The following is a 54,922-nucleotide window of genomic DNA, read 5'->3' as shown; positions in this document are numbered from 1 at the left end:
AAAGTTCGAGTCTTTGCCGGGAGCAAATTTTTAAATTATACAACAATGGGCAAAAAAAATGACAATGCGTATCACGTAAAATTAAAGTTAATACCTAACAAAGTAGGTTACAAATCAAGTTTTGTACAAGGTATTGTTTTTGAAACCTCTCAAGAACTTGCAGTAAAATTAGCCAAGGAGAGAATAAAAGAGTATTTAAAAAAAGAACCTTTTGAAATTGATGTTAAGGTACAATCAGCATACAAATTAAGAAAAGATTTTCTTTTCTCAAATCTTAATGAAGACGATGGCAACGAAAGTAAAACCAAATGAGACCATAGGCGACCACTTGCCTATACTCACATGGCAAGTTAATCGGATAATGAAAAACTGCCAGTACAAAGATGATATTAAAGCCGAATGGGTGCAATGGGTTACTGGCGATGTAAAGCGTACAAGTTTAAAGTCAATTACTCAAGCACAGGCTAAAAAAATCATTATGACACAGGAAGGCTCAACACCAGTAACGACAGGTCGAGACCTGTCAGAAAACTGGGCAGTATTTGACAAATCAAACCAAAAGCATCGGGTAATATTATCTTGTATGTATCAGGCTCAATGGACTGTACCAAGCGACAAATATGGAGAAATTCCCGACATGGAACGATTAAGCAACTTTTTAAAGTCCGATAGGTCGCCAGTAAAAAAGCCACTCAAGGATATGCAACCCTTTGAACTTGAAAAAGTAATTGCAGCTTTAAACAGTATCATCAAAAGTATTCACAAATGAAACCTTGTAAGCATAACCCACGACTAAAATGCGAGTGGCCTACTTACTGCGAAAATTACAAATGTGATTTTGATGATATAACACCCGAAAACTGCGACCACAAAGACACCAGTATAGTAGTTATTGAGGTTGTTTTAAACTGCGAAAAAACCGCCATACAATGCGATTATTGTGGCAAAATAGTAACCGAACCAAAAACCGACTGTAGATGAAAACATACGAAGGAACTATGACTATTAAATGGTATAAAAATGATAACGGTGGAGATAAACGACCGTTAACATTAGTTGCTAAAGATAAGCTACACTTAAAGGAGCAACTTAAAAGTATTCGCAAATGTTTTATCGAGTTTGGAGATGATCCGAAACAAATACCAACATACAGAAAATATAATCCCGATGCTCGAGCTTATTCCGTTCAATTTGAAATTTATGAGAGAAAATGAAAATAGAACTCAAACTAAATAACGACTCTATTATTGCCGTAAATGAACTTTTAAGTTACATCTACGATATGGAAAGGTCAAACGATAAAAAAGTAAATGTTTATCGCTCCATCGGTTACGATTTAGCCGATAAATTCGATAGTAAAGCCAAACAATTAGTAAAAAAAGCCACTTTATTCGATTCAAAAAAGAAGCATAAAATTACATTAAAGTATCACGAGGCTTGGGCTTTAGAAATTATTTTAAGAGAGTTATTCACTTACACCGATAACCACTATGTAAGATTAAGAGTAAACCTTGTAATTGATGATTTAAACCAAAAATTAGCATGAGCGACCAGTTAATTACCTACACCGTAAAAAGTAAAAACTCTGCAACTGTATGGCGGTTTAAATATCATTTAAACGGTACTTTAAATGAGTTTAAAGTTTTAGAGGGCATACCCTCAGAAGTGCAATTTAACTGGCTTTTTAAAAAAGGTAATTTCCCATACTATGAACAACAAATAAAAGAATGGGAAACTAAACTAAAAGCCAATTTTGAAATTGTAAAAGGCGAACCCGTTTTAACCTTTGAGGCACTTTGGGACAAATACAACTTAAAGGTTAAACGTATTGAAAGCGAAAAGGCATTCAAAAAATTAAAAGAGGCCGATATTATCAAATGTTTTTTAGCTGTGCCCGGTTACGATAAATATTTACAACGTAAAGGAACTGGAAAGGCTCATTTATCCACTTTTATAAATCAACGATACTTTGAAGATGACTGGAGTAAAGCCTAAAAAAGAAATAGTCTTATTAGAGTTGTTTAGTGCTAAGGTAGATTTTTTTTAAAAAAACCATTAAAATTTAAAAAATAATTTGTATGTTTGTCGTGCTAAACATAATCGGAGCAATCCGTAAAAATTTTATCGACAATAAGAGTTACTCGCTATGAGTAGCGTATCCGAAAGGTATGCTGACCTATCTTCACCGATTGTGTTTAGCAACTCTACGGTGGGTAACTCGCATACATTTAACAGCTAAATAAAATGAATGCAAAAAACAAAACACTGGTTGAAGTGATGGAATTTCACGGCAACCAAGTTGCCTTTGAAGAATTTAATGGCAAAATGATGGTTAATGCCACACAAATGGCAAAACCTTTTGGTAAAACTCCTAAAGATTGGCTTAGAACCCAGCAAGCCAAGGATTTAATTGAAGTAGTAGCCGTTAGGCAGAAATGCCTACCGACTGATTTAAAAGTAGTTAGGAATGGAGGTACTAATTTTGGTACTTTATTTGAGAAAAATGTAGCTTTATTTTTTGCCCAATGGCTGTCTCCAGAGTTTTATTTAGCTTGTAATGAAAAGTTAGAAGAGCTTTTAACCAAACAAGTACTTCATTTAGAACCGAAACTCAATGTTTACCCTATTGTTGATGAAGGCGTATTACTTTATCCATATAATGAATGCCTAAAATCATTAGGAGCGTCAATAAAAAGTAGTGCAAGTCGTAGAAAAGCAAAATTTCCGCAACACTTTAAAATGAAATTTGGTAGAAACTTTATAACAGGTCAATACTTCGACTTATTACAAGGCTATTACAACTACAAAAACGCAACTAACCAATTAAAACTTTCATTATAATGGCAAAGAAAATAACAAAGTCAGGTAAAACCATTTATAAGTTTAAAAAAAGGGAAATGGCTCAAATTCTTTTAGATGTTGCAAGAATTGAAGATAAAGAACTTCGTTTAAGTTTAATCAATAAATTAGATGTACAATGAAAGCTACAAAATACTTCCGCACTAAAAAGGCCATGACACAGTTTGCCAAAAACTTCAAAAGCCTGCATCCGCTTAACTGGTACATACGCACTACTTTAGAATGCGACCACGCCATTATTAACAAGCGTAAAGCCATTGTGTTAGTAGCCAACGAAAAAGTAGAGCAACGCATTATACTTTGCCCTATTTGCAACCAGCACGGCAATTCAATTGATGTTCAACCCTTAAATAAGTAAGTTATGATTTGGTTAGACGATAACGGAAACATAGTAATCCGCACCGAGATTAAGGCAAAAGATGTACACGAAATACACCACATGAAAAAAACAGTATTAGATTTATTAGCCACTCAAAATAAAGATTTTCACAACCCAGACGAAAACTTTTGGGCGTTTGAATTGGTAAAGCTATTAGAACCCGAACCCGAACAAATTTGCCTTAAAAAAGAATAATTACACCAACCGCTTGTTAATTCAAGCGGTTTTTTTATTTTTGAACGGAAACAACTAAAAATATTAATTATATGGGATTTTTTGACGGATTACAACAAAAAGTAAATGAAAACGCTAAAAAGGAGTTGGATAAGATTTTACCCGAAGGCGAAAATGTTGTAAAAATTTATATTGTAAAAGAAGATTTTTGTGCCATTACGGATAAACGAGTAGCCTTTGTTGATAAAAAACTATTAGGTAGTAAAAAAACGTTAACATCTGTACCTTTTTCAAAAATTAACTTTGTGGCTCTAAAAAGAGGCGGTTTTTTATCAATTTCAAAAGAGGTAATTATTGGAACTGGTGGACTTACTTTAGAGGTTGATACTTATGATGGTGAGCAAGCCTATGAGATTATGAGGGAGATTTCAAAAAGACTTTAAACTAAAAGCTCGCAGAAATGTGAGCTTTTTTTATGTAAAAAAATCGCCTTGTACAATTAAACGTTCCTTTATAAATTTGCTACATGTCTAAAGAGCAAAGATTTAAAGAGCGTAATAATTATGTTCGTCGCCTGTTTCACGAAACGCAAAACAAATACCCCAAGTGGCGTATTGAGTGCGTTATTGAGGAGGTGGCAAAGAAAGTCTTTTTAGCAGAGCGAACGGTAGAAGCTATCGTAAGCTATGAGGGCATTTACTCCGATAAACCGATTTTAAAAAATCAATCCAACCCAAACCAAACTTCACTTTTTTAAACGCTTTTTAAAAAGTAATTAAATTATTTGTATATTTGCATTGTCAGACTCGAGGGTCGGGCAACGCTAAGGCGTATAGTGTATTTTACATTATACGCCTTTTCTATTGAAAATAATTAGTTTACCGTCCTTTAAAAAAATTACTTGGTCAAACTGGTAATTCTTATCTTTAAAAATGTGAATTGCCCTATTTTGCATTATTTTATCAGTTAGCGGTTTGTCTAATTGACTATCACTAATAACGGCTATTGCTCCCTGCTTTGATGCTCCGTTTGCATTCCCTAAAATATTCTTTATTGCCTTTGGTCGTTTAATATCAAAGAACAAATTACCTACTTTTAAATCCGGGTTGGATGTCTTTGATTTAAGATTTGGAAAAATAAGGCTTCTTATTGTTTTCTCCTTTTCGTTAATCTCTGGCATCAACTCGGCTGTTTTACCCATCTTTGAAAACTCGGTAGCCGTTTTTATAATATCGTTATAATCTCCACCTTTTTTAGTTAATAAATGCTCTAAAACTTTGCCCTTTTTGGTAGTTGATAATGTTTTGAATTGCTCCGATCTATCCGACTGCAAAACTTTATTATTAAAGTATTTAGTCGCTTTGCTTTTTGCCTCTTTTTTATCTCCTGGAATAAGTCCTAATTCATAAGGATTGCCGTTGAAAATTTGACCACTATAATAAGGGTTGTTTTCATGCTCCTTTTTAAACTTGAAATTTGGTATTTTTTCGCTTGCCTCCTCGTCTGTTTGAACAATACCACAACGACACCCCCAGTCAAAAGGCGGTGTATGACTTTTCCAAAAGGAGTGGTTTACGGGTAAAGTTAAACCGTCTAAAATTTTATGTGATTCACGCACTCGAGCATCTCCTGCTGTTACAATTTTCAAGTTAGGATACAAATCGGCATCCGCCTCAAACTCCTGCCACTTTTCGGCCATATTGGCAACCGCTACAGTATGATGATATTCGGTTTTTAACCAACGACGATTATACTCTATATGCAACTCATCTGCTACGGCTTTAAACTCTCCCCATGGCAATATTTTACCGTCTTTAGTAAGTGCAGCTTCTAACTGTTTTCTAAAACTCGTTTCTTTAAATGCAGAAAATTGAGCAATATTATACTTTAATGAGTGAGCTAAAGCGGGGTCGTACATTTCGGGATTTGGTTTGTATCCTGCATCAACTGCCTGCGAAAGTTCTTTATAATAATACTCCCAAAGTTTCTTTTGATTTTCAGATGATACGGCTCTATCGTCAAAAAGTTGCCTTAAATAAACCTCAATTAGCCTACTTAAATCGTCGTCCTCTTTGCTTAACTTTATAGGTTCATGTTCGCCACAGCAATGAGTTCGATAATGCAATTTAAGCAGGCTTAACGCTTTTTTGTATTATCAGGTTTTTTAACTTCTTGAGTAGCTCCCGGCATACTTTCCACTTCTACACCATAAGTCTCCTCGATGTAATCTTGAGTTAATACATAACCTGCACCTAACAAAACTCCGTCTATTTTGATTTGGTCGTTTGGGTCGGTAGTTTTTTCAACAGCTATTTTTGCTTTATCTGGTATTTTGTAACCAAGCAAACGCATGGCAGGAACTAAACGATTATTAAGGAATGCTAGTTCCTTTTTTTCGTCTGCATAGATGACCTCCTCAAGCGTATTTTCGTGTACGCTACCTTGTGCTTTGCTTGATCCGTTTTCCGTGGTCATGGTTTGGTGTAAAACCAATTTTGAAAGCTCTGCATCTAACGCTTTAATCTTTTGAAAGAATACATTAAAAGAGTCGGTTTTGCTGTTTTCTTTTATATCTACCTCCGTACCAATTGGGAATACCCCATAAGGAGCTGACCCCATTTCTTCTAACCAACCTGCAACTTCATTTTTTACGGTTTCACTTTGTGAAGCTATTTTTGCTATTCGTATCGGAATACCAAACAACTCCTCAAACTCATCCCAACTACCCCAAGAGTGGCGTTTTAAAATAGTATATACCGCAGCTTTTTCTAATAAACCTACATTATCATAAAATTGGGCATATAGCAAAATATCTTTAATGGTGCTGTAATCTATACCTTTATCGGCATTGATGTCATAAAGTAAAACTTTATGCTCTGGAACAACTAAACCTCTTTCGATGAGTTCAACTTCTTTAATGTTACCTTTTTCAAAATCTTTTACCCAAATTAAAGAGTAACCGTAATAGGTAGATTCGTGAGCCCATTGGATAATATTTTCAAACCATTCTTTGTCCTTGATAAGTTCGGTTAAAGCATCATCTTTAATACCGTCAATTGTAAAAATGTAATCTTTGTTTGTGGTTCTTAATGTGCGGTTACCTGTAATTCCTGTAAGGTGTCCGTCAAGCATAACATCTTGATACAATTCTTGCATTAAGTAAGTTTTAGGAACTTCCGCTTGATAACGTGCAAATCGTGAAGCCTGCCAATCGTTTAACTCTTTTCTCCAAAGGCGTCTTTGACGGCGGATAACATCAACCATTAGTTTGGTAACTTTTTCAATATTTTGGGTATCTGCACCCGATAAAGTTACTTTTTTACCTATTGCGTTACCCGAAAGGTTTACGGTACTTTTCGTAATTCCTTTTATTGGGCTTTGAGTCCTGTTTTTATTTCGATTTTTGTGCATACTATTTTTTTAATAATTTGTCCAGTTCCTTTTTTACTTTATTACTTATTTGGGTATTCAAGTAATTTGATTTACCCATAAATTGGCGTTTAGGCATTCCATCAAGTCCCTCATTGTGTCTTTGGGCATATTCCTTATAGGTGTAAAAACTAACTTGACTACTTCCTAAACTTATTTTATAACGAAAGGAGTTTTTTAACTTATCGCCTCCAGTTCCGAAGCCTGTTAATATAGCTCTGTCTTTATTTTTACTACCGTATCGGTTTAAATTCCCTGCCTTACCTCTCCTGCTGGTTCTGTACCTTGTAATATCACGCCCTTGTTTGTCTTCTGTTTTACGCTCCTCCCATTTTTGTGTACTGGTGTCGGTAAATCCCTCATCTCTAAAATTCTTTGCAATAAAGTTTTTACCCTCAACTCCAATAATCCGTAAAACATTGTTTGGCATTTCATGGGCGGCTCTATAGAGTAGTTTTTGCAACTCTGATAAATCCGCCATTAGAAATGGTTTTTGTAATTTTTACGACTTCCTAACTTCATAAAAGTTGCAGGAGTGTCGGGAGTTCCATCTCCATCGGTGTCGTTTTGTCTAATAGGCAACGGAGGTTTTATTTTGCCCTCCGATACTTTTTCGAGCCATAACATGGCCTCGTCATATCGTGCCTTGGCAACCTCGTTAAAAACCTTTGTACGGCGGATGTAAATTTCATGTATTACAATGCCTTTTAAGTGTTTTAAAACGGTTCTATTTCTGTCGTCTCCCGAAGCATTAAAAATAGCTTCGGTGTCGAAATATTGATATAAATAACTCGACATTAAATCAATGCTTTCTAAAATAATATCGGTTACTATACTGTCGTCGTTATTGATGATTTTATTAATAATTTCATCGGTAGCAACTGTTTTTAATTCTGCCTTTTCTAAAAACATAATCAAGGATTTATGGTTATAGTTCTATTACTGTATCTTGGATTAACTCTCCTGTAAATTAAAGTGGTAAAGGAGAGCGTATAGCTCATTATTTCGCTATCAACATCCTCCGAACTTTCGTTACTTAACTCTAATGGTTTGAAATAATCGCCTTTTAAAAATTGTAGGCTTTCAACCATTGCATCAATTAAATCAATCTCGGTTAAACCTCCGTTTGTATCCGCAGTTCCGTCGTGTTGGTCAAGCCATCCGTCTTTACAATAAAGCGTTACATCTACGGTACACTCGCCCTCTTGTTTATTTTCTACCATACTCTCCCAACGAATTGCCTTTATATCAATTAAGGCAGATGTCCAATAACTCGGGTAGTTCTTTTCGGGGTTTGCAAATTGTTTACGTTGTAAATCCACTAACTCCAACTCTTGTACACCGTTTTTAAGTGCCTCTTGTATTTTTGTAAATAGTTCTTTTCGTGGTGTCATACTCTACGTTTTTTATTGCGTTTTCCGATTACTGGTTTTTGGTTACTATCTTCTTTTTGAGAATAACCAAACAAGAGCCTACCTTTTCTAACACAGGTTTCTAACACATCTAAAATATCATCGGGCGTTTTACAACCTTTTTCAAATGATAAAATATGGTCTAAAGCCTTTTCCATATCTGGAGTATCTTTTAATTTTTCATCAAATGTTATTAAACCACGCATAAAAGCACTGGTAAGCGTGGCATCTATACGGTCGTGTTTATCTCCCGAGGCGTGGTCAGGAAACGGAATATCAACAGCGTTGTTTTCTTCACACGCTATTAACCAATCAGGCTCATAAACAACTTTTTGAGCAGCTGTAGCATCATAAAAAGAAATGATAGACATACCTTTTAAATTGTATTTTTTTTGCCACTCATAGTGCATATTCATTGCTACAGGTCGGGCGGTTTGTCTGTTAAAGATTTCCAAAACATGAGCACGCCCTTTGTCGATTGAAACTATTGCCCCGGCTTTGTAATCGCCATCATCGGAGTAAGATAAATCCCAATGACTAATTAACCCGTTATGAATTTGATTGCCATGTGTTTTTTTATAATGTATCCACTCGGCTTTAATTCTTTTTCCCTCCTCAACAGGGTTGTTAAAATCCTCTCGCTGACTTGTGTGGTAATCGGTATCGTTTACAATATCAATACACTCATCTTTTGTATAGCGTTCTGGCCACGATGGATTAAAATCTTTATCGCATAAATTAACGGTTGAAATGTCAAGGTTTGGAGAGTTTTTATATTTCTCTGCATAGCCGTCAACAATTCCATTTTTTACGATGTAATTGTTTGGCATAATTTGTCTAAATCTTCCTTTTTGTCCTGCCTTTCCTAAATCACCTGTTAACTTTTGAACATTCTCTTTAGTAAGTTCAATATTTTTAGCCTGTTTTCTGTCCTCCAAGTCATCCATTGAGGCAAAGTCTGGACGATTTGCATTGTTTCTTAAACCTCTAAAAGGTTGATTTAAACCTAACGCCATAAAAAACTTACTGTCATTGGTTTCAAATTGTCCGTCTGCCCAAGAGCCGTATTGCATTTGTAAACCAAAGTCTTTTATATAGCGTTCGTTACTTTCTAAATGCAACTGTAAATCAGAAAGCAAAAGTTTAGAGTGTCCTTCGGTTCTACCAATGATTAAGGCAAAATTCACTTCGTTATTTTCTTTTAAGTGAGTGAGGTTACCAACGTTTGTATGTATTGATTTAGCCGCACCACGAAACCAACGGCGTTGCTGTTTTATTAAAGGGTTTTTAAATACGTTTAAATAACTGTTTAAATGAAATTGAGCACACGGAGCATCCGCCAAGGCTAACCCTGAATTTACGCCAAAGTAATACTCGAAAAACTCTAAATAGTTTTCCGGCTTTAAAAGTCGTTTAATTCGTTGTTCTTGTTGTTCCGCCGTTTCTTTGAAAAGCGAATTATAAGAAAGTAACTGAATCATTTTAGACTTTTGAAAATACTTTTCTTTTGCCTCTTTTAATTCCGTTTTAGTCATGTTGCAATAGTTCGGTTATATATTGGTCAAAATAGGGTCTAACTAATTTTAACAGTTCGATTAAATCCTCACGTTTTTTGCCTGTATTGTTCCCGGCTTTTACCATCATAAACTGACTAAAATCGTCAAAACTCTCCATGGTGTAAACCGCTTTTTTACGGCTATCGTTTAGCCTATCAAAGGCTGCCGAAATTTTGGAAAGGTCATCGGCTTTGTATAGCGGAGTATCTCCATTTTTTAAGTCACGAACGTACTCTAAAATCATACGTTTAATTTCGGAAGGCCTAATATTGTTTAGCTCCTTTTCCTTTTCCCATTCGTCGGTATCTCTCCACCCGGATAGCGTTTTAACACCCACCCCTATAATTTCTGAAATATTGGTAAGCGTAAAGCCTTTTATAAATAAGTCTTTGCCTTGGCTTTTTTTATAATCACGTTCAACTGCCGTTAATCTACCGCCCTTTTTACTTGTATTGTCCATCGATGTTTAAATTACCGTTTGCCTCAAATTTGATATTGTTAATTTTCATACCGTCGTACTCGAGGTTTTTCTTTGCCTCAATTAATACACTCATGTAATTGTCATCGTCAAGCATTTGGTGTATGCCTACGCCAAGCTCCGGGAACTCTCTGTATTCCCCTTTATTGGCAATGAGTATATGTTCTTGATGTTGGTTATCAGAATAGCCAATATCAAGGTCGCCATTTTTAAAATTTAAGTCGCCGTTACGATCTAATAAAATATCATTCATAGAGCAAAATTCGACTTCCTATAATTAGCAATAAAATTCAATTTCAAACCTTGTGTTTATTTTGCATAACCCTTGTATTTATTGAGTACAAGCGTTGGAACTCAATTTTTTTATACTTCAAAAACGCTACAATTTTGCTCCAAGATTTAGACAAAACCCAAAATAAAACAGGATGTAAAATGACTCATGATTTTATCATAAATACCGAAAACGTAAACGAGTATAAATACCGCATTTTAACGGACGGTATCGATTATACTCAATATATGCGTAACCCGGTAGTGCTATTTATGCACGAGCGAGAGTTTGAAAAAAAGGAAGACGGTAAAGGAAGTGCCGTTATTGGGCGTTGCCTTAAAATTTATAAAAAAGACACCGATTTAGTTGCTACGATAGAATTTGACGAAAAAGACGAGTTCGCCCAAAAGATTGCCGGAAAGGTAGAACGTGGTTATATCCGAATGGCTTCCATGTACGCCGATGTAAAGGCTACATCATCAGACACAGAATTGGTTTTACCGGGTCAAGTTTACGAAACGGTTACGGCGTGTAAACTGGTAGAGATTTCAATAGTTGATATTGGCGGTAACGATGATGCTATTAAACTATCCAAAGACGGAAAACCTGTGCAACTTCAAAAAGTAAAATTAGAAAATGATAGAAATATGTCACACTTAAAAACCATTGCATTAGCATTAGCACTATCGGCAGATAGTACAGAGGACACTGTTTTAAAGGAAGTACAGGGCTTAAAATTAGCCAAAGAAACCGCAGAAAAAGAGGCGTCCGATTTAAAGGTAAAATTAAAGGGTATCCAAACAGCAGAGGCTACCGCTTTAGTTGAAAAGGCGGTGTCTTTAGGATTAATTCCCGAGGCATTGAAACAAACGCAAATCAACGCATTTGAGAGCGATTTTGACGGTCAAAAAGTCACGCTTTCAAAATTGATTTCGGATAAAGAGGCAGAGGGTGGCCAAGCGGCAACACACCAAACTGTTAAAGAAGTTGTACTTGGAGGCAAAGGCTCTGGTAACGGTGCCGGAACTCAAGAGGAGACTTTCGACTATTTGCAAAAATTCGACACGGTAAAACTTCGCAAAATCAAAGAAGAAAACCCAGAGCAATATGCAAAATTGGCTAAAGACTACGCTAACGGAGTTAGACACGTAGAGAAAAAATAATCATAACCATAAAAAAAAGAGATAAATGGCAGGTTTACAAAAGGAAGTTTGGATTGCAGGTATTCAAGAGAATCCAATCCCAAATACAAGTTTTGTTTTTGCGTCTACGGATAAATCCGAGTACGTAGAAAACAATAAGCTCCACCTTGCAGAGGCAGGTATCGAGCCAGATGTTTACGAAAACTATTTTGAAGGTAACGAAAATGATTTGCCTTTACAGGCTATCACGGATATACCTAATGAGGTAGTTTTAAAAACCTACTCAACGGCAAGAACTCGCCACAGAGACTTACAAGAAGTTGAGTTATCATACAACAAACGTATGAGTGTTATCAACCGTCACAAAACATCGTTATCTAAAAATATCGGTGTAAGAGCGGCTTTCGCTTGGTCGCCAAATGCGAATAATGATTTTAACAAAATCATGAACTTGGACGCAAACGCTTCAATCATTGATGCAATTATTGATATGGAGGCATTCTACAATGGCCTTGATATTTACGACGGTATGAATATCTGTTTAACAGCTGACCACATGGCTCGAATCAAAAAGGAAAACAAAAACCTTTATAAAGAGATTTTGAGTACTAACACAATGTACGGCTTTAAAGTATTCAGATACAACAAAAATGCTCTTTATACTTCTGCTGGTGTTAAAAAACCTTTTGGGGCTGTTAAAGAAAATGGAGACAAAGTTTGCTCATTCACTTGGGTAACTGACGAGGTTTTCCGTTGTTTTGGTGACACCGAAGTTTACGAAACTTTACGTTCTGCTGCATCGCAGTCTGACGAAATTTCATTTGCTCAAAGAGCTCTTGTGGGTAACATTCGTGCAACCAACCCAAAATATTTGGGAGCAATTCTGTAGCCCATGAGTGAGTTAGTAAAAGAAGCCTCTTTTGATAAAGAGGCTTTACAAAAAAAAGCAACCGAATATTTTGCAAAAAACAAAGATGCTAAAGTAGTTTTTTTAACTGCTGATGGTTTCATGTTCTTAAAGCGAAATTTCGCATCTGATCACGCTAATACATTAGAGGGTAATGAAGTTTTTGAATTCAAGAACCCAAACCATGTCGAAAGCGATACAGACCAAACTGAAGACAGCAATACTCAATTAACCGAGGAGCAAAAACAGTTGTTAGCGTCTGGATTAAAAAAGGAAAATTACAACGCTATTAAGGCTTTAGTAAAAGTTTTAAATATTGAAACTCCCGACCAAAAAGCGGAGACTTTGATTAAGGCGTTGGAGGACTATAAAGCAAATAATCCAATTGATTAAAAAGTGAGAACAATAAAGTATATAGCCGTGCATTGCACAGCAACCTCTCAAAAAACGAGCATTGCCGCAATTCAAAGGTACTGGAAAATTAATTTAGGTTGGAAAATGCCTGGCTACCACTTTATTATTATGCCCGACGGTTTAGTAGTTTCATTATTACCAATAGAACAAGTTTCTAATGGCGTTGCAGGTTTCAATAGTGTGTTAATAAATATTGCTTATTTGGGCGGTGTTGATGCAAATAATAAACCATTAGACAATAGAACTCCTGCCCAAAAGGCAAGCCTACTAAAATTACTCAAGGATTTAAAAAAACAATTTCCAACGGCAGTAATTCAAGGACACAGGGATTTTCCAAACGTAAAAAAAGCGTGTCCGAGTTTTGATGCAAAAAACGAATATAAAAATGTTTAAGAAAACGCTTTTGTTATTAGTGTTAGCCTTTAGTTGTTTCTTGAGCTCCTGCCGAGCGGTTCGGCAGGAAACTCAAAAAACAGAAAGTGAAAAGAGTTTCACATCCGAAAAGGTTGTAACCTACAAAGACACCACTTTGTTTGCACCAAAAGCCGAAACAAGTATAAAAATCCCTTTAGCCGATATTGGTTTTAAAAGCGATTTAAACACCGTTTCAAAGCCAAAGGTTTTCACTCAAACGAGTGGTCAAGCAAAGGTAAAAATTAGAATTGTACACGATACAATTCAAGCGACGGCAACGTGTGACAGTTTGGCTATTGTGGCCAAAGTCAAAAACGAATTATTAAAAGAAACCTCGAGCGTAATAAGTAAAAGTAACTCGGAGAGTAAAAAGAAAACAGGATATACCTTTTTTCATCTGATTATTGCTTTTGTGTTAGGTTTTGGGCTTTGTTATGTACTTAAATTTTTCAAAATCGTATGAGTTTACCAAACATAAAATTTAACATCTCAAGCAATGGTTTGGGATTGTTACAAGCGGACATTCAAAAGATACCGGGATTGGTATTAACTGGAGCTACGGTAGCAGGATCAAATAAAGTTACTGCGGGTAATTCTTACCAAATTTTCTCTCTTGAGGAGGCTGAAAATTTAGGAATAGAAGAAACTGGAACAAACGCTTTTGCACACAAACACATCAAAGCGTTTTACGCAGAGGCTAAAAAAGGAGCTGAACTTTGGTTTATGGTAGTTACTCAAGCAGTAACTATGGAACAAATGGCAGATTTATCAGAATCGTATGCAAAAAAACTATTGGCAGATGCTTCGGGTAAAATTAGAATTTTAGGTATTCTAAAAAAGTCAGGTTCTACCGAAACTATTGCCGACGGCTTGGATAGTGATGTAGCTCTTGCTGTTGTAAAAGCACAGGAGTTGTGCGAGGACTATTCCGGCAGATACTTTCCAGTACGTGCCATTATTTCGGGTAACAAGTTTAGCGGAACGGTTGCCGACTTAAAAGACTACAAAACTACAAACTTTAACAAAGTTTCCATTTTGTTAGCCAATACAGACGCATCAAAAGAGGCTTCTATTGGTTTGGCTTTAGGCCGTTTAGCAAGTATTCCAACTCAAAGAAAAATCTCAAGAGTAAAAGACGGTGCGGTTGAACCTTTCAACGCCTATTTTACTAATGGAGAAACCGTAGAAAGTTTAGACACGGCTTGGGACGCAATCCATAATAAGAATTACATCTTTTTAAGAAGTTTTGCGAACCGCTCGGGTTACTACTTTACAGGCGACCAAACCTTAACAGGTGCAACGGACGACTTTAATTCCCTTGCAAGAGGCTTAGTAATGGATGAGGCGGTACTTATTGCCTACAATACATTAGTTGAGGAGTTATCGGATGAAATTCAAGTTACATCATCTGGAACAATACACCCGGCAATTATTAAAGGGTGGCAAAATGCAATCGAAAGACAAATTAAAGGTTTAATGGTTGATTTAGGTAAACTTTCGGGAGTTAAAGCCTACATCGACGAAAATCAAAATGTTCTTTCTACGAACAACCTAACTGTTGATTTACAATTATTGCCAGTTGGTTATAGCGATTACATAACTGTAAACATAGGATTTACAACAAATTTAGAATAGCATGAGCACATTTAGCAGTAAACAATATGCCTGGCCCGACTTATCTATTTCTATTGGAGGTAGAATTTTAGAAGGCATTACCGAAATTGAGTACACGGAAAAACAGGAAAAAGATGTTTTGCGTGGTCGAGGTAATAAAGGCCATAAAATCACACGAGGGAATAAATCCTATGAGGGTAAAGTTACCATTTGGCAAAGTGAACTTGAGGCAATGGTTCAAGATGCTCCTAACAAGAGTATTATGGATTTGAACTTTGATATTATTGTTTCTTATGTTCCAGAGGATGGCGGACAATCTGTAACGGATGTTTTGAGTAGCTGTGAATTTACCGAAAACAAAAAGGCAATGAAGCAAGGCGATAAAAACATGTTAGTTGAGTTACCAATTATCTTTTTAGAAGTTAAACCACAACAATAAAAATGCGACCAATTAAAGGGCTCTTTATGTTATTAATCGGGATGATTAGTTTCACGGCCATGGCAACTACTACAGCCAAGCCGGAGCAAAAGCAAAAAATGGAAATTATCAAAGAGTTTAAGGCTCAAGAGGTAACTCCTGTAATCGTAGTATTAGAATACCCTGCCGTTTTTGTTGAGGCAGTTTTTATGCCGGGAGCAAATCCCACCAAGAAACCGATTGACGAACCAACCTTTTTATTTGCAGTTGTATTGGACGTAGGATGGCAAGGAACGGAGAGTAAAAATAAGTTAATTCCATACAGGGAAAAGTTGCTCGAGAATTACGATTTACACTTTAAGAGTTACACCCAAGAACCGATAAAACGAATACGGTCTAATTGTTAGAATCAAAATAAATATTGTAAAAAGCCACTTTTTAGTGAGTGGCTTTTTTTAAAACTCAAATAAATGGAGCAAACATTTGGACAAAAAGCAGTAAGCGTTGTGGTAACACAAGGTTTAGAAAATACTCAAGTAGACAAAGTAACCGAAGTAAAAACAACATTTGCTAAAATTATTGATACTGTAAATGATATTGAAGTTAAAAGTTACTTGGGCAACACATTAAAAGGCATGGCTATTAGAGCTTGTATAGAGGCATCCTCTATGGTAGTTAGAATTATAGTACATAAAGAATAACAAAAAACAACTTAAGAAAATGACACAAAAGCAAATTAACGAGTGGAAAGAAAAATATGGGGAAGTTTACGAGCTACCTGTAGACGATAAAACGGCATATTTAAGAATGCCAAAAATGGCCGATTTCAAAAGAGCATTTACGGCTATGCAAAAAGACGGAGAGCTTGCCTTTGGAGAGGTAATGTTAGAAGCCTTATTTATTGGTGGAGATACCGAGATTAAAACAGTCGATGAGTATTTCTTCCCGGCAAGAAAAGAATTAACAGAGTTCTTTAACTATGATGATGCCGAAATAATTACGGAGGGTAATAATTCAATTATCATTATTGGAGAGGCAAAATGTAAAGTGCGAGTAATTACTCGTCAAGATATTAAAATTGCCGAAAAGAAAAACCCCTCTGGGAAACCTTTTGTTACACAAGAGAAATTGTTTGAAATGGTTTGTTTAGAAAAGGACGACGCCTTTAATGATAAAGAAAAAGCAAGCGTTCGTTTTCCTTTATACCAGGCTATTGAAAAACTGCAAAATAAGAAAGTTGCAACGCTAAAAAAGCTCTAAACGAGGCGGTCATTGATAACAGTGACCCCTCGTCTTATGAACTTGCCGAGCATTTAGATATAAGATTATTTGATGCTTACTTGAGATACTATATGCACATTCCCGATCCAAATAGTTTGGGCGATGAGGATTGGGCGGAGGAGCTTCAAAATTTACACTTTATACGAACCAAAGAGAAAGAAAACTCACAGATACCAACGTAATGAACGCATACGAATTTATCATTAAAATGAAAGATATGGCGAGCTCCACTTTACAAAAAGTAGCGAGTTCTGTAGGCGTTACAAAAACAAAGGTTGACGGTATGGATAACTCTTTAAAAAAGGTTGAGAAAACCTCCCATAGTTTAGGCAATACCATGGACAAACTAAAAAGCAAGTTAGTTGCTGTCTTTGCTGTTGGTGCAATTATGGCTTTTGGTAGTAAAGTAATCGAAGCTCGGTCGGAATATGAAAAATTTAATGCAGTTCTTACTAATACCTTTCAATCGGATAAGGTTGGAGCTGCTGCCTTAAATATGCTTACCGACTTTGCGGCTAAAACGCCATTTCAATTAAATGAGCTAACTGGCTCATTTGTAAAATTGGTAAATCGAGGTTTTGCTCCTACAAAGTCAGAAATGACAAAACTGGGAGATTTAGCAAGTAGTCAAGGTAAAGGTTTTGACCAACTTACAGAGGCAGTTTTGGACGCTCAAACAGGAGAGTTTGAGCGATTAAAAGAGTTTGGTATAAATGCGTCCAAATCGGGCGATAAGGTCAAACTATCATTTAAAGGCGTAACTAAAGAAGTTGCCAATAATGATGCGGCTATTAGAAACGCCTTAATGTCTTATGGCGAAATGGATGGAGTAGCAGGTTCTATGGAAGCCATTTCAAAAACATTAGGCGGGCAAATCTCAAACCTTGGCGACCAATGGAATACCTTTTTAGTTGCCGTTGGTGGACAATCTGGCGGAATATTTACGGGTGTAATATCAATGTTAAGTGCTGGACTAGCAACAATCACATTATACTTGCCAGTCATTTCCGAATACTTCGCTATTTTATGGACATACATTGAACCAGTTATTGTATCAGTTAAAAACTTTATACAATCATTTACGGGAATATCAAGTTCGGGAGATGCGTTAAGCGCATTTGGAGATATTATGACTTGGGTATTAGTTGGGGTTGATATTTTCACAACTGGTTTAAGCACACTTATTGGTTGGTTAACTCCTTTTTCTGATGTAATAATGGGCGTTACTGCTGTGTGGCTTGCCTTTAATTTAGCTGTAGCAATATCGCCTGTAGGTTGGATAATAATTGGTATAGTGGCACTTATAACAGTTATTGGATTAGTAATAAAATATACCAGTGGCTGGGGTAAAAATTTCAAATTTACAACCGAAGGTATGAAATTGATAATAGAAGCATTTGTTTTATACACAAAAGCCAATTTTAACACGATGGTAAACGGTATTATGATAGCACTTGAAGCACTTCAAAGAGGTTGGTATAAATTTAAAAATTCTGTTGGTTTGGGCGAAAAAGCCGAAAATGACAAAATGATTGCCGATTTAAGTAACTCAATTGAACAACGAAAAAAGTCAATTGCAGATGGTTACAAAGCGGCAGGTCAAAAAGGAGTTCAAGCTGCCGCCGCTTTTGGTATTAAAGTCGATACCGAAGGAATGTCTAAAGATTTTGCCGCACTCAAAGATAAGTTTGGCAATATTATGAATGGTCCTAAAAAAGATACTGGAACTAGTGCTTACGATGACTATATAAAAAATAACAAAGGCGTTCCTGGTGCACCAAAAGGCAAAGGAGACGGAAAAGACAAAAGCAAATCCGACTCCATTGTTTCGGGAGGTTCAAAAATTACACATATCACTGTCAATATTGAAAAGCTACAGGATGACACTAAAATTTATGTAGATAGTACCGAAAGTGGTTTGAGCAATTTAGGAGAGAAAGTGCAAGAAATGTTATTGCGAGCTGTAAACAGCGTAAACCAAATGCAAACAGGATAATGGCAGAGTTTAATTTACGAGAAATAACCGCACGAGCTTTGTTTGACTATGTAGGCCCACATTTTCCGGAATGGTGGAAAAAAAACAAGTCAAAATTTGAGTTACCCGATTTAAGAGGGATAAACTCGGAGCAAATAAGGGGAGGTAAATACTTCCTACAATTGAAATTGTCATATAAAGGGCAAATGTTTGAGTTACCTAATGAGCCGTTATTATCGCTTGGACTAACAAAGACAATCGTTAAAACGGCCACCGTTGGAAAACAACGCAAAGGAACGGTTAAAGAGTACATCTGTACCGAAGATTGGGTAATTAGTATTAAGGGCGTTTGTATTAATGTAGATGAGCCGGAACTATACCCGGCAGACCAAGTGGCGATACTTAATGATTTGGTTGATATTAATGACGCTTTAGAAGTTGAAACGAACGCCTTTTTAGAATTGTTTGGCATTAGAAAGTTAGTAATTGAAGATATAAAGTTTGATGAAATGGTAGGAGAATCGGGTTTGCAACGTTACACGATTTCTGCAATTAGTGATCAAGATTTTTACGCCGATTTAAACGAAAAAGATACCGAAAAAAATAACTTGTTAGCATAATGTTTATACTGGAGAGTAAAGTAGAAATAGGTAGTTATATTTTCAATCAAGTAAACGAAATTGAAATTACCAAGTCTGTTGAGGAGTTGAGCGATACGGCTGTAATTAAGTTGCCCACTCGTTTTAAGGTACGACAAAACGGAGAGCAAAAATTTACAGAAGATGCTATTAAAGTAGGCGACAAAGTAACGATAACTTTAGGCTACGAGGGTAAATATTCGGGGGTTGAGTTTACAGGTTTTGTAAAAAAGATAAGCCCAAAAATTCCCCTCGAAATTCATTGCGAGGACGCTCTTTGGGTTTTAAGACGAAAAAACATTACAAGGAGTTGGGAAAAAACAACAATGAAAGAAATTTTAACGGAGGTTGTAAAGGATACTCCTGTGCAGCTCGCCGATAATATACCGAGTGTAAATTTAGATAAATGGATTATCAAAAATGCAAACGGAGCTCAAGTTCTGGAATCTTTGAAAAAAGATTTATTAATGACGGCTTTTATTAATGATGAGGGTAAGTTGTATTGCGGTTTGCAACAACTCACAAATGTAGGTCAAACGGTAGTTTATGATTTAAACTACAATTTAGTAGAAAACAACCTTGAGTTTAAAAGCAAAGAAGAAAGAAAGATAAAGATTAAATACACCTACATCGACAAAGAAAATAAACGTAAAAGTATCGAGGTAGGCGACCCAGACGGAGAGCAAAGAACCTACCATACAAGTGTAATTTCCGACACTAAAAAATTGGAGGAGATGGCTAATGCCGAAATTGAAAAATTAAAGTATGATGGCTTTGAGGGCGATGTAACGAGTTTTTTAATTCCGTATGCAACCAGGGGAATGAAAGCAAAATTATTAGACAATGAGCATCCAAACCGAGAGGGAAACTATTTTATAAAAAAGGTAGTCACCACTTTTGGAACTGGAGGAGCAAGGCGAAAAATAACAATAGGCAATAAACTATAATGGAGAAAGAGTTACACGACGCATTTAGAAAACTAAAACAAAGGGATGTCGATACATTCCCGGTTAAAGTTTTATCCGTCGATAAGTCTGCCGGAACTTGTAAAGTAACCGATGACGAACTTGAGTACACCGATGTAAGATTATCGGCGGTTATTGACGGCAACGATAAAAAGTTTTATTTGTTTCCTAAAGTTGGGAGTTCTGTTTTGGTAAGCCCTATAAACGAGGATTTGAAAAATTTGTATGTAGAGGCATACTCCGAAATAGACGGCTTGGATTTAAAAATAGACGGCGTTCACTTTAATATTGATAAAGACGGTTTTCTTTTGAAAAAGGAAAACGAAACGCTAAAAAAACTAATGGCTGATTTGATTACAGCTATTAAGGCTATGAAATTTACAACGAATAACGGGCCAACTATTAATCTTGTGAATATTACAGATTTTATCGCCCTTGAAAATAGGTTTAATCAGTTTTTAAAAGGTAATTAAATGTTAGATGTAAACAGACTTAAGAACAAAATAAAACAGGCCTTCACTGATGAGCAAACGGAGGAGTCAGACCATAATGCGAGCGTTGATAGAATTGCACAAAAATTAGCTCAAGCAATTGTTGACGAAATTAAAGAAGCCAAAGTAATTTATACAGCAGGGCTTACCGCCCCTAATGGAGCTGTTACAGGAACTATTAACCATACAATACAATAAGATGGACAATTTTTTAGTGTATATCACATCAATTTTAACTGCTGTAGGCGGTACAGGATATTTTACTTTTTTGTTTGCAAAGAGCAAATATAAAGTAGAGGTACTACAAGCTCGAGAAAATGCCGAAACTACGGCTATTGAAAATGATATTAAATTATCTGGGCATTACAAAGAAATTCTCGACGATTTAAAGAGTCGTTATGAAATTCGTTACAAAGAGTTTGAAGATTTAATGAATCGAAAAGTATTACTTCTTGAGGAGGAGTTGAAAATTAAAGACAGAAAAATTAAACTTCAACAGCAAGAAATAATCGAGTTAAAAAAAGAAAATAGAATTTTAAAAGCAAATGCAAAAAACGCTACTACATAATCAAAGCCTTTTAGATTTTACGCTACACCATTGCGGAACATTAAACGGTATCGTTCAAATGGCTGTAGAAAATAATATTGGCATTGCTGACTTTTTAAGTCCGGGTTCTGTTTTATCAGTTCCAAACGGAATTTCAAAAGATGAGCAAATAGTGGAGTTTTATGAAAATAAAAAATTAATTCCGGCTTGTGGTTTTAACACATTAGAGCTATCAAACGCTTTAGATGATATGTTTGCCTATGAGTTTGCAATAAGTTTATAAAATGGGTAGATCAATAAAGGAAATACAACAGACTATTTTAGACGCAAAAGCCACAGCGGTTGAACTTAATGCGTTAGAAGTATTAACGGAGCAAGAGCAAACGTTAAACTCGGCAAATAGTACCAGTAAAGTCGCAATTTGGAGGTTGTGGGTTTGGATTATTGCCTTTGCTCAATATGTACAGGAGCAATATTGGGAAACCTTTAAAGCAGAAATTGAAAAGCGTATTGCCTCGTCAAGAATACATACTCCTAAATGGTACAGAGAAAAAGCACTTGCCTTTTTATACGGAGTTCCTTTGGTTCAAGATACAGACTATTACGATACAACAGGATTAACCGATACGCAGATAGCTAATGCAAAAATTATTAGTAATGCAGCTTCGGTAAGAGTTGTACAAAACGGATACGGTACATTAAGGCTAAAAGTAGTTAGAACCGTGGGCGGAGAGTATGCACCCGTTTTGCCAGAACATTTAACCGCTTTAGATGTGTATTTCAATCAACATATTGCCGATGCCGGAACGGTTGTTAATGTTACAACTGGAGAGGCCGACTTATTAAAGTTGAAAATGGATATTTATTATGATCCGTTAATTTTAGGTGCAGACGGCTCAAGATTGGACGGAACTAATCCCACTCCAGTAATTACACAGATTAAAAATTACTTGAAGTCGATTGATTTTGAAAACGGTAAACTTGTATTAACACACCTTACCGACAAATTACAGCAAGTATCGGGAGTAAATTTACCAGTTGTGCGTGAGGCATACTCTAAATATGGAGCTTATGATTATGGTACTACAGGAGTTCAAAATGTAGGTGCGATTAACGAGATACGCATTGCCGACGCAGGATACATGAAATTAGACGAAAGCGAATTACTGATTAACTATATACCTTATTCAGAGTAATGGACAATGTTTATAACATAAATTGGAGGACTTTTATCATACTTAATTTGCCAGTATTCCTGCGTAAAATTAAGTCTATAAAATTGCTCGAGGTTTTTTTTAAACCTGTAGTTCTATTACACTTGGAGTTTTTGGAGTTTCGTCGTCAAGCATTATACAAAGTGAATCATAATTCGCAAATATGCTATTTACAGGCGGTTTTGAATGATAGTTTTGATAACGTACAAAGGCGAATTATCATAAGAAACGCCATTTTAAGAGAGCCGTTATGGTTTTATGAACCCGAAGAAAACAAGCCTGTATTGTTTTATGAAGAAAGCGATAACAAGCCTGTTTATTTTCGTGAAGAAAGCGAGTTTATTGGAGATGGTGCAGATTTTTTGGTTTTAGTTCCAATCGATTTAAAACCAACCAATACTCAAGAAGAAAACGCCCTATTAATTAAAATGAAGGCACAAATTGACTATTATAAACTATTCGTTAAAAACTATATAATATTATGGGTTTAGGTAATAAATTAATCGTTTCTGCTACTGGGTTTCCCGGTACAAATAAAACGTTACGCTTTATTCAAGATGCGTTTCGTGAGCCGCTTGGAGCTTTGGCACAACTTGCAGGAAACAAAACGATAATTACTGGAGTTGTGGTAACAGGTTCTGACCCTGCTGCAATGGTAGTGTCAAACGGTTTTATTTCTTACAATGGAGAGATTATTCCTTTTGTCGGCGGTAATTATGCAGATACCGTTACCATTATTGAGCAATTTGAAAATGTAAACTATAATACAGATGCTAATGATGATAGTGTTTTAGATAGTTTGCCAGCGTATAGAACTATTTATGCAAAGTGCGGAACTGGCGGGATTGATTTATTTTACTTTGGGGAACTTCAAAGATTAAAAACTATTCAAGAGCTTTCAAATTTTGAACTTCCTGCGGGTGTAGTTATCGACCCAAACTATTTAGCCTTTACGGTTTCAATGCTAAATCATTTAAACTCTATTGAAGCAGGTGCGGAAGTAAATGTGCAAGCCGATTGGTTAGTAACTTCTCCGGGTTCTGACGCCTTTATAAAAAACAAACCATTTTCGGAAATAAAATGTACTCACGGTTCGCTTGTGACGGTTCCAAGTAGTAATGGTTATTACCAGTTCAATTTTACTCGTAATTGGGTTGATATTTATCCTCCTGCAGGATATAATATATATCACTTAAAAGGTTTTATTCCTTCGGTTGGTGAGATAAATTTTTCAGGTAATGTTAACGGTGATGATACGTTTTGGTGTAATTATCAAGTTGACTACACGGCGGGTAAAGTTAGAGTCGTTTGTAATAACTCTGAAAGCCGAGCTCGTTCTATTATTAACTATTTAGCTATTTGGATAAAATGACACAGAACACATATTTTTTACATTTTAAAGATTCGTATGTAGTAGGTTTTCACAGCGATGACATAGATCCAAAATTTTTGCCAAAAGGCGAAAAGACAATCAAGGTTTTAACAAACGAGCCAACGAAATATTTGGGGCTTGACGAAAAACAAATTTTTCTTGACCCACTACCGGAAGTAAATCATGATGTGACAGACAAAGAAAGTTTAGACTATCGCCGTCAAGAACTCAAAAGGCTTTTTTATGAAATTCAATTTACCAAAGCCATTGATGAGGACGCAAAAGAACTGGAGTTATTGTATGATACAAAACTCCGAGAATATAGGGAATTAAAAGCGAAGTAATGAATACAGTATTTGACATAGAACAAAAGCAAGATAGTGCCGAAAAGCTACTTGCCGTTGCCGATAAAGAAACAAAGTATATTTTGTTTGCTGATGAGTTTAACGATGTAGCTCGCAAGGCAGTTGAGTCGGCAGTTGAAAACGTAAAAATTGAGTTGTTTTGGAGTAACAAACCCGAACATATCGTGCAAAATTTTGCAGGAATTTCAACCGTTCAACAATTGGTTTTAAAGTTTAATGATGTTTGGATGTTGGAAAATACAGACGAGGTTACATTGTTGATTGACCGATATAAACCAAAGCGGACTGTTAGAACTTATGGGAAATTTAAAGGTTCGGGATTTAAACACGGTATCTTTCCAGATGCTCAAAACCCGAAACGCCCATCTGAAATAGTGATAACTGAAAAGGAAACAATTTTAAAAATGGGTCAACCTTACTACTTTCATAAAATTGCAAATTCCAACTCTCAAATTAGAGCATGTGGAGCTGGTGGAAAAAATCACACATCTGATTATAACCGTGCGTGGCAATATTTACAATTTAGAATTAGAGTAAGAAAAGGAAATAAAACATATTTTTCAAAGCCATTGGCAACTATTCAAATGATTTGCGATAGATGGTACAATGACGGAGAAAGTCAAAAAATATCAATTAGCTATAAGCTAGTTTAAAATTTAGGGAAGCCAATAAAGTGACCTGTGTAAGTGAAAGAAATTATAAGCTATAAGGACGCTTTACAGAAAACCTGTCATCTGAAAGAAATTATAAGGTGTAAGGATTGAGCCAAGGAGCGAAAGCAAATTGGCTCATAGGCAACCCGAACAAACAAATTAACTAAAAGAAAGGAGGCGGTCATTATCTGATTGCGATGCTGGTAGCAAGTAAAATAAATCCACTTTAGAAATTTATAGATGCCGTTTTAAACGGTATCTATTTTTAAAAAATCAACGCTTTGGTAGGATAGCGTAAAAAAGTCCTCCGCTTTAAAAAATCTCTGACCACTTTTTAAACAAGAACCCACAGGCTACGGAGGACATAAGTCTTCTTTAGCTTGTGGGTTTTTTTTATGTTTAGTGGTCAGAGGCACAAATATAATCATTAATTAATCATCAATCAAAAAACGAATGAGTAAAAATTTTACGTACAAAGAACAACATGCCGTTATCGTGAAGTGTAGTAGCGAGGAGGAGCAAAAACAAATTTTTGAAAAATTAAAAGAAATGGGATTTAAAGATTTAAAAGTAGTTAGTGTATGAAAATTGAAGTAAACCACAGTTGCAAAAATTTTGAGAGTTTTAGAGCTCAAAAAGTAAAATCATTATTTAATGCCGAAAGTGGCCACGAGTGGAAGCATACGGCAGAGCTACCAATAGAAGACGACGAGTGGCAAATAGGGCTTATTGTAGGTGCATCGGGTTCGGGCAAAACTTCAATAGGTAAGCAAATTTGGTCAAATGTTGCTATTCACGACCTTTATTCGGGTTGGGATAATAATTTACCTATTGTAGATAATATCGCCCCTAAAAAGTCCTTAAACGAAGTTACAGCATCTTTATCGGCCGTAGGGCTTGGAGATGTCCCAGCTTGGTTACGTCCATTTAAGGCGTTATCCAATGGAGAGCAATATAGAGCGGGATTAGCTCGGTTAATTTGCGATGCTCCCGATAAAGTGGTTATTGATGAGTTTACGAGTGTCGTTGACCGCCAAATAGCTCAAATTGGTGCATCGGCTTTCGCTAAATCGTGGAGGCGAACAAAAGGCAAACAAATCGTACTACTTTCATGTCACTATGATATTGTAGAGTGGTTGCAACCAGATTGGGTATATGATACTCGAACTGGTGAAGTAAAAAAAAAGTCCAAAAACGACCATCTATCAAGCTCGACATTTGGAAGACAAACGGAACTTACTGGAAGTATTTTAAAGAGCATTATTATTTAGATTTGCCCCACCCTCCTGCGGCTGAATATTTTGTCGCTACGGTAAACGGAGAGCTTGTGGCCCATTTGGCCGTTTGCCCTTTATTTACTGCAAAGGCTTATCGTGCAACCCGATTAGTTGTTATGCCCGAGTGGCAAGGTGCAGGCGTTGGAACTGCTTTTTTAAATGAAGTAATGCAATATCATTTAGACGGTAAAGGAAGATGTGGGCATAAATATCACACTTTTTTTCATACTTCACACCCACAATTATGCGGTTATTTGAGGCATTCTAACAAATGGCTTCAAACTAATGCAATGCTCCACGGCTCAAATAAAGTAAGGAGTAAAGATAGTATTAATAGAACCGGAAAAGGCACGATAACAGGGTGTGGTTATGGTGGCCATTTTAGAGCCGTACAGGCGTTTAAATATTTAGGAAAATGAAAAAAATAAGAGTTTTTATATCGGGACAAAAGTATTTTGGGGAGCAAGTATTCAGTCTTTGTAATAGGCTTGATTTTGTCGAAATTGTAGGCGTATGTTCGCCATTAGATGATAAGTATGTTACAAAAATGGCTCATACTTTTGGGATTAGGCATGTACCAGCGGGAACATTAACCGCTGATACTTTCCCGGATAATGTAGATATTGGAATAACCGCCCACTCATTTGATTATATAGGAAAGAAAACAAGGTATAAGGCTAAAATTGGGTGGATTGGATACCATCCGAGTTTATTACCTCGCCATCGTGGGCGTTCGTCTATTGAGTGGGCAATCCGAATGCGTGACCCAATAACTGGAGGTTCTGTATTTTGGTTAAATGACGGTATTGATAGAGGCGATATTGCTTACCAAGACTTTTGCTTTATTGATCCTAAAATGTACGCAATGGATTCAAGGAAAGCGGCACGACTATTATGGGAACATGAATTACAATCTATGGGGCTACGTTTGATTGAAAAAGCGTTATTTGATATAAGTAACGGAATAATTATAAAAAAGCCACAGAAGAAAGAATTTAGCACTTTTGAGCCGAATACAGATGTAAAAGATGTGTATAAACCCGATTTGCTTATGATTGAGCGTTACGGCTCTCCAAGTACATAAAAAAGCCCCTCATTGGGGCTTTAAATTTCGTTTAAATGTTATTTAAAGAATGTTTATATTTGCTCAAAAAGTGACACATTTCAATTTACAAAGTGGCACATTTCAATTTTTCGATTATAAATGGATGTACGGTATCTTCCTTCTGGGAAATTAGTCATATCATATCCATGTAATGTATAAGGAGCACATTGCTGAATAATCAATCTGTTAAACGGTACTTCTAATTCTGCTTCTTCATCAGTACGCAAATCTTTAATTTTTAAACCGCCTTTGTATTCAGGTTTCCAATCTTTATTTAAATACAATAGTAAATTCAATTCACGATACCAATTTTTTTGTAACGGATGATAATTGAAATCCAAATGCATGTCTAAAAAACTGTTTTTCTTACCTTGATGTAATCCTCCACCATGATTTTTTGGATCAACAAATGTCTTTTTAGCAGTAATAAAAGATAATATTGCATTAAATCTATCTGAAGATAAGTCGTAGTATAATTCTTCTAATTCTGGAGATAAAACTTTATAATTTGATTTTTCAAATTTATTGTTGGCAAAAGCATAATCTCTGCTTTTGTTTTCTAATTCTGGAATGGAATCATAAGCTCTTAAAAGCTTTTCTTCATCACAGAAATTATCAATAATTAAATAAGGAAATGGTTGTGCCGTTAAATATTGAACACGTAAATTTTCTTTATTTGCTTCTAAAAATTCAAAATTTATCATCAAGTTTTTCTTTTTCTCAAAAACAAAAGTACAAAAATTACGATACAAACAATCATGATATTTATCATATTAAACTATACTGGTATAAAGATTTTATTTTTAATAAAAAAAGAGAATAAGATTATATAAAATATTATTTTTGCCCTATATCCCAATTTATGAAAATAGGAATTTTAGGAACACGAGGTATTCCAAATAACTATGGCGGATTTGAACAATTTGCCGAATTCTTTGCTACACATGCTGCAAATGCTGGACATGAAGTTTTTGTTTATACACCACATAATCATCCTTATACTGAAACTAAATTTGAGAAAGTACATTTAATTAAATGTAACGACCCAGAACATAAAATTGGAACGGTAGGACAATTTATTTATGACTTAAACTGTATTCTGGATTCTAGAAAAAGAAACTTCGATATTATTTTACAATTAGGTTACACAAGCAGTGCATTTTGGTACGATTTGCATCCTAAAAAAAGTATCGTAATTACGAACATGGATGGTTTAGAATGGAGACGTACTAAATACAGCAAATCCGTTCAGAAAGTTTTAAAAATTGCTGAAAAATTAGCCGCTAAAAAAAGTGATTTTTTAATTTCAGATTCTTTAGGTATTCAAGATTATCTTTTAAAAACGCATAATAAAGAAAGTGAATATATTGCTTATGGAGCACATAATTTTGATTCGCCAAATGAAGAAATTTTAAATATTTATAATGTTGAAAAACATAACTTCAACATGATTATGGCACGTTTCGAACCAGAAAATAATTTGGATATGGTTTTGGAAGGTGTAATGAAAAGTACAGATGAAAAACCAATTTTAGTTATTGGAAATCATAATACTAAATACGGCGAATACTTAAAAAACAAATTTGCAACTTGTACTAAAATTCAATTTTTAGGTGCTATTTATAATTTAAATCATTTAGATAATTTAAGATATTTTTCAAATTTATACTTTCACGGACATACAGTTGGTGGTACCAATCCATCATTGTTAGAGGCAATGGCTTCGCAAGCCTTAGTTGTGGCTCATAATAATCTTTTTAACAAAGGAGTTTTAGAAGAAAACGCTTATTATTTTGAATCATCTGAGGATGTTAAAAAAATACTTGAAACAATTAAAAAAAATGATAACTTGCAGTTTGTAAAAAACAACTTTGATGCCATTGCTAATAAGTTTAATTGGAACAAAATAAATGATGAATATTTACAGTTTTTTAGCAAATGCTTGGCAAGAAATTAAAGCAGAGCAACAACTAAATAAATCTTTTATACCCTTTTTACTTATATTAGTCACATTGCCAACTTTAATGGCAATTAATAATGTTTGTACAGCCATTTTCATTTTATCTGTTTTAGTTCTTAACAGAAACACTAAGTTTTCTACTCAAATTGGATTAATTTTTCCAATTTTACTTTTCGTGTGGATGGCTTTATCCTATTTTTGGACAATTGATGCTTCTAGAACTATTTCTGCTATTTCTAAAGAAATTACCTTGTTTTTAATACCGGTTTCTTTTTTAATAATGAATCCTTTTACCAAAAACCAAGTTTTAAAACTGGTAAAATATTATAGTTTTAGTATGGTGTTTTATGCTTTATTCTTTCTGTTAAGAGGAGCGTTTCGTTTTGCAGTTTCTGGTGATCAAAGAGCATTTTTCTATCATGGAGAATACGACGATGATTTCGGATTGGTTCCAAAACTTTTAAACGCTATTCATATTTCTGTATATGTTGCAGTTGCCTTTTTCTATTTCTTAAACAAAGAAATAAAAAGTAAAATTGATATTTTTTGTGCATCTGTTCTTTTTGTTTTCTTATTCTTATTATCATCTAAAAACATAATTATTGTATTTATTTTTTTAATTGGAATTCATTTCTTCTATTTTACTAAATCTTCCAATAAAATGCGATTACGAAATTTAGCCATTTTTATTATCGTTTTAGGAAGTATATTAAGTTTTAGTAAAATTAAAAATAGATTTTTAGTAGAATTCCAATCTAATACAAACACAAGTGTTAGTCATAGTGTGTATAACGAAGCAGATGAAGGGGTGAATTATATAAGTATTTATGAAGCGTGGAATAATGAAAAGTTTGAACATCATGATTATTTCCCAGGTACTGCTTTTAGAGTTTACCAATTCAGAATGTTTTTAGAAATTTTTAAAGAAGAACCATTGTTTTGGAATGGATTAGGACTAAATGCATCTTTAAAGAAATTACAAGAAAAAGAAAAAAAGTATAATCTATATCCAGGATATGGAGATTTTAATTTTCACAATCAGTATATACAAAATTTTGCAGAATTAGGTTTTATTGGATTTCTATTTTTAATAACTATTTTATTAATAAACATTAAAAACGCAATTAAGCACAAAGATTTTATACATATTTCTTTTGCAATTCTAATGATAAGCTTATTTTTGACCGAATCATTTTTATGGAGACAAACCGGAGTATTGTATTTTATTATATTTTATTGTTTGTTTAATTATAAAAATGAAAACAAAAGACTTAAAATCAAATGAAAAGAATATTAATTACAGGTGCTGCGGGTTTTTTAGGCTCACATTTATGCGATAGATTTTTAGCCGAAGGTTATTTTGTTATTGGTATGGACAATTTAATCACTGGTGATTTAAAAAATATTGAACATTTATTTAAAGAAAAAAACTTTGAGTTTTATCATCATGATATAACTAAGTTTGTTCATGTTCCAGGAGAATTAGACTATATATTACACTTTGCGTCGCCAGCAAGTCCAATAGATTATTTGAAAATACCAATCCAAACATTAAAAGTTGGATCTTTAGGAACACATAATTTATTAGGTTTAGCGCGAGTTAAAAAAGCGAGAATACTTATTGCTTCAACTTCTGAAGTATATGGTGATCCATTAGTGCATCCACAAACAGAAGAATATTATGGAAATGTAAATACAATCGGACCACGTGGTGTGTATGACGAAGCGAAACGTTTTCAAGAATCTATAACAATGGCTTACCATACGTTTCACGGTGTAGAAACACGTATTGTTCGTATTTTTAACACTTACGGACCAAGAATGCGACTAAACGATGGTCGTGTAATTCCTGCTTTTATAGGACAAGCATTACGAGGTGAAGATTTAACGGTTTTTGGAGATGGTAGTCAAACACGTTCGTTTTGTTATGTTTCTGACCAAGTAGAAGGAATTTATAGACTATTACATTCTGATTACCATTTACCTGTAAATATTGGAAATCCAGATGAAATTACGATTAGTGATTTCGCCGAAGAAATTATTAAATTAACAGGAACCAATCAGAAAGTAATTTATAAAGATTTACCTGTAAACGACCCAATGCAACGTCAACCAGACACTACAAAAGCTAAAGAAATTTTAGGATGGGAAGCTAAAGTTAGTCGTGCAGAAGGAATGAAAATCACCTATGAATATTTTAAATCATTGTCTCCTGAAGAATTAGCTAAAGAAGAACACAAAGATTTTTCTAAATACATATACTAGTTGAAGAAGAAAACAGGAAGATATTCGGGATATATTAGACCTATACAAACTATTTTAGATTTATTAATTATAAATTTATTAGTATTAGTATGTATGCGTTCTGCCATGAGTAATTTTGGTTATCATACCATTGTTTCTGTTTTTTGGTTGGCTATATCTTATTATTCTGGATTTTACGAAGTCTATCGATACACTAAAGAAGTACAAATTTTAGGAAAATTATTTAAACAATTTTTCTTCATAAGTATGGTTACATTTGCTTATGTAGGTTATAAATATAAGTATGTAACAATTGACGAAGTTTGGTATTATATTTTTTTAAGTTTTACTTCAGTTGCATTACTTAAATTTTCAATCTTTTTCTTATTGAGAAAATACCGCCTTTTTTATGGAGGAAACCTAAGAACAGTTGTCATAATTGGAAATGGAAAAAGTGTTGAAGAATTAGAGAGTTTTTTCAATGATAATCCTGATTACGGATATAATTTATTAAAAATATTTGAGTTAAAACCAAATAAAAAATCAGGTTTAGAAGAAGTATTTAATTTTGTTTTAGAAAACAAAGTTGATGAAATGTATGGTTCCCTAAAAACATTGAGTAATAACGATGTTGAAGATGTAATTAATTTTGCCGACAATAACCTTAAAACAATTAAATTATTACCCGATAATAAAAGTACACTTTTAAGAAATTTAGCGGTAGAATATTATGGATATATTCCAATTATTTCGCTACGAACTATTCCATTGGAAAAAGAAATAAACAAACGTTTTAAACGTGTATTTGATATTATTTTTTCTCTATTAATTATCGTTTTTCTTTTATCTTGGCTTATTCCAATCTTAGCTATTTTAATCAAATTTGATTCTAGAGGACCAATTTTTTTCAAACAGAAAAGAAACGGTTTAAATTATGAAGAATTTTTGTGTTATAAGTTTAGATCCATGCGTTTAAATCCAATTGCAGATTTAGAGCAAGTTCAAAAAAACGATCCTAGAATAACACGTTTAGGAAGATTTTTACGAAAATCTAGTATTGATGAATTACCACAATTTTTCAATGTTTTATTAGGAGATATGTCTGTTGTTGGACCAAGACCACATATGGTTAGTCATACTGAAATGTATGCCAAAAGTGTCGATAAATTTATGGTTAGACATTTTATTAAACCCGGAATTACTGGTTTAGCTCAAATTAATGGATATAGAGGAGAGGTAGAATCAGATAAAGACATTATTAATCGTGTACGTTTCGATATTTTTTATCTTGAGAATTGGACAATTTTACTTGATTTAAAAATAATCTTCAAAACAGTTATTAACGCATTAAGAGGAGAAGAAAAAGCATATTAATGAGCTTAGTTTCCATCATAACTCCAACCTTTAATTCGAGTAATTTCATTTCTCAAACCATTCAATCTGTTTTAAATCAAACTCATAAAAATTGGGAAATGATTATTGTAGACGATTGTTCTTCGGATGATACATTTACAATAATTTCAAATTTCGCTAAACTAGATACTAGAATTAAAGTCTTTCATTTAGAACAAAATTCTGGAGCCGGTGTAGCAAGAAATCATGCTATACAACAAGCAAAAGGTAATTTTATTGCTTTTTTAGATGCCGACGATTTGTGGAAACCAGAAAAATTGGAAAAGCAAATCAACTTCATGCAAACTCAAAATATTCCGTTTACCTTTTCGTTCTATGAAACGATTGATGAAGATGGTACTTTGCGCAATGAAACGATTACAACTCCTTCAAAAATTAGTTTTAAGCAATTATATTATTGTAATTGGATTGGCAACTTAACGGGAATTTATTCAGTTGATTTCTTTGGAAAAATTCCAATTTCTTCCATCAAAAAAAGACAAGATTGGATGTTGTGGCTACACATTGTAAAACAAATTCAAATTGCCTATCCTGTAACCGAAAGTTTAGCATATTATCGTGTACGAAAAGATTCTATTTCAGCTTCAAAATGGAAATTAATTCGATTTAACTTTAAAGTGTATAGAGAATTTCACCAACGTAATTTTATATCAGCTTGTTCGGATACATTTCGCTTTTTATATGTTCAGTTGGTTATCAAACCAAAGTATAAGTTAAAAATTTAAGCACAAACTAAATCACGTTATTGCTCCCTTTCCTTTGGTGAGGGTTGGGGTGAGGCTATTTCAATAACGAAGTAAATTGCTTCAACTTTCCACGATTACTTCTCGTTAAAAATTCTTTTCTTGTATACGTAAATTTCAAATTGGGTTCCAAATACAAATCAATCGCTTTTTGAATTTCTTCTATTTGTGCAGAGGTCAATTCTTTTTCACTCACGTAATCAATTTCAAAACAATCTAATTGCGTTTGTTTGATAACGAATTCTTTCACATTTCCATCGTCCTCAATAATGCTTTTTGTAACGTAATAAAACGTTAAACCAGGCGATTTTTTCCCACTCGGCAATACAGCAATATCATTCGTTCTACCAATTAATTGTTTTAAAATAGGTTTTTTCCAAGTGCTTTTTTCGTCTAAAATTCCAATGTCTCCAATTTCATATCTAATAAATGGATGCGCTTGGTTATATAAGGAAGTCACTACCACTTTCCCAGAAGTACCATTGGGAACCGGTTGATTATTTTCATCTAAAATTTCTATGAATAAAGTTTCGCTATTCACTTGCCATTCGCCATTCGGATTCTGAAAAGCTAATAAATCCAATTCGGAAGCACCGTATTCATTGACAATCGGAACTCCTAAATATTTTTCGAGTAAGATTTTATCATCATCAAACAACATTTCCGATGTTACCATACAAACTTTCAACGTCGGACAAACGTCTTTTAAAACGATATTTTTCGATTGTAAAAATTTTGCAAAAAGCACTACAGAACTTGTGTATCCATTGATGTAATCAAATTTTGTACCTTGAAATTTCTTCAATATATCTTCTAAAACCACATCCGACAAATCGAAAATTGGAAAACGATAACGCTTCGCTAAAAAATCTTTAAAGCGTTCTTTATAATAACCAAACTTGTCTAAAGGAATACCGTAAAATCGAGCTTGATACGATTTATTAAAGTCAATTCCAAACCAACCAAATCGGTAAATGTTGGAATACCAAGTTAGAGCGTGTGAAAATTTATCTTTCGCAAAAATAAATGGGTCGCCACTAGAACCCGAAGTTTTGTTGATGTAAATATTCTTTTCAAATCCTTTCGATAGTCTTTCTTGTAAAGGGACTTGCAAGTTTTTTTTCGTAAGAATAGGTAATTTATTCCAATCGAAAAAATCAGCATTTCCAACTAAATTATTGTAAAAAGGATTGTTTTCTATATGAAACTGTACAATTTCCTTTCTTTTTTCTTCGATGAATTTATGATATTCAGAATCAGATATTTGTAGATTTTTTTCAAATTCAACCTGAGCTTCCTTCATGGGGAAACCATTAATTTTAAGCGTTAAATTAAATAAGTTGAACACGTTTTCTGAATTTATTCAAAAATAACAAACCTATTTTTATAATCTAATAAAGACTTACTTTTTTTTCCAAGTAAAAGAAACTATTTTTGTGCCAACAATTCACCCTGAGCTTGTCGAAGGGCAAACAAACAACACACAATATGAACATTTTACTTTTAGGTTCGGGCGGAAGAGAACATGCTTTTGCTTGGAAAATGACTCAAAGCTCACTTTGCTCACAACTTTTTGTAGCGCCAGGAAATGCTGGAACTGCTCAAATTGCTACTAATGTAGCGATGAATCCAAATGATTTCGAAACGGTTAAACAATTTGTATTAGACAATGCTATTGAAATGGTAGTAGTTGGTCCAGAAGATCCTTTAGTAAATGGGGTGTATGATTTTTTCAAAAACGACGCACAAATTTCTAATATTCCTGTAATCGGACCTTCTAAAACTGGTGCTCAATTAGAAGGAAGTAAAGAATTTGCCAAAGAATTTTTAGTTAAAAACAATATTCCAACTGCAAAATATGAGAGTTTTACTTCTGAAACGGTTGAAAAAGGATATGCGTTTTTAGAAACACTTTCACCTCCGTATGTACTAAAAGCTGATGGTTTAGCAGCTGGAAAAGGAGTTGTGATTTTAGACAATCTTCAAGATGCGAAAGATGAATTAAAAGCGATGTTAGTCGATGCGAAATTTGGTTCAGCAAGTGCAAAAGTTGTTATTGAAGAATTTTTAGATGGTATCGAATTAAGTTGTTTTGTTTTAACAGACGGAAAAAACTATAAAATTTTACCAACTGCAAAAGATTACAAACGTATTGGTGAAGGTGATAAAGGGTTGAATACAGGTGGAATGGGAGCTATTTCTCCAGTACCATTTGCAGATGCAGCTTTAATGCAAAAAATCGAAGAGCGCATTGTAATTCCTACGATTAACGGATTGAAAAACGACAACATTGAATACAAAGGTTTTGTATTTATTGGTTTGATAAAAGTAGGTGATAACCCTTTTGTTATTGAATACAATGTAAGAATGGGTGACCCTGAAACTGAAGTGGTTTTACCAAGAATTAAAAGTGATTTAGTAGCGCTATTTCAATCGGTAGCAACAGAACAATTAGGAGATTTCAACTTAGAATTAGACGAAAGAACGGCCGCTACAATTGTAGTAGTTTCTGGAGGTTATCCTGAAGAATTTGAAAAAGGTAAAGAAATAACAGGATTAAATAATCCAACAGAATCTTTGGTTTTCCATGCTGGAACAAAAGAAGAAAACGGAAAAATACTTTCAAATGGTGGAAGAGTATTAGCCGTTACTTCATACGGTAACGACTTCCAAGAAGCCACAAAAAAATCTTATCAAACAATAGAAAATCTAAAATTTGATAAGATGTATTGTAGAAAAGATATAGGGTTCGATTTATAATCGAACCTTTTCTTTTTTTATCCTAAGAATGAATGAGCTGTTGTATCTTGCTCGTCTTCACCAGACTTCTTGAAAATTGCTAATTGTTTTGTCCAGTATACTGTCCAATAACAACAAACGATAATAAAAATCCAGTTAACAATATTTGCTCCCCACCAGTTCGTTAATTCCCATCTTCTGAATAAATCCATAGGAAGAAATAATACATCAACGAATAAAAATTGTATTGCTTCAAAAAATGCTTTCATTTTTTTATTATTATATTTACCACTACAAAAATATAAAATATATCGATGATAGCAAGTCTTTTTAGTAAAACCCGACCAATTAATTACGCAATAATTTTAGTATTGATAGTTTTTTGCTTCTTTTTATATCAATTTAATGTTAATAATGAGGCATTTACACTACATTTTCTATTCCAAAAAGGTATCGTTTTACTCTTAATTTTGTTCTCGTTTTTTTTAATAAACTTCATCTCACTTAAAAATTCCTTAACGAAAAACGACAATTATTCGTTGCTTTTATTCTTCGTTTTTGTTCTTTTGTTTCCAACAATACTCGATAATACGAATATTGTATTGTCAAATGTGTTTTTATTGTTAGCGTTGAGAAGATTAATTTCATTAAAAACTTTGAATTCTCCAAAAGAAAAAATATTCGATGCTTCTTTTTGGATTTTCTTATCGGCAATATTTCATTTTTGGAGCATTTTATATATCGTTTTGGTATTTATTTCGATAATTTTCCACTCGGGTAAAGATTATAAAAACTGGATTTTACCTTTTGTTTCGTTTTTATGTGTGTGGATTTTATACATTTTTGCCAGTTTGGTTTTGTATGATAACTATACGGTAAACAACGCAATATTTAATGTAAGTTTTAACTTCTTTGCCTTCGACAATGTGTTTCAAAACATGGCGTTAGCTTCGTTTGTTTCATTATCTGTTTTGTTTTTTTCCTCACAAACCATAGATTATCAAAACAAACCCTTAAACATGCAATCGTCGTATAAACAAATTTATTTTTCGTTTATTTTAGCCGTTGGAATATATATCTTTTCTGCTAATAAATCGAATGATTTGCTTATCTATTCTTTTGCACCTTTATCTATTTTAGGAGCAAATATGTTCGAAAAATTTGAAGATAATATTTATAAAGAAGTTTCTCTTTATTTATTAGTCGGATTAGGGTTTTTCTTCTTTTTTGCGCAATTATAATTTATTACCGTACGCTAAATCACCAGCATCTCCTAAACCAGGTAGGATGTAGTTTTTCTCGTTTAGCTTATCGTCTAAGGCTGCCACCCATAAATGACAATTTGATGGCAAATGGTCTTTTAAATATTGTATTCCTTCCGGAACCGCAATAACCACAGCAATGTGAATTTCCTTAGGATTATGATCTTCTAATAATTTATTTAAAACGGCAACTAACGACTGTCCTGTTGCTAACATAGGATCAATCATAATTAAGGTTTTATCAGTAAAAGTTGGAGTTGCTTTATATTCAACCAAAATTTCAAAATCATCGTCGTTTTTATAATGATGTCTGTAAGCAGAAACAAAACCGTTTTCAGCATCATCAAAAAAGTTCATAAATCCTTGATGTAAAGCCAAACCAGCTCTTAAAATAGAACATAAAACGATGTTTTCCGCAATAGCAGTTGTATGTTTAATTCCTAATGGTGTTTGAACATCAATGTTTTTATACGTCAACTCTTTACTTAATTCATACGCCATAATTTCTCCAATACGCTCAATGTTTTTTCTGAAACGCATACTGTCTTTTTGAACTGAAACATCTCTAATTTGTGCAAGAAAATGATTCAGAATACTGTTTTGTTCGGAGATATAATGTATGTTCATTTAAGATAATTTGAAAATTGTCGTTAAAAGTACAAAAAATCCTTATTTTTGTAAATTAAATTAAAAACTATGTTTGCAGAATTTGCTTTTCCTATTTTTGAACAAAGTATAAAAGACTATCATGTTATTGATGATGTGTATCAACCTGTATTAAACCCATATGAAAAAGGTTCAGTAGAACATTTATTATATGCAAAAAATTGGGTGGATACGGTACAATGGCATTATGAAGACATTGTTCGTGATCCGAATATTGACCCAGTAGCTGCGTTAGATTTAAAACGTAAAATTGATGCTTCAAACCAAGTTAGAACAGATATGGTTGAATATATCGATAGTTATTTTTTACAAAAATATGCGCATGTTCAAGTAAAACCAAATGCTAAAATCAATACTGAAAGTCCAGCTTGGGCAATTGATAGATTGTCAATTTTAGCATTGAAAATTTACCACATGAACGAAGAAGCAACTCGTGAAGAAGCAACCCCAGAACACCGTGCTAAATGTCAGGAAAAACTAAACGTATTATTAGATCAAAAAAATGATATGTTCGTTTCAATTAGTCAATTAATTGAAGACATTGAAAAAGGTGATAAATACATGAAAGTGTATAAACAAATGAAAATGTATAACGACGAGGATTTAAATCCTGTGTTGTATCAAAATAAAAAATAAATGTCTAAACACATTTTAGTTTTCAGGCTTTCAGCAATGGGTGATGTCGCAATGACAGTTCCAGTGTTGAAAGCTTTTTCTTTACAATATCCAGAGCATAAAATCACGGTAGTATCTCGGCCTTTTTTTAAACCCTTTTTTAAGGATATTGATAACGTTTCTTTTTTTGCCATTGATCTTAAAGAACGACATAAAGGTTTTTTAGGATTGTTGCGTTTGTTTTTCGATTTACGAAAACTAAATATTGATGTTGTTGCCGACTTACATAATGTTTTGCGTTCGAAAGTCGTACGAACTTTATTTGCTCTTTCAGGTAAAAAAGTTGCTGCAACAGACAAAGGAAGAAAAGATAAAAAAGAATTAACGAAGTTAGAAATCAAGACAATTGCTCCAACAAAATCAATGTTTGAAAGACATGGAGATACGTTTCAAAAATTAGGTTTTTCAATACAATTAAATCAACCAAAATTTTCTCAAAAAGCCAATTTGTCAGATGAAATTCTTTCGATTACTGGAAATAAAGAAGGAAAATGGATTGGTATTGCACCTTTTGCACAATACGAAAGTAAAGTGTATCCGTTAGATTTGATGCAAGAAGTAATTGATGCTTTAGTAACAGATTCGAAATTCAAAATCTTTTTATTTGGTGGTGGCGAAGCAGAAATTAAAAAACTAAATCAATTTAAAAGTAATCATGAAAATGTGATTGTAATTGCTGGAAAAATTGAGTTTCAACAAGAATTAGATTTAATTTCTAATTTAAATTTGATGTTATCGATGGATTCAGGTAATGCGCACATTGCCGCTATGTTAGGCGTAAAAGTTATTACGCTTTGGGGCGCTACACATCCATTTGCGGGATTTAAACCGTTTAACCAGCCGGACGATTATTGCATTACTTCCGATAGAGAACAATATCCATTTTTACCGACTTCAGTATATGGAAATAAAAAAGTAGCTGGGTATGAAAATGCAATGCGAAGTATTTTACCAATTACGATTATAGATAAAATAAAAAAGGAGCTTAATTAGCTCCTTTTTTAATTATTGAATATTATATTAAATATTATCAAAATCAACTTTAATTTCAGAAGTTGTTGGAACTGCCTGACATGCTAAAACCAATCCTTCTGCCACTTCGTTATCTGTTAAAATTTGGTTCTTATTCATTACCGCACTTCCTTCAGTAATACGGCAAATACAACTACTACAAATTCCACCTTGACAAGAATAAGGTACATCTAAACCTTGTTTAAGCGCTGCTTCTAAAATGGTTTGTTTCTGACTCATTTCAAAAGTAACTTCATCAGAATCAACCGTAATAGAAATATTTGAGTGACCATTTTGTCCCGCAGCAGCTTGGTTATCTGTAGTTGGAGATGTTCCGAATAATTCAAATTTAATATCTTTATCAGCAATATTGTTTTCAGTTAATGTAGCCGAAACAACTTTAATCATTTCTTCTGGTCCACATAAGTAGAATTTAGAAAATGTTTTATCAGCATGTTTATTTTTAAGAATAGCATTTACAACAGATTTGTCAATTCTTCCAAATAATTCACCTGAAACATTAGCTTGACTGTATACAAAATGCACAAAAAATCTACCTAAGTTTTTCAATTGAAGCGCGTGTAATTCGTCATGAAAAATAGTATCAGCTTCCGTTTTATTTCCATACACTAATACGAATGTACTGTTTGGCTCTTCTTCTAAAACGCTTTTTGCAATAGATAAAACAGGCGTTATTCCACTTCCTGCAGCAAATGCAGTATAATTTCTTTGATGATCGTGCTTACCTTCAAAAGTAAATTTACCTTCTGGTTTACTTACGTCTAATAAATCGCCAACAGCTAAATTATTATTCGCAAATTTTGAAAAAGTTCCTTCTTTTACCTCTTTAACGGCGATACGCATTTCTCCACTTTTTGGAGAAGAACAAATAGAATAGGCTCTACGGATTTCTTTCCCGTCTAAAGTCAGTTTTAAAGTAACATATTGTCCGGCAATAAATTGATAAACGGCTTTTAATTCTTCTGGAATATTAAAAACGATAGAAACCGCATTTTTAGTTTCTCTTTTAATTTCTTTAATGGCTAATTTATAAAAATCCATATGTATTATTTTTTAAGTGGTAAACAATGCTTTTAATTCTGTTGCTTCAGATGGTTTCATTTTTCCAGCTAAAACCAAACTCAATTGTTTTCTTCTTAACGCAGCATCAAAACGTTGTTTTTCTAAATCCGTTTGAGGTTCAATTGGCGGAACTGGCATTGGTGTTCCCATTTCATCAACAGCAACAAATGTGTAAATACCTTCATTAGCTTTTACTTTAATACCAGATTCTCTATCTTCAATCCAAACATCAATATAAATTTCCATAGAAGTAGAAAATGTTCTAGACACTTTTGCTTCTACAGTTACAACGCTTCCTAAAGGAATTGATTTGTTAAACGCAACATGATTTACAGAAGCGGTTACACAAATTCTACGAGAATGACGACGAGCCGTAATACTTGCCGCTCTATCCATACGAGCTAATAATTCGCCACCAAAAAGATTGTTAAGAGGATTTGTTTCACCAGGTAAAACTAAATCGGTAAGAACCGTTACTGAATCTGAAGGAAATTTGTTTTGCATTGTTTTTTTTACAAAGATAATAACAGATTTAAAAACAACGCATAAAAAAATCCCAAAATTGGGATTAATCTATCAATAACCAAGCATCGATGGAATCTTTTGCTTCTATTTTTGCTAATTCGTTTTGTGCTTCTCTTAAGTTGGTATAGCTTCCAAAAGCAACCGGAATTAATCCTTTTTTGTTTTTAGCTAAAACTTGAGCGTCATAACCTTGAGAAATTAAATCTTTTAAAGCTTTTTGAGCATTTTGCTCACTTCTATAAGCACCTGCCACTACATGATAAGGCTTTGTAACATGTTGTACTTCTTCTAATGTCAAATCAACTGTTGTAGCTGGATTTGGCAAAATAAATGTAGCTTCTTGTAATTTTTGATTTACTTTTTCTTGAACGGTTTTTTGAACTAAAACGGTTTTCTGATCTATAGTGTAATCGTAATACATTTTATAACCATACATTCCTGCTGAAGTAAATAATGTAACTGCTGCCGCATATTTTATCCAACTTGTATTTGGTTTGTTTCTAGTAATTGGAATAACTGGAGTTTCCTCTGCAATTACTTCTTCTTCAACAATTTCATTTTCTACAACTGGTTGAGAAATTGCAATTGGAGTTTCAGCAACAACTGTTTGTGTTTCTCTAATTATTTCTGGAGAATTGAAACCAGCTAATCCGAAAGAATCAGTTAAATAATTGATCGAAGTATTCGGTTTAAACACCCAATTGTTTTCAGAATTTGAAAAAATTTCACCAATATTTTCAAGTGTTAAACTTTCTTTATTTTGAAGTTTTTCAATCCAAAAAACAACTTGAGAATTGATTTTTGCAATAGCACTATCGTAGCTTATTTTTTCTTGTAACGAAATATGATTGGCTAATAAACCATCATTTGTTTTAATGTTTGAATTAAAAGAAATAACTTTTCTTGGCGGAATGAATGAATTTTGCCCTTCAGCAATCTGTGCCGACTGCCATTCTGTTAAAAACGCACCAAATCCTGGAACCGTAACACACTGATATCTGTACAATAAACCCGAAATGTATTTCTCTATCTTCATACTAGCAAAATTAATTATTCAATAGTAAAAACAAAATTTTATCAACAATTTTTATTAACAATTTCAAACAAATGTATTATCTATTCAAAACAAAGGAATTAGCAAAAAAAATATATATTTGCGGCATATTTTATACGCCATGTTACATACTGAATTATTTCACGCACTCGCACTTTTAAAAGTGGAAGGAATTGGTGATGTTGTTGCCAAAAAATTAATAAACCATTGTGGTTCTGCTTCTGCCGTTTTTCAATCGAATAAAAAAACCTTATTATCGATTGATGGAGTTGGCGAAATTCTCTTTAAAAAATTAAAAGATCCTACCGTTTTTAAATTAGCCGAAAACGAAATTCGGTTTATGGAAAAAGAACAAATTTCGTATGCTTATTATTTAGAGGATACTTATCCTGAGCGTTTGAAACATTGTGTGGATAGTCCGCTTATATTATTTCAATCGGGAACTATTAATTTAAAAAATCGAAAAATAATAAGTATCGTTGGCACCCGACAAATTACGCCTTACGGAATTGAATTTACCAAAAAACTAATTACAGATTTAGCACCTTTAAATCCGGTTATTGTAAGTGGTTTTGCTTATGGTGTAGATATTGTGGCGCATCAGGCAGCCATGGAAAATAACTTGCAAACGATTGGTGTTTTAGCACACGGTTTGAATCAGATTTATCCGAAAACACACAAAAAATATATTGCCAAAATGGAACAAAATGGTGGTTTTATGACCGAATTTTGGAGTACTTCCAATCCGGATAGAGAAAATTTTGTAAAACGAAATCGGATTGTGGCCGGAATGTGCGAAGCTACTATTGTGATTGAAAGTGCAGAAAAAGGTGGTTCATTAATAACCGCCAATTTAGCTAATGATTATAATAGAGATGTATTTGCAGTTCCTGGTAGAATTACCGATAAGTATAGTATGGGTTGCAATAATTTGATTAAAACACAGCGAGCTCATTTATTAAATGATGCAGCCGATTTGGTGTATATTTTAAATTGGGATTTGGATGAGATTGCTTCGAAATCACGCAATGACAAAAAGGTAATTCAAAAACAATTATTTGTTTCCTTAACGGAAGAGGAGCAAAAAATTTATGATTATCTCTTATTGAAAGATAAAGAATTACTTGATATCATTGCTTTGGAATGCGATTTTCCGATTTTTAAAATTTCTTCCATTTTATTGAACATGGAATTAAAAGGTGTGGTTCGACCGTTACCTGGAAAGTTGTTTGAAGCGGTGTAATAAAAAAAGCCGACTTCAAGTCGGCTTTAACGGGTTTTACATAAACCCTAATTTTTCTCTTACTCTTTTTAAGACACCATCCGCTACTTTACCAGCTTTTGCAGCACCTTCAAATAGTAATCGATCTACTTCTTCTAAATTATTGATGTAGTAGTTATATTTTTCTCTTTCTACTTTATACGTTTCCGCAATTAAATCATACAACGCTTGTTTAGCATGACCGTAACCGTAATTTCCTGCTAAATATTTAGCTCTTAAATCGGCTACTTGTTCTGTATTTCCAATTAATTTATATAAAGCAAAAACATTACAAGTATCCGGATTTTTAGGTTCTTCTAAAGGTGTACTATCTGTTTCGATGCTCTTAATTTGTTTTAATAATGCTTTATCGTCTAAAAAGATATTGATGAAATTATTACGAGACTTACTCATTTTCTGACCATCCGTTCCGGGAATAATCATTACCGTTTCATCAATTTTAGCATCTGGTAGTACAAACGTTTCACCCATTTGATTGTTAAATTTTGCCGCAACATCTCTTGTAAATTCAACGTGTTGTTTTTGGTCTTTTCCAACCGGAACAAATTCTGCATCATATAATAAAATATCCGCAGCCATTAACATTGGGTAGGTAAATAATCCGGTATTTACATCTTCTAAACGATCGGCTTTATCTTTAAAAGAATGCGCCAACGTTAGTCGTTGATAGGGGAAGAAACAACTTAAATACCAAGTTAATTCGGTAGTTTGTGTGACATCGCTCTGACGGTAAAAAACAACTTTACTTGTGTCTAATCCGAAAGCCAACCAAGTTGCCGCCACACTATAAGTGTTTTGTCTTAGTTCTTCGCCATTTTTAATTTGTGTAATAGAATGCAAATCGGCAATAAATAAAAACGACTCATTTTCAGGATTATTTGCCATTTTGATAGCAGGAACAATAGCTCCTAATAAATTTCCTAAATGGGGTGTTCCAGTACTTTGAATTCCGGTTAGTATTTTCGACATGATATAAATGTTTTTTGCAAATGTAGGTTTTTTAAGTAAAAAGTAAAAAGAGCGTAGTAAAAAGTATTCAGTAGCGGTTTTCAGTTAAAAGTAGTATGTGATTTATAACCCCGATTGCAGTGGTATCCTATTACAAATTGCTACTAAAAAAGCAATTTGCAATAGATATAACGGAAAGCGGGTGTAATTTTCTTATGAAATGCTATATTTGTGTTTCTAAAGAAGATAAATGAAAGTATTTAAATACCCGTTTTGGTTACTGTATAGAATTTGGTTTTACCTTTTACTTTTAACACCAATTATCGTTTTGTTTCCCTTGATTTTTGTTACGATAATGAGTGAAAAAACGTATCCATTGTTTTTTAAGATTGCACGATTATGGGCAAAATTCATTTTGATTGGAATGGGTTTTCGATATTCAATTGAAGGTTGTGAAAATTTTGAAGACGGTAAAAGTTACATGTTGGTTGCCAATCATACTTCAATGACGGATATTATGTTGATGTTAATTGCTGTTAAAAACCATCCGTTTGTGTTTGTGGGAAAAAAAGAATTGGTTAAAATTCCGATTTTCGGATTCATATATAAGCGAGTTTGTATATTGGTAGACAGAAGCAATAGTAAAAGCCGATATGCTGTTTTTGAAAGAGCGCAAAAAAGATTGCATCAAGGGTTAAGTATTTGTATTTTTCCAGAAGGCGGTGTGCCGGATGAAAGTATACTTTTAGATGAGTTTAAAGATGGTGCTTTCAGAATTGCGATAGAACATCAGATTCCAATTATACCCATGACCTTTTTCGATAATAAAGAACGCTTTTCGTATACTTTTTTTAGTGGATCACCTGGAAAAATGAGAGCTAAAATTCATCCTCAAATTGAAACTATTGGTCATACTTTAGAAGATAAAAATAAAATAAAAGCGGAGGTTCGTAAAATAATCTTAACCGATTTAGAAAATAATAGTTAAAATAAAAAAGCGTCTCTTTTAAAAGACGCTTTTCCAGTTTCAATCTTGAGGCATAAGAGTTGAAACATCTTAACTAAATTTATTAACCAAACTAACTCTAAAATTTATAACTAATACCTGTATTTATTCCTATCACATAAGGTTTAAAATTACCCGCATTTTCATTAAAGGTATTGATTTGATATTTTAAGGTTGGCTCTACATTTGCTTGAAAATTTTTCAAGAAATTATAACTAAACCCTAAACCTAAGTTGCTACTAAAATGAACCGAATTTAAATTAGAAGCTTTTCCAATTTCCATAAATCGATTGTCCGTTTCAATGGCTACACTATTTTTTGTTAAAAATAAAGTACTCATTCCGCCTTTTACGGCAATACCAAATTTCTTATCAAGTAAAGCATATGATAATTCCATCGGAACTTCCACATATTGTATTTGCTGATTTAAACTTCCCGAATTTTGCCCAGAAGCAATAATTTCTTCTTCAATGTTTACTGTTTTTTCAAGCTGGTTTTGCAACACTAAATATTTTCCGTTTCGGTTTCTTTCGATATTAGTATCCGATTTTCCTGTTTGATCTTCATAGCTCGAATAAAAAAGCACATCGTTAGTACTGTAATCTAAATTTAAATTTCCAATACCTGTTTTAATCGCTAATTTTTTACTCAATTGATACGATAATCCCACACCATAACTAGTTGTGTTATTATATGTTTTACTATTTGACGCAAATTCTTGAGATAATGGAGAACCTTCCGAAAAAGAATTAAAGTAAACAGGCGAAATAAAACTATTTACTGCCCATTTACTAAAATCTTCTTTTTCTTTAGCAACTTTATTTGACTCTTTTTCACGTAGCAATTTTTCCAGAGGATTTTCCTCAGTTTGTACCGTTGCAAGTACTATAGAATCTGTTTTTGGTTCTCCAATAATTGTTGCAACAGCATTGTTATTTTCGTTAGAAATTATACTGTTGTTTGGGTTTATTATTGCAGAATTATTGTTGTTATTTATATCGAAATCTATGCTAGATTTTTGATTTTGATTTTGATTTCCAGTTTTGATTGGATTTTGATTGTTTTGTGCTAATACAGCATTAGACGAATCAAATTGGAATTCTGTGTTTGTATTCGATTGTTTTTTAGATTTCGAATTTAAAGTTTTTGCCTTTTTATTTTTTATTGAATTATTGTTAGAAGCTAAAGCAAAATCTGTAGTTCCATTACTAAAGTTTTTCTTAGAATTAGTTTTGATACTTTTTCTAGAATTATGAGTAATAGCAGAATTGTTTTTATAAGAATTAGAAATCGTATTTTTTGATATTATGGTACTTGTATTCGAATTTCTACTCGTTGTATTTGATCCGGAACGAGTTGTCATTTTATTACCAGATTCAGATGTTAAATTTGAATGAGATTCAGTTGTACTATTCGAAACAGTTGCATTATTATTATGATTTTCGAATGTTTTGTCATCAGTATTATTTGCTTCTTTATTATTGGTAGAAGCGTTTTCTTTTTCAATTGTGGTAGAAACAGAATTGGAATTTTGTTCCAATCCGTTTGTATTGAATGTACTTGAATTATTATTTGAACGAGATAAATCAGAATTAAAATAAAGCACTGAAAATAAAGCCACAAAAGAAGCCGCAATACCACTGGCTTTAAACCAAAATGGAATAACTCTTCTTTTTTTCTTTTCTGGATTTAATTTCTCTTGAATGTTGTCCCACATAAAATCAGGTGGTGTAACTTCAAAATCTTTAAATTTTTCTTGAAATAATCGTTCTATGTTTTTATTTTCTTTCATTAGTTTAAAAAATATTTTTAAGCGGTAACAAAACGTATCGCTTTTTTACTTGCGATTTTATTTTGTTTTTGAAAGCATTGTATTTTGTTTCTGAATTTTTTCCTTTAAAATCATTTTGGCACGAGCTAAATTAGATTTCGAAGTACCATCAGTTATATCAAGCATGTTTGCAATTTCTTTGTGCGAATACCCATCAACCACATACAAATTAAAAACTAAACGATATCGGTCGGGTAGTTCTTGTATGATGTTTAATAAGTAATCCATACTTACATTTTCATCTTCAATTTCAACATCATCCACATCCGGAATGTTATCTGAAATGATTTCTAAAAAAGTTCCTTTTTTTCGGTATTGTTGTAAGATGTAATTAATTACTAATCTTTTTGCCCATCCTTCAAAAGAACCTTCTGATTTAAATTGATGTAATTTTTCAAAAATGATTAAAAAACTTTCTTGAAAATTATCTTGTGCTTCTTCATGACTTCTTGAATACTTTAAACAAACCGAAAACAACTTTGGAGCTAATAATTTATATAGCTGTTCTTGAGCTCGAGTATCATTTTTTTTGCATTCATGTAGAAGTTTTTCAATCATTTAATGCGCGTTATTATATAACATCAATTACAACTTCTTCAAAAAGATTTTGTCCATTTGAATCTTTTCCTTTCCAAAATTTAAAAGTATAAGTACCTGTTTCAGTAGGCTTAAACCTTAAAGTTTGTTCTGCTATTTCATTTGTCAAAGCTGTACATCCACTATTTCCTTCTATTACAATACTTTGTATTGCTACCGTTCTTGTGAAATCATCTAATTCATAATAAAAATGATCAAATGCATGACAAGTTGTTGGTCTTTTAAATTTAACTACAATTAAATTTTCTGTATTTACATGAAATTCTGCTGGCATTACATACGAATCTACAGGCAATAATTCATAATAAATATTCTGATTATTACTTTCTAATGAACATGAAGTAATAATAAAAATCATACTAAATAAGGCAATTAATTTTTTCATTTCATTTAGGGTTTATATTATTAGATGCATAAATTACAAAAAGGTTGCGTCAGTTTCAAAAAAAAATCATCCAATTGGATGATTTTTAATTTTTATGCTTCTTGTTCTTTTAAAAACGCTTTTATTTTAACTTCTAATTCATCCATTAATTCTGGATTATCTTTGATCAATTGTTTAACAGAATCACGTCCTTGTCCTAATTTTGTTTCACCATAACTAAACCAAGATCCACTTTTCTTAATAATTTCAAAATCAACCGCTAAATCTAAAATTTCACCTACTTTAGAAACACCTTCTCCATACATGATGTCGAATTCAGCTGTTTTAAATGGTGGCGCCACTTTGTTTTTTACGATTTTAACTTTGGTTCTGTTTCCAATAACATTTTCTCCGTCTTTAATTTGAGAAGAACGTCTGATGTCTAAACGCACAGATGCATAAAACTTAAGTGCATTACCTCCAGTTGTAGTTTCTGGACTTCCAAACATTACACCAATTTTATCTCTCAACTGGTTGATGAAAAATACTGTACACTTTGTTTTATGAATTGTTCCTGTTAATTTTCTCAATGCTTGTGACATCAAACGGGCATGTAATCCCATTTTGCTATCTCCCATATCACCTTCAATTTCACTTTTCGGAGTTAAAGCAGCAACTGAGTCAATTACTACAATATCAACAGCTCCAGAACGAATTAAACTTTCAGCAATTTCTAAGGCTTGCTCTCCATTATCTGGTTGAGAAATAATTAAGTTATCGATGTCGATTCCTAATTTCTCAGCATAAAAACGGTCGAATGCATGTTCAGCATCAATAAAGGCTGCAATTCCACCTGCTTTTTGTGTTTCAGCAATAGCATGTAATGTTAAGGTTGTTTTACCAGAAGATTCTGGCCCGTATATTTCGATGATTCTTCCTTTTGGATAACCATTTACTCCTAATGCGATATCTACTCCTAATGAACCTGAAGAGATCACTTCTACTTCTTCAACAGCAGAATCTCCCATTTTCATTACAGTTCCTTTACCGTAAGTTTTGTCTAATTTGTCTAATGTAAGTTGTAAGGCTTTTAATTTTGCTTCTTTTTCCGTGCTCATAATATTTAATTTTTCGTAAAAATACAGTTTTTTTTTATCGGTACAAACATTGTTAATATGTTTCTAATTTTTAGATAATTAAAAAATATTTTTACCTTTGCCGCGAATTCTTCCATTTAGAGTTCGTTAAAATATTTATCTCACTTAAACGTTTATAGCATGCAACTGTATAACACTTTAAGCGCAGAGGAAAGAGCACAACTTATTGATGAGGCTGGAGAAAACAGACTTACTCTTTCTTTTTATGCGTACGCCAAAATTGAAAATCCACAACAATTTAGAAACGATTTATTCCTAGTTTGGGACCAGCTTGGAGCTTTGGGTAGAACCTATGTAGCTCACGAAGGTATTAATGCTCAAATGTCGGTTCCAGCACATAATTTTGAAGCTTTTCGCGATACGTTAGAAGCTTATGATTTTATGAAAGGGATTCGTTTGAATGTAGCAGTAGAACACGACGATCATTCTTTCTTAAAACTAACGGTTAAAGTTAGAGACAAAATTGTTGCTGATGGATTAAATGATGAAACCTTTGATGTTACAAATATTGGTGTACACTTAAAAGCAAAAGAATTTAATGATATTTTAGAAGATCCGAATACTATTGTTGTTGATTTTAGAAATCATTACGAAAGTGAAATCGGACATTTTAAAGGAGCTATAACTCCAGATGTAGAAACATTCCGAGAAAGTTTACCCATTATCAACGAACAATTAAAAGATTTTAAAGAAGATAAAAACTTGGTTATGTATTGTACGGGTGGAATTCGTTGCGAAAAAGCTTCTGCATTCTTCAAACACCAAGGTTTTAAAAATGTTTTTCAATTAGAAGGTGGTATTATCAACTATGCTAAACAAATTAAAGAAGAAGGTTTAGAAAGTAAATTTATTGGAAAAAACTTCGTATTCGATCATCGTTTAGGTGAACGTATTACTGACGATATTATTTCTCAATGTCACCAATGCGGTAAACCTTGTGATAATCATACCAATTGTGAAAACGAAGGTTGTCATTTATTATTCATTCAATGTGATGAATGTAAAGCAACTATGGAAAATTGTTGTTCTACAGCTTGTCAGGAAATTATTCACATGCCGTTGGTAGAGCAAGTAAAATTGCGTCGTGGTGTGAAAAATGGCAACATGATTTTTAGAAAAGGAAAATCGGAAAACCTAAAATTCAAACACTCAGGTGAATTGTCTGATGTGGCTTTAGCAAAAGCGAGTCCGGCTGAAATGATTAGTGAAAAACCGATTCAAATCAGACAAAAAATTAAAATTAAAAAAACATTACTTGGAAAAGCAGAACATTATTTTACAAAGTCGAGTATTGCTCAGTTTTTAATTGAAAAACAAGAATTAAAAGTAAATGATACGGTTTTAATTGTTGGTCCAACTACAGGAGAAGAAAAACTTACAATTGAAAAAATGTTTGTAAACGGTCAGGAAAGTGCAGTAGCAAATGTTGGTGATAAAGTTACTTTTGCGGTGCCTTTTAGAATCCGACTTTCAGATAAAATTTATAGATTATAATTTTAAAAAAAACTAATTATGAACCTGTTACATTTTATGATGTAACAGGTTTTTTTATTTAGTAATTTTTTTTGTAAAAATAAAACTACAATTATTTCAAAAATTAATTTTGTTTTTTTTAAATTTGCGTTGTTTTTGTACAGAAAATCTAAAAAAAGCAGCCGTGATTTTACAATTGGCCTTGTTACACGACTGCAATTATTAATTAATTTAAACACAAATTTATGAAAAAAATGTTATTTAGTGTTATTGCACTAGTTGCTTTTTCAGTAACTTCTATTGCTGAAGTAAAACCAAAAACTGAAAACAAGAAAAGTAATAAAACTGATAAAAAAAGTAAAAAAGCACAAGAAAGAAATTGCGACGCGGAAAGACAAATTGCATACTTAGCTGCAAGGGGTGATGGTTTCAGTCATGCTGATGCTTCAGGAATGGCATATCATATTTATTTTTGGTGTATGAGTTCAAAATTTGTTAGTGCAGAATAAAAAAATAATTGGTATAGTTAACAAGCTATACCAATTTTAATTATATAATATGAGAAAAATTTATTGCCTATTATTTTTAACTATATTTATTTCAGTAAAATCACAAAATGTTATTGTAACATATGGAGTTGAATTACAAGATGAGAAGGAATTATTTAAAAATAACCAAAATTTGAGAAATCTTTTTGAAGAAGCTAAATTAAACGCACCAACATTTAGATTTAAATTAACTATTAATGATTCCATATCAAATTTTACACAAATAAAATCAATTACTTTTGGTCAAACTTCAACCTCTACCTTAGGATATCTTTCATTTTTTAGTTATACTGGCGAAAGTTTTTCCGACAAAGATTCAATTTATAGTCAATCCTTATTATTTGGAAGTAAGACTTTTGTGAAAAAACCTTTAAAAAGTAATTGGGTATTAACAACAGAAACTAAAACTATAGAGAATTTTAAATGTTATAAAGCAACAAATATATATGAGGTAACTAACGGATTGAAAACTTTTAAGCATCCAGTAACTGCATGGTATTGTCCTGAAATTCCTTTGCAATTTGGTCCTAATGGTTATGGAAATTTGCCAGGTTTAATTTTAGAATTACAAGTAAGAAATCATGTTTATGGAGCAAAATCTATAAATTTGAACAGCAATGAAACTGTAACTTTTGATAAAGAAAAGCTCACTATAATTGATGAAAAAGAATTCGAAGAAAAAATAAAAAAACTCCAAGAACAATAAGTAAAGATTAAATGAGGTTTTTTTTAGTAATTGTATTTTTTATAATATGCAGTATTTGTCATTCACAATCAACTTTAATTGGTAAAGTAATAAATGTAACCAATCAAACTTTAGCAAATGCCAATATTATAGCTTTACCAACGAGTAATGGTAAAAATTTAAAATTTTCAACTGCTAATAGTAAAGGAGAATATTCATTAACATTAGATACAAATACAACCTACGAAATAACTGTTTCTTATATAGGTTATCATGAACAAAAACTAATTTTCGAAGCCAATTCTGAAAACAAAATTTATGATTTTATTTTAAAGCCAAAAGAAAATAAAATTGAAGAAATCGTAATAAAATACGAATACAAACCCATAGAAATTAAAAAAGACACGGTTACTTTTAATGTAAAATCGTTTACTAACGGCAACGAACGTAAACTAAAAGAAGCCTTGGAAAAAATGCCAGGAGTAGAAGTAGACAAAAATGGAGGTGTTACTTTTCAAGGTAAAAAAGTAACGCAAACCATGGTAGAAAACCGTAATTTTTTTGGTGGTGGCTCTAAATTGGCTGTTGAAAATATTCCTGCCGATGCACTAGATAAAATTGAATTTATTGATAATTTCTCAGCAAACGGTGTGCTAAAAGAAGTTTCCGAAAGTGATCAACTAGCCATGAATGTGAAACTGAAAAAAGACAAATTGAAATTTGTTTTTGGAGATATTCAAGGCGCAGCTGAAATTGCTAATGATAATAATTTTAATTTAGTACATGCTGGTTTGTTCTATTATGCACCAAAAATTAATGTTGGATATATCGGTGATATTAATACAATTGGTAAAAGTACTTTTACATATGAAGATGTAATGCGTTTTAGTGGCGGTTATAGCAGCTTTTTAAACGAAAGAAAATCGTTAACAAATTTGTATTCTTTAGCAAATGACAATAAAGATGTTGTTAAAAACGAATCTCAGTTTAGTGCCATAAATTTGGACACAAAAGTCAATAAAGTAAATCTAACTGGATATAGTATTTTTTCAAAAACATTTATATCAAGTCACGCCATTACAAAAAACCAATATTTTCAAAATGCAACTACTATTTTTGAAGATAAAAGCGATAATACTTTTGTAAATAATTTAATGAATATTACAAATGTTCAATTAGATTATCAACCAAACAAAAATGAAAAATGGTTATATAATGCACAATATCAATTTTCAAAAAACAATAACAAAATAGATTTAAATACAAGTACAACTTTATCAAATATCTTTTTCGAGAATTTATTAAAATCTAAAAATAATATTTTTAAACAATATGCAGAATGGCATAAAAAAATAGCAAATAAACACACTTTAACTTTTGTAATAAATCATCAATTTGAAAATAGTACACCAGAAAAAAATTGGAAAACCAACGAGGCTTTTTTAACTAATTTTATTCCTATTCAAACCGATTCTGAATATTTAATTTATCAAACGAAAGAAATTGAAAATAATACCATTGATTTTTTATTGAAACATTATTGGATTTTAAATAATGCGAATCATTTATATACTAATATTGGAGTTAGTAATTGGCAAACGGATTTAATCACTTCTGAAAATCAAATTTTAACCAACGGAAATATAAATGATTTTAATTCAGGCGGATTTGGAAATAATTTAGAATATAATTTAACAAATGCTTTTTTTGGTTTAGAATATAAATTTAAGATTAAAAAGTTTTTAATAAAACCAATTTTGTATTTGCATAATTATAACTTGAAAACCTTTCAAAATTCTAAGAATACTATTTCAAAATTATTACTTCAACCTCAATTTAATGCGGATTATGAATTTAATGAAAATGAGAAAGCTAGTTTTAAATATAAATTAGTTAATTCCTTTTCTGAAGCGAATAATTATGTAGATAATTATGTACTTCAAAGTTATAATACCGTTTTTAAAGGAAATGCATTATTGGAAAATGAAACCTTTCATAATCTATCCTTAAACTATTCTAATAGAAAGTATTTTAATAGTTTCAATTGGTTTGCTTTTTTAACGTATAATAAAAAAACAACTTCTATTAGAAATCAGTTAGTTATTGATGGAATTAATCAATTTTCAACACCTGTTTTAACAGATAATCCTGAAAATAATTGGCGGCTTGCTGGAAATTTTTCCAAAAAAATATATAAAATTAATTTAAGTTTTAATGCTCTATTAAATTGGTTTGATTATTTACAAACAGTGAATAACGAACTGACTCGATATGAAAGAACCAATCAAATTTTCACAATAAAAGCA

General features: G+C 32.9%; 72 protein-coding genes (1 of these 72 running past the window's edge). 52 read left to right on the top strand and 20 right to left on the bottom strand.

All coding sequences use genetic code 11. The features are described 5' to 3' along the window. Nucleotides 1-45 precede the first annotated feature (45 nt). The 11 genes from BMY86_RS07645 to BMY86_RS07600 all read left to right on the top strand — a co-directional run bounded on the left by BMY86_RS07645 (nucleotide 46) and on the right by BMY86_RS07600 (nucleotide 4,169). Nucleotides 46-312: a hypothetical protein gene (locus BMY86_RS07645; protein WP_091467252.1), complete on the top strand. Its 267-nt coding sequence runs from the start codon at nucleotides 46-48 to the stop codon at nucleotides 310-312. Then, a complete protein-coding gene (locus BMY86_RS07640; RefSeq protein WP_091467249.1) occupies nucleotides 287-769 on the top strand; it encodes a hypothetical protein in 483 nt (160 codons plus the stop codon). Before BMY86_RS07645 ends, BMY86_RS07640 begins: the two co-directional genes overlap by 26 nt. A 208-nt stretch (nucleotides 770-977) precedes the next feature. After that, complete coding sequence (locus BMY86_RS07630) at nucleotides 978-1,214, top strand: hypothetical protein (RefSeq protein ID WP_091467245.1); 237 nt, start codon at nucleotides 978-980, stop codon at nucleotides 1,212-1,214. Beyond that, nucleotides 1,211-1,546, top strand: coding sequence for a hypothetical protein (locus tag BMY86_RS07625; RefSeq protein ID WP_091467242.1), 336 nt, complete (start codon nucleotides 1,211-1,213; stop codon nucleotides 1,544-1,546). Before BMY86_RS07630 ends, BMY86_RS07625 begins: the two co-directional genes overlap by 4 nt. Continuing rightward, on the top strand, nucleotides 1,543-1,995 hold the full coding sequence (locus tag BMY86_RS07620; RefSeq protein WP_091467239.1) for a hypothetical protein: 453 nt from the start codon (nucleotides 1,543-1,545) through the stop codon (nucleotides 1,993-1,995). The genes BMY86_RS07625 and BMY86_RS07620 overlap by 4 nt, the downstream gene beginning before the upstream one ends. Nucleotides 1,996-2,244: 249 nt before the next feature. Further along, the gene (locus BMY86_RS07615) at nucleotides 2,245-2,841 is read left to right on the top strand and encodes a KilA-N domain-containing protein (RefSeq protein ID WP_245745618.1); all 597 of its coding nucleotides are present in this window, start codon (nucleotides 2,245-2,247) and stop codon (nucleotides 2,839-2,841) included. Further along, nucleotides 2,841-2,981, top strand: coding sequence for a hypothetical protein (locus BMY86_RS13065; RefSeq protein ID WP_177177146.1), 141 nt, complete (start codon nucleotides 2,841-2,843; stop codon nucleotides 2,979-2,981). The genes BMY86_RS07615 and BMY86_RS13065 overlap by 1 nt, the downstream gene beginning before the upstream one ends. After that, entirely contained in the window at nucleotides 2,978-3,217 is a 240-nt protein-coding gene (locus BMY86_RS12975; RefSeq protein WP_143065623.1) for a hypothetical protein, read from the top strand. The genes BMY86_RS13065 and BMY86_RS12975 overlap by 4 nt, the downstream gene beginning before the upstream one ends. A gap of 3 nt (nucleotides 3,218-3,220) precedes the next feature. Beyond that, nucleotides 3,221-3,433: a hypothetical protein gene (locus tag BMY86_RS07610; protein ID WP_091467236.1), complete on the top strand. Its 213-nt coding sequence runs from the start codon at nucleotides 3,221-3,223 to the stop codon at nucleotides 3,431-3,433. A 71-nt stretch (nucleotides 3,434-3,504) separates the two neighbouring features. Beyond that, complete coding sequence (locus tag BMY86_RS07605; RefSeq protein ID WP_091467233.1) at nucleotides 3,505-3,855, top strand: PH domain-containing protein; 351 nt, start codon at nucleotides 3,505-3,507, stop codon at nucleotides 3,853-3,855. A gap of 83 nt (nucleotides 3,856-3,938) precedes the next feature. Further along, nucleotides 3,939-4,169: a hypothetical protein gene (locus tag BMY86_RS07600; RefSeq protein WP_091467230.1), complete on the top strand. Its 231-nt coding sequence runs from the start codon at nucleotides 3,939-3,941 to the stop codon at nucleotides 4,167-4,169. 90 nt (nucleotides 4,170-4,259) lie between these two features. On the opposite strand, the gene BMY86_RS07595 is transcribed toward BMY86_RS07600, so the two are convergent. Genes BMY86_RS07595 through BMY86_RS07560 form a run of 8 tightly spaced genes read right to left on the bottom strand, consistent with a single transcriptional unit; the run spans nucleotide 4,260 to nucleotide 10,540 of the window. Then, nucleotides 4,260-5,537: a phage minor head protein gene (locus tag BMY86_RS07595; RefSeq protein WP_091467227.1), complete on the bottom strand. Its 1,278-nt coding sequence runs from the start codon at nucleotides 5,535-5,537 to the stop codon at nucleotides 4,260-4,262. Between the two features lie 11 nt (nucleotides 5,538-5,548). Beyond that, nucleotides 5,549-6,823 (bottom strand): phage portal protein family protein, encoded by a 1,275-nt coding sequence (locus tag BMY86_RS07590; RefSeq protein WP_091467225.1) that lies wholly within the window; start codon nucleotides 6,821-6,823, stop codon nucleotides 5,549-5,551. A gap of 1 nt (nucleotide 6,824) precedes the next feature. Continuing rightward, nucleotides 6,825-7,322 (bottom strand): hypothetical protein, encoded by a 498-nt coding sequence (locus tag BMY86_RS07585; protein WP_091467222.1) that lies wholly within the window; start codon nucleotides 7,320-7,322, stop codon nucleotides 6,825-6,827. Continuing rightward, nucleotides 7,322-7,753: a phage protein Gp36 family protein gene (locus tag BMY86_RS07580; protein ID WP_091467219.1), complete on the bottom strand. Its 432-nt coding sequence runs from the start codon at nucleotides 7,751-7,753 to the stop codon at nucleotides 7,322-7,324. Before BMY86_RS07580 ends, BMY86_RS07585 begins: the two co-directional genes overlap by 1 nt. A 2-nt stretch (nucleotides 7,754-7,755) precedes the next feature. Beyond that, nucleotides 7,756-8,235, bottom strand: a complete 480-nt coding sequence (locus BMY86_RS07575) for a hypothetical protein (protein ID WP_091467216.1) — start codon at nucleotides 8,233-8,235, stop codon at nucleotides 7,756-7,758. Continuing rightward, nucleotides 8,232-9,788 (bottom strand): hypothetical protein, encoded by a 1,557-nt coding sequence (locus BMY86_RS13060; protein ID WP_091467214.1) that lies wholly within the window; start codon nucleotides 9,786-9,788, stop codon nucleotides 8,232-8,234. Before BMY86_RS13060 ends, BMY86_RS07575 begins: the two co-directional genes overlap by 4 nt. Further along, nucleotides 9,781-10,269 (bottom strand): terminase gpP N-terminus-related DNA-binding protein, encoded by a 489-nt coding sequence (locus BMY86_RS07565; protein WP_091467212.1) that lies wholly within the window; start codon nucleotides 10,267-10,269, stop codon nucleotides 9,781-9,783. The genes BMY86_RS13060 and BMY86_RS07565 overlap by 8 nt, the downstream gene beginning before the upstream one ends. Further along, nucleotides 10,253-10,540, bottom strand: a complete 288-nt coding sequence (locus BMY86_RS07560; protein ID WP_091467210.1) for an oxidase — start codon at nucleotides 10,538-10,540, stop codon at nucleotides 10,253-10,255. The genes BMY86_RS07565 and BMY86_RS07560 overlap by 17 nt, the downstream gene beginning before the upstream one ends. Before the next feature lie 134 nt (nucleotides 10,541-10,674). On the opposite strand from BMY86_RS07560, the gene BMY86_RS07555 reads away from it, so the two are divergent. The 26 genes from BMY86_RS07555 to BMY86_RS07440 all read left to right on the top strand — a co-directional run bounded on the left by BMY86_RS07555 (nucleotide 10,675) and on the right by BMY86_RS07440 (nucleotide 27,329). Further along, nucleotides 10,675-11,721, top strand: coding sequence for a hypothetical protein (locus BMY86_RS07555; RefSeq protein ID WP_245745617.1), 1,047 nt, complete (start codon nucleotides 10,675-10,677; stop codon nucleotides 11,719-11,721). A gap of 25 nt (nucleotides 11,722-11,746) precedes the next feature. Further along, the gene (locus BMY86_RS07550) at nucleotides 11,747-12,589 is read left to right on the top strand and encodes a hypothetical protein (RefSeq protein ID WP_091467207.1); all 843 of its coding nucleotides are present in this window, start codon (nucleotides 11,747-11,749) and stop codon (nucleotides 12,587-12,589) included. 3 nt (nucleotides 12,590-12,592) lie between these two features. Further along, nucleotides 12,593-13,000 carry a hypothetical protein gene (locus tag BMY86_RS07545; RefSeq protein ID WP_091467205.1) on the top strand — a complete coding sequence of 136 codons (408 nt, stop codon included), beginning with the start codon at nucleotides 12,593-12,595 and terminating at the stop codon, nucleotides 12,998-13,000. Nucleotides 13,001-13,003: 3 nt separating this feature from the next. Beyond that, nucleotides 13,004-13,414 carry an N-acetylmuramoyl-L-alanine amidase gene (locus tag BMY86_RS07540; RefSeq protein WP_091467202.1) on the top strand — a complete coding sequence of 137 codons (411 nt, stop codon included), beginning with the start codon at nucleotides 13,004-13,006 and terminating at the stop codon, nucleotides 13,412-13,414. After that, a complete protein-coding gene (locus BMY86_RS07535) occupies nucleotides 13,407-13,898 on the top strand; it encodes a hypothetical protein (protein WP_143065622.1) in 492 nt (163 codons plus the stop codon). The genes BMY86_RS07540 and BMY86_RS07535 overlap by 8 nt, the downstream gene beginning before the upstream one ends. Continuing rightward, nucleotides 13,895-15,070 (top strand): DUF2586 family protein, encoded by a 1,176-nt coding sequence (locus tag BMY86_RS07530; protein WP_091467198.1) that lies wholly within the window; start codon nucleotides 13,895-13,897, stop codon nucleotides 15,068-15,070. The genes BMY86_RS07535 and BMY86_RS07530 overlap by 4 nt, the downstream gene beginning before the upstream one ends. A 1-nt stretch (nucleotide 15,071) precedes the next feature. Further along, nucleotides 15,072-15,488, top strand: a complete 417-nt coding sequence (locus tag BMY86_RS07525) for a hypothetical protein (RefSeq protein WP_091467196.1) — start codon at nucleotides 15,072-15,074, stop codon at nucleotides 15,486-15,488. A gap of 2 nt (nucleotides 15,489-15,490) precedes the next feature. After that, nucleotides 15,491-15,874 (top strand): hypothetical protein, encoded by a 384-nt coding sequence (locus BMY86_RS07520; RefSeq protein WP_091467194.1) that lies wholly within the window; start codon nucleotides 15,491-15,493, stop codon nucleotides 15,872-15,874. Nucleotides 15,875-15,937: 63 nt separating this feature from the next. Then, nucleotides 15,938-16,168: a hypothetical protein gene (locus BMY86_RS07515; protein ID WP_091467192.1), complete on the top strand. Its 231-nt coding sequence runs from the start codon at nucleotides 15,938-15,940 to the stop codon at nucleotides 16,166-16,168. Nucleotides 16,169-16,187: 19 nt separating this feature from the next. Further along, entirely contained in the window at nucleotides 16,188-16,727 is a 540-nt protein-coding gene (locus BMY86_RS07510) for a hypothetical protein (RefSeq protein ID WP_091467190.1), read from the top strand. Nucleotides 16,728-16,929: 202 nt separating this feature from the next. Beyond that, nucleotides 16,930-18,744 (top strand): hypothetical protein, encoded by a 1,815-nt coding sequence (locus BMY86_RS07505; protein WP_143065621.1) that lies wholly within the window; start codon nucleotides 16,930-16,932, stop codon nucleotides 18,742-18,744. Beyond that, complete coding sequence (locus BMY86_RS07500; RefSeq protein WP_091467186.1) at nucleotides 18,744-19,343, top strand: DUF6046 domain-containing protein; 600 nt, start codon at nucleotides 18,744-18,746, stop codon at nucleotides 19,341-19,343. The genes BMY86_RS07505 and BMY86_RS07500 overlap by 1 nt, the downstream gene beginning before the upstream one ends. After that, nucleotides 19,343-20,308 (top strand): late control protein, encoded by a 966-nt coding sequence (locus tag BMY86_RS07495; protein ID WP_091467183.1) that lies wholly within the window; start codon nucleotides 19,343-19,345, stop codon nucleotides 20,306-20,308. The genes BMY86_RS07500 and BMY86_RS07495 overlap by 1 nt, the downstream gene beginning before the upstream one ends. Then, nucleotides 20,308-20,799, top strand: a complete 492-nt coding sequence (locus BMY86_RS07490) for a hypothetical protein (RefSeq protein ID WP_091467180.1) — start codon at nucleotides 20,308-20,310, stop codon at nucleotides 20,797-20,799. The genes BMY86_RS07495 and BMY86_RS07490 overlap by 1 nt, the downstream gene beginning before the upstream one ends. After that, nucleotides 20,800-21,015 (top strand): hypothetical protein, encoded by a 216-nt coding sequence (locus BMY86_RS07485; protein ID WP_091467177.1) that lies wholly within the window; start codon nucleotides 20,800-20,802, stop codon nucleotides 21,013-21,015. 1 nt (nucleotide 21,016) lies between these two features. Then, a complete protein-coding gene (locus BMY86_RS07480) occupies nucleotides 21,017-21,385 on the top strand; it encodes a hypothetical protein (protein WP_091467174.1) in 369 nt (122 codons plus the stop codon). Beyond that, nucleotides 21,363-21,647 (top strand): hypothetical protein, encoded by a 285-nt coding sequence (locus BMY86_RS07475; RefSeq protein ID WP_143065620.1) that lies wholly within the window; start codon nucleotides 21,363-21,365, stop codon nucleotides 21,645-21,647. The genes BMY86_RS07480 and BMY86_RS07475 overlap by 23 nt, the downstream gene beginning before the upstream one ends. Before the next feature lies 1 nt (nucleotide 21,648). Then, nucleotides 21,649-22,560 carry a hypothetical protein gene (locus BMY86_RS07470; RefSeq protein WP_091467169.1) on the top strand — a complete coding sequence of 304 codons (912 nt, stop codon included), beginning with the start codon at nucleotides 21,649-21,651 and terminating at the stop codon, nucleotides 22,558-22,560. 131 nt (nucleotides 22,561-22,691) lie between these two features. After that, nucleotides 22,692-23,069 (top strand): hypothetical protein, encoded by a 378-nt coding sequence (locus tag BMY86_RS07465; RefSeq protein ID WP_143065619.1) that lies wholly within the window; start codon nucleotides 22,692-22,694, stop codon nucleotides 23,067-23,069. Then, the gene (locus tag BMY86_RS07460; protein WP_091467164.1) at nucleotides 23,060-23,950 is read left to right on the top strand and encodes a hypothetical protein; all 891 of its coding nucleotides are present in this window, start codon (nucleotides 23,060-23,062) and stop codon (nucleotides 23,948-23,950) included. Before BMY86_RS07465 ends, BMY86_RS07460 begins: the two co-directional genes overlap by 10 nt. After that, complete coding sequence (locus BMY86_RS07455) at nucleotides 23,947-24,294, top strand: hypothetical protein (RefSeq protein WP_091467160.1); 348 nt, start codon at nucleotides 23,947-23,949, stop codon at nucleotides 24,292-24,294. The genes BMY86_RS07460 and BMY86_RS07455 overlap by 4 nt, the downstream gene beginning before the upstream one ends. Next, the gene (locus tag BMY86_RS07450; RefSeq protein ID WP_091467157.1) at nucleotides 24,294-24,968 is read left to right on the top strand and encodes a hypothetical protein; all 675 of its coding nucleotides are present in this window, start codon (nucleotides 24,294-24,296) and stop codon (nucleotides 24,966-24,968) included. Before BMY86_RS07455 ends, BMY86_RS07450 begins: the two co-directional genes overlap by 1 nt. Before the next feature lie 453 nt (nucleotides 24,969-25,421). Continuing rightward, nucleotides 25,422-25,553, top strand: coding sequence for a hypothetical protein (locus BMY86_RS13200; RefSeq protein ID WP_262487557.1), 132 nt, complete (start codon nucleotides 25,422-25,424; stop codon nucleotides 25,551-25,553). After that, nucleotides 25,550-26,239, top strand: coding sequence for a hypothetical protein (locus BMY86_RS13150; protein ID WP_218141971.1), 690 nt, complete (start codon nucleotides 25,550-25,552; stop codon nucleotides 26,237-26,239). The genes BMY86_RS13200 and BMY86_RS13150 overlap by 4 nt, the downstream gene beginning before the upstream one ends. A gap of 2 nt (nucleotides 26,240-26,241) precedes the next feature. Next, nucleotides 26,242-26,664, top strand: a complete 423-nt coding sequence (locus BMY86_RS13145) for a GNAT family N-acetyltransferase (RefSeq protein ID WP_218141970.1) — start codon at nucleotides 26,242-26,244, stop codon at nucleotides 26,662-26,664. Beyond that, nucleotides 26,661-27,329, top strand: coding sequence for a formyltransferase family protein (locus BMY86_RS07440; protein WP_091467155.1), 669 nt, complete (start codon nucleotides 26,661-26,663; stop codon nucleotides 27,327-27,329). Before BMY86_RS13145 ends, BMY86_RS07440 begins: the two co-directional genes overlap by 4 nt. Before the next feature lie 80 nt (nucleotides 27,330-27,409). Here BMY86_RS07440 and BMY86_RS07435 read toward each other — a convergent pair whose 3' ends face one another. After that, nucleotides 27,410-28,054, bottom strand: coding sequence for a 2OG-Fe(II) oxygenase (locus tag BMY86_RS07435; RefSeq protein ID WP_177177145.1), 645 nt, complete (start codon nucleotides 28,052-28,054; stop codon nucleotides 27,410-27,412). Nucleotides 28,055-28,212: 158 nt separating this feature from the next. On the opposite strand from BMY86_RS07435, the gene BMY86_RS07430 reads away from it, so the two are divergent. From BMY86_RS07430 to BMY86_RS07410, 5 genes are read left to right on the top strand one after another with little or no spacing between them, the layout of a single operon-like run. Continuing rightward, complete coding sequence (locus tag BMY86_RS07430) at nucleotides 28,213-29,307, top strand: DUF1972 domain-containing protein (protein ID WP_091467152.1); 1,095 nt, start codon at nucleotides 28,213-28,215, stop codon at nucleotides 29,305-29,307. Next, entirely contained in the window at nucleotides 29,261-30,595 is a 1,335-nt protein-coding gene (locus BMY86_RS07425) for an O-antigen ligase family protein (protein WP_091467150.1), read from the top strand. Before BMY86_RS07430 ends, BMY86_RS07425 begins: the two co-directional genes overlap by 47 nt. After that, a complete protein-coding gene (locus tag BMY86_RS07420) occupies nucleotides 30,592-31,575 on the top strand; it encodes a UDP-glucuronic acid decarboxylase family protein (protein WP_091467148.1) in 984 nt (327 codons plus the stop codon). The genes BMY86_RS07425 and BMY86_RS07420 overlap by 4 nt, the downstream gene beginning before the upstream one ends. After that, on the top strand, nucleotides 31,576-32,928 hold the full coding sequence (locus BMY86_RS07415; RefSeq protein ID WP_091467145.1) for an undecaprenyl-phosphate glucose phosphotransferase: 1,353 nt from the start codon (nucleotides 31,576-31,578) through the stop codon (nucleotides 32,926-32,928). It begins immediately after the preceding gene. Further along, a complete protein-coding gene (locus tag BMY86_RS07410; protein ID WP_091467143.1) occupies nucleotides 32,928-33,692 on the top strand; it encodes a glycosyltransferase family 2 protein in 765 nt (254 codons plus the stop codon). Before BMY86_RS07415 ends, BMY86_RS07410 begins: the two co-directional genes overlap by 1 nt. Nucleotides 33,693-33,747: 55 nt before the next feature. Here BMY86_RS07410 and BMY86_RS07405 read toward each other — a convergent pair whose 3' ends face one another. After that, entirely contained in the window at nucleotides 33,748-35,058 is a 1,311-nt protein-coding gene (locus tag BMY86_RS07405) for an acyl-CoA synthetase family protein (protein WP_091467141.1), read from the bottom strand. Nucleotides 35,059-35,198: 140 nt separating this feature from the next. Between BMY86_RS07405 and purD the strand changes: the two genes are divergently transcribed. Further along, on the top strand, nucleotides 35,199-36,470 hold the full coding sequence (gene purD / locus BMY86_RS07400) for a phosphoribosylamine--glycine ligase (protein WP_091467492.1): 1,272 nt from the start codon (nucleotides 35,199-35,201) through the stop codon (nucleotides 36,468-36,470). Between the two features lie 17 nt (nucleotides 36,471-36,487). On the opposite strand, the gene BMY86_RS07395 is transcribed toward purD, so the two are convergent. After that, nucleotides 36,488-36,718, bottom strand: coding sequence for a DUF6341 family protein (locus tag BMY86_RS07395; RefSeq protein WP_091467138.1), 231 nt, complete (start codon nucleotides 36,716-36,718; stop codon nucleotides 36,488-36,490). Nucleotides 36,719-36,763: 45 nt separating this feature from the next. Between BMY86_RS07395 and BMY86_RS07390 the strand changes: the two genes are divergently transcribed. Beyond that, on the top strand, nucleotides 36,764-37,690 hold the full coding sequence (locus BMY86_RS07390) for a DUF6427 family protein (protein ID WP_091467136.1): 927 nt from the start codon (nucleotides 36,764-36,766) through the stop codon (nucleotides 37,688-37,690). Here the strand turns inward: BMY86_RS07390 and upp are convergent. Next, complete coding sequence (gene upp, locus BMY86_RS07385; protein WP_091467133.1) at nucleotides 37,685-38,338, bottom strand: uracil phosphoribosyltransferase; 654 nt, start codon at nucleotides 38,336-38,338, stop codon at nucleotides 37,685-37,687. The two genes, BMY86_RS07390 and upp, sit on opposite strands and share 6 nt — an antisense overlap. 69 nt (nucleotides 38,339-38,407) lie before the next feature. Between upp and BMY86_RS07380 the strand changes: the two genes are divergently transcribed. Together BMY86_RS07380 and BMY86_RS07375 are read left to right on the top strand one after the other, a co-directional pair. After that, nucleotides 38,408-39,013 (top strand): DUF4254 domain-containing protein, encoded by a 606-nt coding sequence (locus tag BMY86_RS07380; protein ID WP_091467130.1) that lies wholly within the window; start codon nucleotides 38,408-38,410, stop codon nucleotides 39,011-39,013. Beyond that, nucleotides 39,014-40,045 (top strand): glycosyltransferase family 9 protein, encoded by a 1,032-nt coding sequence (locus tag BMY86_RS07375; RefSeq protein WP_091467128.1) that lies wholly within the window; start codon nucleotides 39,014-39,016, stop codon nucleotides 40,043-40,045. It begins immediately after the preceding gene. Nucleotides 40,046-40,072: 27 nt separating this feature from the next. Here the strand turns inward: BMY86_RS07375 and BMY86_RS07370 are convergent, their stop codons facing one another. The 3 genes from BMY86_RS07370 to BMY86_RS07360 all read right to left on the bottom strand — a co-directional run bounded on the left by BMY86_RS07370 (nucleotide 40,073) and on the right by BMY86_RS07360 (nucleotide 42,707). Further along, on the bottom strand, nucleotides 40,073-41,125 hold the full coding sequence (locus BMY86_RS07370; protein ID WP_091467126.1) for a ferredoxin--NADP reductase: 1,053 nt from the start codon (nucleotides 41,123-41,125) through the stop codon (nucleotides 40,073-40,075). Between the two features lie 12 nt (nucleotides 41,126-41,137). Next, nucleotides 41,138-41,650, bottom strand: a complete 513-nt coding sequence (locus BMY86_RS07365) for an acyl-CoA thioesterase (protein ID WP_091467124.1) — start codon at nucleotides 41,648-41,650, stop codon at nucleotides 41,138-41,140. Nucleotides 41,651-41,714: 64 nt separating this feature from the next. Next, on the bottom strand, nucleotides 41,715-42,707 hold the full coding sequence (locus BMY86_RS07360) for an HU domain-containing protein (protein WP_091467122.1): 993 nt from the start codon (nucleotides 42,705-42,707) through the stop codon (nucleotides 41,715-41,717). Between the two features lie 139 nt (nucleotides 42,708-42,846). On the opposite strand from BMY86_RS07360, the gene dprA reads away from it, so the two are divergent. Continuing rightward, nucleotides 42,847-43,968 (top strand): DNA-processing protein DprA, encoded by a 1,122-nt coding sequence (dprA, locus tag BMY86_RS07355; RefSeq protein WP_091467120.1) that lies wholly within the window; start codon nucleotides 42,847-42,849, stop codon nucleotides 43,966-43,968. Between the two features lie 36 nt (nucleotides 43,969-44,004). On the opposite strand, the gene trpS is transcribed toward dprA, so the two are convergent. After that, nucleotides 44,005-44,976, bottom strand: a complete 972-nt coding sequence (trpS, locus tag BMY86_RS07350; RefSeq protein WP_091467118.1) for a tryptophan--tRNA ligase — start codon at nucleotides 44,974-44,976, stop codon at nucleotides 44,005-44,007. Between the two features lie 229 nt (nucleotides 44,977-45,205). On the opposite strand from trpS, the gene BMY86_RS07345 reads away from it, so the two are divergent. Then, a complete protein-coding gene (locus tag BMY86_RS07345) occupies nucleotides 45,206-45,943 on the top strand; it encodes a lysophospholipid acyltransferase family protein (protein WP_091467116.1) in 738 nt (245 codons plus the stop codon). A gap of 97 nt (nucleotides 45,944-46,040) precedes the next feature. Here the strand turns inward: BMY86_RS07345 and BMY86_RS07340 are convergent, their stop codons facing one another. From BMY86_RS07340 to recA, 4 genes are all read right to left on the bottom strand, one after another. Then, nucleotides 46,041-47,753 carry a hypothetical protein gene (locus BMY86_RS07340; protein ID WP_091467113.1) on the bottom strand — a complete coding sequence of 571 codons (1,713 nt, stop codon included), beginning with the start codon at nucleotides 47,751-47,753 and terminating at the stop codon, nucleotides 46,041-46,043. A gap of 57 nt (nucleotides 47,754-47,810) precedes the next feature. After that, the gene (locus BMY86_RS07335; protein WP_091467111.1) at nucleotides 47,811-48,350 is read right to left on the bottom strand and encodes an RNA polymerase sigma factor; all 540 of its coding nucleotides are present in this window, start codon (nucleotides 48,348-48,350) and stop codon (nucleotides 47,811-47,813) included. A gap of 13 nt (nucleotides 48,351-48,363) precedes the next feature. Continuing rightward, nucleotides 48,364-48,774, bottom strand: a complete 411-nt coding sequence (locus BMY86_RS07330) for a calpain family cysteine peptidase (RefSeq protein WP_091467108.1) — start codon at nucleotides 48,772-48,774, stop codon at nucleotides 48,364-48,366. Between the two features lie 92 nt (nucleotides 48,775-48,866). Beyond that, nucleotides 48,867-49,871: a recombinase RecA gene (gene recA, locus BMY86_RS07325; protein ID WP_091467105.1), complete on the bottom strand. Its 1,005-nt coding sequence runs from the start codon at nucleotides 49,869-49,871 to the stop codon at nucleotides 48,867-48,869. A gap of 159 nt (nucleotides 49,872-50,030) precedes the next feature. Here recA and trhO point away from each other — a divergent pair, with 159 nt between their 5' ends. The 4 genes from trhO to BMY86_RS07305 form a co-directional block, all read left to right on the top strand. Next, on the top strand, nucleotides 50,031-51,404 hold the full coding sequence (gene trhO / locus BMY86_RS07320) for an oxygen-dependent tRNA uridine(34) hydroxylase TrhO (RefSeq protein WP_091467103.1): 1,374 nt from the start codon (nucleotides 50,031-50,033) through the stop codon (nucleotides 51,402-51,404). Nucleotides 51,405-51,628: 224 nt separating this feature from the next. Beyond that, a complete protein-coding gene (locus BMY86_RS07315) occupies nucleotides 51,629-51,892 on the top strand; it encodes a hypothetical protein (protein WP_091467100.1) in 264 nt (87 codons plus the stop codon). 49 nt (nucleotides 51,893-51,941) lie between these two features. Continuing rightward, nucleotides 51,942-52,637 (top strand): GLPGLI family protein, encoded by a 696-nt coding sequence (locus BMY86_RS07310; RefSeq protein ID WP_091467098.1) that lies wholly within the window; start codon nucleotides 51,942-51,944, stop codon nucleotides 52,635-52,637. Nucleotides 52,638-52,648: 11 nt separating this feature from the next. Then, on the top strand, nucleotides 52,649-54,922 hold the 5' portion of the coding sequence (locus tag BMY86_RS07305) for a carboxypeptidase-like regulatory domain-containing protein (protein WP_091467096.1). The gene runs 387 nt beyond the window's last position; 2,274 of the gene's 2,661 nt are visible here — the first part of the coding sequence; the start codon lies at nucleotides 52,649-52,651; the stop codon falls past the right edge of the window.

The organism is Flavobacterium urocaniciphilum, assembly GCF_900110615.1.
Classification (GTDB): domain Bacteria; phylum Bacteroidota; class Bacteroidia; order Flavobacteriales; family Flavobacteriaceae; genus Flavobacterium; species Flavobacterium urocaniciphilum.
The sequence above is the reverse complement of the archived record's forward strand: the minus strand, read 5'-3'. Positions and strand labels throughout refer to the sequence as shown.

Coding starts and splice junctions, on each gene's coding strand:
- BMY86_RS07470 (WP_091467169.1), top strand. CDS start 21,649: ATGGGTAGATCAATAAAGGAAATACAACAGACTATTTTAGACGCAAAA.
- BMY86_RS07510 (WP_091467190.1), top strand. CDS start 16,188: ATGACACAAAAGCAAATTAACGAGTGGAAAGAAAAATATGGGGAAGTT.
- BMY86_RS07455 (WP_091467160.1), top strand. CDS start 23,947: ATGACACAGAACACATATTTTTTACATTTTAAAGATTCGTATGTAGTA.
- upp (WP_091467133.1), bottom strand. CDS start 38,338: ATGAACATACATTATATCTCCGAACAAAACAGTATTCTGAATCATTTT.
- BMY86_RS07475 (WP_143065620.1), top strand. CDS start 21,363: ATGCAAAAAACGCTACTACATAATCAAAGCCTTTTAGATTTTACGCTA.
- BMY86_RS07630 (WP_091467245.1), top strand. CDS start 978: ATGAAAACATACGAAGGAACTATGACTATTAAATGGTATAAAAATGAT.
- BMY86_RS07395 (WP_091467138.1), bottom strand. CDS start 36,718: ATGAAAGCATTTTTTGAAGCAATACAATTTTTATTCGTTGATGTATTA.
- BMY86_RS07315 (WP_091467100.1), top strand. CDS start 51,629: ATGAAAAAAATGTTATTTAGTGTTATTGCACTAGTTGCTTTTTCAGTA.
- BMY86_RS07615 (WP_245745618.1), top strand. CDS start 2,245: ATGAATGCAAAAAACAAAACACTGGTTGAAGTGATGGAATTTCACGGC.
- BMY86_RS13065 (WP_177177146.1), top strand. CDS start 2,841: ATGGCAAAGAAAATAACAAAGTCAGGTAAAACCATTTATAAGTTTAAA.
- BMY86_RS07490 (WP_091467180.1), top strand. CDS start 20,308: ATGGAGAAAGAGTTACACGACGCATTTAGAAAACTAAAACAAAGGGAT.
- BMY86_RS07600 (WP_091467230.1), top strand. CDS start 3,939: ATGTCTAAAGAGCAAAGATTTAAAGAGCGTAATAATTATGTTCGTCGC.
- BMY86_RS07565 (WP_091467212.1), bottom strand. CDS start 10,269: ATGGACAATACAAGTAAAAAGGGCGGTAGATTAACGGCAGTTGAACGT.
- BMY86_RS07370 (WP_091467126.1), bottom strand. CDS start 41,125: ATGGATTTTTATAAATTAGCCATTAAAGAAATTAAAAGAGAAACTAAA.
- BMY86_RS07365 (WP_091467124.1), bottom strand. CDS start 41,650: ATGCAAAACAAATTTCCTTCAGATTCAGTAACGGTTCTTACCGATTTA.
- BMY86_RS07505 (WP_143065621.1), top strand. CDS start 16,930: ATGAACGCATACGAATTTATCATTAAAATGAAAGATATGGCGAGCTCC.
- BMY86_RS07380 (WP_091467130.1), top strand. CDS start 38,408: ATGTTTGCAGAATTTGCTTTTCCTATTTTTGAACAAAGTATAAAAGAC.
- BMY86_RS07525 (WP_091467196.1), top strand. CDS start 15,072: ATGAGCACATTTAGCAGTAAACAATATGCCTGGCCCGACTTATCTATT.
- BMY86_RS07585 (WP_091467222.1), bottom strand. CDS start 7,322: ATGGCGGATTTATCAGAGTTGCAAAAACTACTCTATAGAGCCGCCCAT.
- BMY86_RS07580 (WP_091467219.1), bottom strand. CDS start 7,753: ATGTTTTTAGAAAAGGCAGAATTAAAAACAGTTGCTACCGATGAAATT.
- recA (WP_091467105.1), bottom strand. CDS start 49,871: ATGAGCACGGAAAAAGAAGCAAAATTAAAAGCCTTACAACTTACATTA.
- BMY86_RS07360 (WP_091467122.1), bottom strand. CDS start 42,707: ATGAAGATAGAGAAATACATTTCGGGTTTATTGTACAGATATCAGTGT.
- BMY86_RS07330 (WP_091467108.1), bottom strand. CDS start 48,774: ATGAAAAAATTAATTGCCTTATTTAGTATGATTTTTATTATTACTTCA.
- BMY86_RS07485 (WP_091467177.1), top strand. CDS start 20,800: ATGTTAGATGTAAACAGACTTAAGAACAAAATAAAACAGGCCTTCACT.
- BMY86_RS07410 (WP_091467143.1), top strand. CDS start 32,928: ATGAGCTTAGTTTCCATCATAACTCCAACCTTTAATTCGAGTAATTTC.
- trhO (WP_091467103.1), top strand. CDS start 50,031: ATGCAACTGTATAACACTTTAAGCGCAGAGGAAAGAGCACAACTTATT.
- BMY86_RS07495 (WP_091467183.1), top strand. CDS start 19,343: ATGTTTATACTGGAGAGTAAAGTAGAAATAGGTAGTTATATTTTCAAT.
- BMY86_RS13060 (WP_091467214.1), bottom strand. CDS start 9,788: ATGACTAAAACGGAATTAAAAGAGGCAAAAGAAAAGTATTTTCAAAAG.
- BMY86_RS07640 (WP_091467249.1), top strand. CDS start 287: ATGGCAACGAAAGTAAAACCAAATGAGACCATAGGCGACCACTTGCCT.
- BMY86_RS07530 (WP_091467198.1), top strand. CDS start 13,895: ATGAGTTTACCAAACATAAAATTTAACATCTCAAGCAATGGTTTGGGA.
- BMY86_RS07605 (WP_091467233.1), top strand. CDS start 3,505: ATGGGATTTTTTGACGGATTACAACAAAAAGTAAATGAAAACGCTAAA.
- BMY86_RS07340 (WP_091467113.1), bottom strand. CDS start 47,753: ATGAAAGAAAATAAAAACATAGAACGATTATTTCAAGAAAAATTTAAA.
- BMY86_RS07610 (WP_091467236.1), top strand. CDS start 3,221: ATGATTTGGTTAGACGATAACGGAAACATAGTAATCCGCACCGAGATT.
- BMY86_RS07590 (WP_091467225.1), bottom strand. CDS start 6,823: ATGCACAAAAATCGAAATAAAAACAGGACTCAAAGCCCAATAAAAGGA.
- BMY86_RS07545 (WP_091467205.1), top strand. CDS start 12,593: ATGAGTGAGTTAGTAAAAGAAGCCTCTTTTGATAAAGAGGCTTTACAA.
- BMY86_RS07435 (WP_177177145.1), bottom strand. CDS start 28,054: ATGATAAATTTTGAATTTTTAGAAGCAAATAAAGAAAATTTACGTGTT.
- BMY86_RS13150 (WP_218141971.1), top strand. CDS start 25,550: ATGAAAATTGAAGTAAACCACAGTTGCAAAAATTTTGAGAGTTTTAGA.
- BMY86_RS07460 (WP_091467164.1), top strand. CDS start 23,060: ATGGGTTTAGGTAATAAATTAATCGTTTCTGCTACTGGGTTTCCCGGT.
- BMY86_RS07500 (WP_091467186.1), top strand. CDS start 18,744: ATGGCAGAGTTTAATTTACGAGAAATAACCGCACGAGCTTTGTTTGAC.
- BMY86_RS07420 (WP_091467148.1), top strand. CDS start 30,592: ATGAAAAGAATATTAATTACAGGTGCTGCGGGTTTTTTAGGCTCACAT.
- BMY86_RS07550 (WP_091467207.1), top strand. CDS start 11,747: ATGGCAGGTTTACAAAAGGAAGTTTGGATTGCAGGTATTCAAGAGAAT.
- BMY86_RS07335 (WP_091467111.1), bottom strand. CDS start 48,350: ATGATTGAAAAACTTCTACATGAATGCAAAAAAAATGATACTCGAGCT.
- BMY86_RS07560 (WP_091467210.1), bottom strand. CDS start 10,540: ATGAATGATATTTTATTAGATCGTAACGGCGACTTAAATTTTAAAAAT.
- dprA (WP_091467120.1), top strand. CDS start 42,847: ATGTTACATACTGAATTATTTCACGCACTCGCACTTTTAAAAGTGGAA.
- BMY86_RS07310 (WP_091467098.1), top strand. CDS start 51,942: ATGAGAAAAATTTATTGCCTATTATTTTTAACTATATTTATTTCAGTA.
- BMY86_RS07645 (WP_091467252.1), top strand. CDS start 46: ATGGGCAAAAAAAATGACAATGCGTATCACGTAAAATTAAAGTTAATA.
- BMY86_RS07345 (WP_091467116.1), top strand. CDS start 45,206: ATGAAAGTATTTAAATACCCGTTTTGGTTACTGTATAGAATTTGGTTT.
- BMY86_RS07620 (WP_091467239.1), top strand. CDS start 1,543: ATGAGCGACCAGTTAATTACCTACACCGTAAAAAGTAAAAACTCTGCA.
- BMY86_RS07625 (WP_091467242.1), top strand. CDS start 1,211: ATGAAAATAGAACTCAAACTAAATAACGACTCTATTATTGCCGTAAAT.
- BMY86_RS07515 (WP_091467192.1), top strand. CDS start 15,938: ATGGAGCAAACATTTGGACAAAAAGCAGTAAGCGTTGTGGTAACACAA.
- BMY86_RS12975 (WP_143065623.1), top strand. CDS start 2,978: ATGAAAGCTACAAAATACTTCCGCACTAAAAAGGCCATGACACAGTTT.
- BMY86_RS07390 (WP_091467136.1), top strand. CDS start 36,764: ATGATAGCAAGTCTTTTTAGTAAAACCCGACCAATTAATTACGCAATA.
- BMY86_RS07575 (WP_091467216.1), bottom strand. CDS start 8,235: ATGACACCACGAAAAGAACTATTTACAAAAATACAAGAGGCACTTAAA.
- BMY86_RS07535 (WP_143065622.1), top strand. CDS start 13,407: ATGTTTAAGAAAACGCTTTTGTTATTAGTGTTAGCCTTTAGTTGTTTC.
- BMY86_RS07430 (WP_091467152.1), top strand. CDS start 28,213: ATGAAAATAGGAATTTTAGGAACACGAGGTATTCCAAATAACTATGGC.
- BMY86_RS07375 (WP_091467128.1), top strand. CDS start 39,014: ATGTCTAAACACATTTTAGTTTTCAGGCTTTCAGCAATGGGTGATGTC.
- purD (WP_091467492.1), top strand. CDS start 35,199: ATGAACATTTTACTTTTAGGTTCGGGCGGAAGAGAACATGCTTTTGCT.
- BMY86_RS07450 (WP_091467157.1), top strand. CDS start 24,294: ATGAATACAGTATTTGACATAGAACAAAAGCAAGATAGTGCCGAAAAG.
- BMY86_RS07425 (WP_091467150.1), top strand. CDS start 29,261: ATGATGAATATTTACAGTTTTTTAGCAAATGCTTGGCAAGAAATTAAA.
- BMY86_RS07480 (WP_091467174.1), top strand. CDS start 21,017: ATGGACAATTTTTTAGTGTATATCACATCAATTTTAACTGCTGTAGGC.
- BMY86_RS13200 (WP_262487557.1), top strand. CDS start 25,422: ATGAGTAAAAATTTTACGTACAAAGAACAACATGCCGTTATCGTGAAG.
- BMY86_RS07520 (WP_091467194.1), top strand. CDS start 15,491: ATGCGACCAATTAAAGGGCTCTTTATGTTATTAATCGGGATGATTAGT.
- trpS (WP_091467118.1), bottom strand. CDS start 44,976: ATGTCGAAAATACTAACCGGAATTCAAAGTACTGGAACACCCCATTTA.
- BMY86_RS07440 (WP_091467155.1), top strand. CDS start 26,661: ATGAAAAAAATAAGAGTTTTTATATCGGGACAAAAGTATTTTGGGGAG.